A 55,663-nucleotide genomic window follows, 5' to 3' on the forward strand; every position below is an offset into this window, starting at 1 on the left:
CCACCATCGACGTGCTGACCGGTGAGGCCGCCAAGGCCCACCACGAGCGTTCCGACGTGTGCGCCGTGCCCGCCGCCGCGATCGTCGCCGAGGCGATGGTCGCGCTGGTCCTCGCCGACGCCGCGGTGGAGAAGTTCGGCGGTGACTCCGTCGAGGAGGTCGCCAGGAACCTGTCCGGCTACCTCTCCTCGATGGTGATCAAGTGAGCGTGCGAACCGAGGAGGAACGGTGAGTCCCCGCGTAGTCCTGGTCGGCGCCCCCGGCGCGGGCAAGTCGACCGTAGGCCACCTGCTCGCCGAACGGCTGGGGGTCGCCTTCCGCGACACCGACGCCGACGTCGAGGCCACGGCGGGCAAACCGGTCAGTGACATCTTCGTCGAGGACGGCGAGGAGCACTTCAGAGAGCTTGAGGCGCGGGCCGTACGGCTGGCGCTCGACGAACACGACGGCGTGCTGTCCCTGGGCGGCGGCGCGGTGCTGGCCGAGGCGACGCGGGAACTGCTCGCCGGTCACCCCGTGGTCTACCTGGAGGTCGGCCTGGCGCAGGCGGTGCAGCGGGTCGGTCTGGCCTCGGCCCGGCCACTGCTGGTGCTCAACCCGCGCAGCCGGCTCAAGAAGCTCATGGAGGACCGCCGCCCGATCTACGAGGGGCTGGCCGTCCTCACCGTGGCCACCGACGAGCGCGACCCGGAACAGGTCGTCGACGAGATCGTGAAGGGACTCGGATCATGACGACCTCCAGGATCAAGGTGTCCGGAGAGCCCCCCTACGACGTGGTGATCGGCACCGGGGTGCTCGGCGAGCTTCCCGCCCTGCTCGGTCCCGCGGTCCGCACCGTCGCGGTGGTCCACCCGGCGAGCCTGCCGGAGATCGCCAGGCCCGTGTGCGGGGCGATCGAGGCGGCCGGTTACCAGGTCGTCGCGCTGCCGGTGCCCGACGCCGAGCAGGCCAAGACGGTCGAGGTGGCCGCCGGGCTCTGGTCGGCCTTCGGCGCGCACGGTGTCACACGCTCCGACGCGGTCGTCGGCGTCGGCGGAGGGGCGACCACCGACCTGGCGGGCTTCGCCGCCGCCACCTGGCTGCGCGGCGTCAAGGTCGTGCAGGTGCCGACCACGCTGCTGGGCATGGTCGACGCGGCGGTCGGCGGCAAGACCGGGATCAACACCCCCGAGGGCAAGAACCTGGTCGGCTCCTTCCACCCTCCGGCGGGCGTGCTGTGCGACCTGGCCACGCTGGTCTCGGTGCCCCGCGACGACTACGTCGGCGGCCTGGCCGAGGTCATCAAGGGCGGCTTCATCGCCGACCCGGTGATCCTCGACCTCATCGAGGAGGCCCCGCAGGAGGCCAGGCACCCCGAGGGGCGGCACACCCGCGAGCTCATCGAGCGCAAGGTGCAGATCAAGGCCGACGTGGTCGGCGCCGACCTGCGTGAGGGCGGCCTGCGGGAGATCCTCAACTACGGCCACACCCTGGCCCACGCCATCGAACGGGCCGAGGGGTACCGGATCCGCCACGGAGAGGCCGTCGCCATCGGCATGGTCTACGCCGCCGAGCTGTCCCGCCTGGACGGCCGGATCGGCGCCGCCGTCGTCGAGCGCACCCGGTCCATCCTGACCTCCGTCGGGCTGCCCACGGCCTACCGCCGCGACGCCTGGCCCGGTCTGCGCGAACACATGCGCCTTGACAAGAAGAGCCGCGGCGCCAGGCTGCGCTTCGTCGTCCTCGACGACCTGGCGAAGGTGTCCCCGCTTGAGGACCCGCCGGAGGAGCTGCTCGAAGCCGCCTACGAGGAGATCGCCAGGTGATCGGATGAGACCCGTCTACGTGCTCAGCGGCCCCAACCTGTCGCGACTGGGCACCAGGGAGCCCGACGTCTACGGCGCGGAGACCCTGGCCGACCTGGCGGCGCTGTGCCGGGAGACGGGCCGGGGGCTGGGCCTGTCCGTGGACGTCAGGCAGACCGACGACGAGGCCGAGATGATCTCCTGGCTGCACGAGGCGGCCGACGGCCGGATCCCGGTGGTGCTGAACCCCGCGGCGTTCACCCACTACTCCTACGCGCTGCGCGACGCCATCGCCCAGCGGACCGCGCCCCTGGTCGAGGTGCACATCTCCAACCCGGCCGCCCGTGAGGAGTTCCGGCACAACTCGGTGGTCGCGGGCGTGGCGACCGGCACGATCGCGGGCTTCGGGCTGAGGTCCTACGTGCTGGCGCTGCAGGCCGTGGCGGAGCTCGTGTAGTGGGCCACCGTACCTTCGCCTCCTTCGCCGCGCTGGGCGACAGCTTCACCGAGGGACTGAACGACCCCGGCCCCGGCGGCGAGGGCGGACCTTTCAGGGGCTGGGCCGACCGGGTCGCGGAACGGCTGGCCGCGCTCGAACCGGAGTTCCGCTACGCCAACCTCGCCGTGCGGGGCAGGCTGCTCGGCCAGGTCGTCGAGCAGCAGGTCCCCAGGGCGGTCGAGATGCGGCCCGACCTGGTCAGCCTCTGCGCGGGGGGAAACGACCTGCTGCGCCCCGGCTGTGACCCGGACGCGATGGCCCGGCTGCTGGCGGGAGCCGTACGGGATCTGCGGGCGACCGGCGCGGAGGTGCTGCTGTTCACCGGTGTCGACCCGCGTGACACCCCGATCATGCGCCGTGCCCGCGGCACCTTCGCGATCTTCTACATGCACGTCAGATCCATCGCCGACCTGTACGGCTGCCGCCTGGTCGACCAGTGGTCGATGCAGGGCCTGCGCGACTGGCGCGCCTGGAGCGAGGACCGGCTGCACATGAACGCCGAGGGTCACCGGCTGGTGGCCGCCAAGGTGTGCGACGTCCTGGGGGTCGAGTGCGCGGACGAGTGGCGCAAGCAGTGGCCGCCGCGTGAGCGGGTCACCCCCGGTGAGCGGCGGCGCGAGGACGTCCGGTGGGTCAGAGAGCACCTGGGCCCCTGGGTCGTCCGCAGGCTACGCGGACGCTCCTCAGGCGACGGCCTCGACCCCAAGCGCCCCGACCTGGGCCTTCTCGATCTCTAGGGCCTGTTTCGCGGACCCTCGCCACGGCGAGGATCCGCGAAACGGGTTTCAGCCCTTCCCGAGGCGCCTGAGCGCGTCGCGGACCTTCCCCGGGTCGTTGGTCGGCCAGAAGGGCGGCAGCGAGTCGCGCAGGAAACCGGCGTAGCGGGCGGTGGCGAGGCGGGGGTCGAGGACCGCGACCACCCCCTTGTCGTGCTGGCTGCGCAGCAGGCGGCCCGCCCCCTGGGCGAGCAGCAGGGCCGCGTGGGTCGCGGCGACCGACATGAAGCCGTTGCCGCCCCTGGCGGTCACGTGGCGCTGCCTGGCGGAGCTCAGCGGGTCGTCGGGACGCGGGAACGGGATGCGGTCGATGATGACCAGCCGCAGGGAGGGGCCGGGCACGTCCACGCCCTGCCACAGGGTCAGGGTGCCGAACAGGCAGGTCGGCTCGTCCTCGGCGAACTGCTTGACCAGCAGCATCGTTGAGTCGTCGCCCTGGCAGAGCAACGGCACGCTCAGCCGCTCCCGCAGCGCCTCCGTGGCGGCCTTGGCGGCCCGCATCGAGGAGAACAGGCCCAGGGTGCGGCCCCCCGCGGCCTCGATCAGCTCGGTGATCTCCTCGAGGTAGGCCTCGGGAAGGCCGTCACGGCCCGGCTGGGGCAGGTGCTTGGCGACGTAGAGGATGCCGCTGCGCGCGTGGTCGAAGGGGGAGCCGACGTCCAGACCCCGCCAGCCGTCCTTGGCGCCCTTGCCGTCCCCCGAGCCGAGGCCCCACTGGCGGGCCAGGCCGTCGAAGGCGCCGCCGAGCGCCAGCGTCGCCGAGGTGAGGACCACCGTACGGTCGCCGAAGAGCTTGTCGCGGAGCATCCCGGCCACGGTGAGCGGGGCGATCCGCAGCAGGGGCGGGCGCCGGTCGGTCGCCGCCTCCAGCCAGACCACCTCGGCCCGGTCGACCTCCTCCGCGTGACCGAAGGCGTCCAGCATCCGCTGCGCGGTGTCGTGGATCTCGTCGAGGGCGGTGAAGGCCGCCTTGCGCAGGCCCGCGCCCTCCGGGTCGTCCTTGTCGCCGCCGGACCTGGGGCCGAGCGCGGTGATGCAGGCCCAGGCCGCGTCGCGCACCAGGGCCAGGGTCATCCCGAGCACCGGGGGCAGCTCGTCGAGGCGCCCGGCGGGGGCGACGGCGAGCAGGTCCTTGAGCTGCTCGCCCGCCTCCATGAGCCGGTCGGAGATCGCCTGCTCGATCAGCCGCCCGACCCGGCGGACCGTCACCGAGACCATGGCCTCCGACAGCTCGCCGCTGACCACCGAGGTGACCCGGTCGACCAGCTCGTGCGCCTCGTCGACCACGACCACCTCGTGCTCGGGCAGCAGGGAGAAGTCCTCCATGGCGTCGATGGCCAGCAGCGCGTGGTTGGTGACGACGACGTCGGACTCGCCCGCGCGGGCCCTGGCCAGCTCGGCGAAGCACTCGGCGCCGCTGGGGCAGCGGGTGGCGCCCAGGCACTCGCGTGAGCTCACGGAGAACTGCCGCCAGGCCTGCTCGTTGACGCCCGGCACCAGCTCGTCGCGGTCGCCGGTCTCGGTCTCCTGGGCCCACTCCTGGATGCGCTGGACCATCCGGCCGGTCGCGTTGACCTCGCGCGGGTCGAAGAGCTGGTCCTGCTCCTCCTCGGGCCAGCCGGCCGCGGCCTTGTAGCGGCACAGGTAGTTGCGGCGGCCCTTGAGGATGGCGAAGGTCGGCTGGTGCGGCAGCCGGGGGGCGAGGGCCTCGGAGAGCCTGGGCAGGTCGCGGTCGACGAGCTGACGCTGCAGCGCGATGGTCGCCGTGGAGACGATCACCGCGCCTTTCGATGACATCGCGTGCCGGATGGAGGGGATCAGATAGGCCAGGGACTTGCCGGTGCCGGTGCCCGCCTGGACGGCGAGGTGGTCGCCGGAGGAGATCGCCCGCTGGACCGCCCGCACCATCTCGATCTGGCCGGGGCGTTCGACCCCGCCGACCGCCTCGACGGCGGCGCTCAGCAACTCCTCGACCTGGGGCAGGTCAGGCGCGGTCGCGGGGACCGCCGTGGGGGCGTCTTCGGCGGAGGTGATCGAGTCGGTCGGCACGACAGCCAACCGTACCGGCTTCCCCCGACAGACGCGGCTGGCTCCGGTGAGTCACCCCCTGTGCGCATCCCGGCATTCCGGGACGCGAGGCTCGCGGCGCGTGGCAGACTTGGCTGGATCAATCCGGATCACCGCCCTCGTACGGTCAAAGAAGATCGCCCGTTTCGGCTCACCGGGATGGAGGATGGGGGTGGAAAGACCGGTTCGGTAGGGTTTTCCGGGGTTGAGTGGACGAATAAAGGCTGGTTAAAGCACTATGTCCTCTATGTCGGAAGTTGTCCCCTTGCCGTCGTTCGGTGAGGTGTTCTTCGACGAGCGTGGCCAGGAGCGGGTGCTCCGGGTCACCTGGCACGAAGGCACCCTGGTGCTGAGCCTGTGGCGCGGCGAGATGTGCACCGCCAGTTTTCGCATGCCCATGAACGATGTCGGGCGCCTGGTCGACACCCTCGACGAGGGGTTCGTCGAGGCCGGGGGACAGTACCCCGACGAGGTCGGCGAGGCGACGGGGCAGGGCGGCTACCAGGACCCCAACGGGTTCCCCGGGACCGGGCAGTACGCCAGGCCGGCGCCTGAGGACTACGCGAGCCCGCCGCAGCAGTACACCGACCCCGCGGCCACCCAGGTGGTCCCCGCCGCCGAGGAACCGCGTCCCGCCGCGCTCAGCCCGACCGACGTGCTCGTCGCCAGAGGCGCCGTCCCGCCCGTCGAGCGCCCGCCCGCGGGATACGGTCCCGACGGTGTGGTGCCCCGGGAGAACATGATCGTCAACGACAGCCTGCCCTACGGTCAGCCCGCCGAGCAGGCCGGGCACGGCCAGGCGGAGCCGGTCTACCAGATGCCGGGCGACCTCTATCCGCCCCAGCAGCCCGCCGCCCCCTACGGCGGAGCGGCCCCGCAGGGGTACGGCGCGCAGCCCCAGGACCCGTACGGCGCGGCCAGGCAGCCCGATCCCTACGCCACGGCCCCCGCCCACCAGCCCGACCCCTACGGTGGCCCGGCCCAGCAGGCCGATCCCTACGCCGCCGCTCCCGTTCAGCAGCCCGACCCGTTCGCCCAGCAGCCCGACCCGTTCGCGCCGCAGAACCGCCCCGACCCGTACGGTGTCACGGCCCCCGCCCCGCTGCCCGCCGACCCCTACGCGTCCCAGGGCCCCGGACAGCGCTCCGGACAGCGTCCCGCCGACCCCTACGTCCAGGCGGGCACGACCGACCCCTCGGGCTTCCCGGCCCACTCCTACCCTCAGGCGCAGCCCGACCCCTACGGTTATCCGGCCCCGGCGCAGCCCGATCCCTACGCCTTCGGCGCCAGGCAGGCGGGCCATCCGGCGGACCTGAGAGACCTGTACGGCCCGCAGGGCTACCAGGAACAGCCGGTTTACCAGGAGCAGCAGACCTCCTACCAGGAGCCGCCCGCCTACCAGCAGGACGTCGACCCGTCCGACCCGCTGGGCATCTTCGGAGGCCAGCAGCAGGACAGGCGCTCGCGCTCACGCTCCCAGGAGTCGCCGCACTCGACCGGTGAGCGGCTGCGTCCGGAGCACGAGGAACGCCGCGACTGGTGACCTGACGGATCACCGAAGGGCCATCCCGTAGTCTGATCACCCGAACGGGTGAGGAGTGGGATGAACCAGGCGTCCGCCGTACAGCTTCTGGTCGTTCCGATCATCGCGATCGCGGTGGCGGCCGTGGCCAGGCGCAGGGGGTGGCCGTCGCCGCTGCTGCTGGTGTTCGCCGGGCTGGTGCTGTCGCCGTTCGTGCCCGGCTACCAGCTGGACCCCGAGCTGGTCCTGCTGGTCTTCCTGCCGCCCCTGCTCTACTCCGCGGCCATCGACAGCTCCTACATGCGTCTCAAGGCGGTACGGCGCCCGGTCGCGCTGCTCTCGATCGGGCTGGTGCTGTTCACCACGCTCGTCATCGGCTGGGTCGTCCACCTGCTCATGCCGTCGCTGCCGCTGGCCGCCGCCTTCGCGCTCGGCGCGATCGTGGCGCCGCCGGACGCGGTGGCCGCCGTCGCGGTCGCCCGCAGGCTCGGGCTGCCCCGCAAGGTGGTCACCATCCTGGTGGGGGAGAGCCTCTTCAACGACGCGACCGCGCTGACCGCCTACCGGGTGGCCGTCGCCGCCGCGCTCGGGGAGGGGATCAGCTGGCTGGACGCCGTGGGACGGTTCCTCTACGCGGCCGTCGGAGGCGTGGTCGTCGGGCTGGTGCTCGCCTGGTGCCTGGCCAGGGTCCTGCTGATGCTGCGGGACGCCCTGGTCGAGAACACCGTCATGCTGCTCATCCCGTTCGGCGTCTACCTCGCCGCGGAGGCCGTACACGTCTCCGGTGTGATCGCGGTGGTGATCGTCGGCCTCTACGTCGGTCATCGCATGCCCCGCGCGGGCTTCGGCACCCGCCTGCTGTCCGGCGCCGTCTGGCGGGTCGTCGACTTCTTCCTGGAGACGATCGTCTTCGCCCTGATCGGCCTGCAGCTGTGGCCGATCATGACGGAGCTGAGGGACGCCGACCCCTGGCTGCTCACCGGCATGGCGGTCGCGGTCTTCGCCGCCGCGGTGCTCTCCAGGGCCGTCTGGGTCGTGCCCAGCATCTACCTCCCCCGGGTGTTGTCGGCGGGGGTGCGCAGGAACGAGCCGAACGCGCCGTCGTGGCGCAACACGGTCGTCGTCAGCTGGGCGGGAATGCGCGGCGTCGTCTCACTCGCCGCCGCCTTCGCCATCCCGCCGGACTTCCCCGGGCGGCCGACGCTGCTCTTCCTCACCTTCGTCGTGGTGATCGGCACCCTGCTGATCCAGGGGTTGACGTTCCCCGCGCTGATCAGGCGGCTGCGGATCTCCAACGAGGAGGAGGTCTTCAACGACAACCTCACCGAGGCCGCGGCCCAGCAGGCGGCCGCCGCGGCCGAGCTGGCCCGCCTCGACGAGTTGGTCGCCGAGGGGATCGACGAGGTGCACCGGGAGGTCGTCGACCAGCTCAGGTCGCGGGCCGAGCGCCGCGCCCTCACCGCCTGGGAGCGCCTCGGCGGCGGCACGGGGCCGAGGGGTGAGGAGACGCCGAGCACCGTCTACCGGCGGCTGCGCAGGGAGATGCTCGCCGCGGGCCGCGAGGTGTTCGTGCGTCTGCGCGACGAGGGGCGTCTCGACGACGAGGTGCTCAACAGGGTCATGCACGAACTCGACTTCGAGGAGGCGACCCTGGAGCGGGACTGAGGGTTCCCCTCAGCCGAGGATGTCGTCGACGTAGCACCACCGCCAGCTCTCGCCGGGCTCGAAGGAGGCGACGACCGGGTGCCCCTCCTGGGCGAAGTGGGCGCTGGCGTGCTTGTTCGGCGAGGAGTCGCAGCAGCCGATGTGCCCACATGACAGGCATCTGCGCAGGTGGACCCAGCGGCTTCCGGTCGCGAGGCACTCCTCGCACCCCTCGGGAGTGCGGGGCGCCGGGTTCTGGGCCTGGGTGAGGTGGTCGCAGGTGGACATGGTTCCTCTCGGTGGATCGTCGTGCCGGCCGTACGGCCGGAGCCGTCGCGCGGCCCGGCCCGCGAACCCGCCCCTGCGAGATCCACGGACGGCACCGTGGCGGGCCAGTCCACTCTACTTACCCCCAGGACACCCCCAGGGGCGCGGGGACCGGGCATGGGGAGTCTCCATGGGGTGACAAGGCCGATACGGCGGCGCCTGCCTGGCCGGGCACTTGGGTAGGGTCGGGGCATGCGACCCCTTCCGCGACGAATTCCCGCCATCGCCGCCTCCGGGCTGGCCGCCGTCCTCCTTCTCTCCGGCTGCGCGGAGATCCAGCAGGTCTCGGACGGCGTCGACAAGGCCCAGCAGTGCGTGCAGGCCGCGGGCATCGTCACCGACACGGTGAAGAAGCTCGCCACCCTGGCCGACGACCCCGGCGCGGCGGAGAAGGCGCTGAACGACGGGGCCGCGAAGCTGGGAGAGCTGGCGGACAAGGCGTCCAACACCACGCTCAAGCAGGCCGCGGACGACGTCTCCGAGAGCCTGAAGAACCTGGACGTCACCGACGCGCAGAGCGCCGTCGACGCCGTGCAGAAGGCGGGCAACGACTCGGTGGCCTGGATCAGGAAGTTGACCGAAGCCTGCAGCTGAGAGGCGCTTTTCCTGCCGGAGAAAAGGGGAAGGCCTCCCGCATTCCCGGGTTCTCTATGGGAAATATGGTTGAACTAGCGTCGTCAATATGGACCTATCCAGGGACGAACCGGACCCCCGATTCACCCTCGCGAACGAACGCACGTTCCTCACCTGGCTCAGCACGTCGCTCGCCCTGAGCGCGGGCGGCGTCGCCATGGCCGCCGTCTCCGCCGACGTCTTCGTCCCGTGGATGAGGACCGTACTGGCGGTCACCCTGGTCTCGCTCTCGGCCCTGTGCGCCGCGATGGCCTACCCGCGCTGGCGCAGGGTGCAGCGCGCCCTGCGCCAGGCGGCGCCGCTGCCCGAACCCGCCATCGCCCCTCTCCTGGGATACGGCGTCGCGGCCGTGGCCGTGCTCGCCATGGTTCTCATCCTCCTGGGCCGATGATCCCCATCTGGGACGAGGGGCTGCAGAACGAGCGGACCCGGCTGGCCTGGGTTCGCACCGCCGCGGTGCAGGCGGTCGGCGGCCTGGGGGCGGGCGGTGTCGCGCTGCGCGCCGGGGTGCCCCCGGCGGCCGTGACCCCCTTCTTCCTCTCCGCGGCCGCGGGCGCCCTCCTGCTGGCCCGCACCGGCGTCCGCTACCGGCGCGTGCAGCGCGCCCTGCACGAGGGCAGTCCCCTCGACGTCCGGGTGGACGCCCTCGTCGCCTGGCTCGGCACGATGGCCGCCGCGCTCGGGGCCGCCGTCTTCGTCGTCGTCAGATAGCCACGGCGTTCGGCGCGAATATCCGGCCGGTCGGCTGTTTCCGCCGCCTAAGTACTCCTGCTTCAAGGAAAATACGGCAGGATAGCGCAGCATGTCACGGTTCGATGATCTGCCTGGCTACGCCGCGTCGATCGCCCCGCTGATCGACGCCGTCCACCTCGGCGTCCTCATCGCGGGCAGGCCGCTCGGCCGGGAACTCGTCGAACGGTCAGGACTGCAGGCGGACCTGCTGGTCGATCTCCGGTACGTGCTCCCCGCCCGCCCGCTCACCCGGCGAGGGCTGGCCGCGCTCTACCGGTACAACCCGTTCGACGACAACGAGATCGGGGTCCAGCTCGCCCAGGGGACCCTCGTCACCGACCACGACGGCGCCCTGCGCGCCACCCCCAGGGCGCTGGCCTTCATCACGGAGCTGTACGGCCTGCACACGACGGTGACCGGGGAGATGTGGGCCGGGCACGCCGAACGGCTGCCCGAGCTGGCCGGTCTCGCCGGGCGGCTCGTCGAGGCCTCGGCGGACAGCGGTGGCGAGGCCTTCGCCCAGGCGGCGCCGCCGTACGAACCGGAGGGGACCTCAGAGGGGGTGCTGCTGTTCAACCGGCTGGCCGCGCTGCGTTACCACCGGGCCGACGCCCACGCCGCCGCGTGGGAGGAGGCCGGTCTCACCGCCACCCAGATCGTCGGCCTGTCCTCCGGCCCCTCCCGTGAGCGCATCGAGGAGGACACGAACCGCAGGGCCGCCGTGCCGTACGAGGTCCTGACCACCGCAGAACGGCAGTCACTCCTGCTGGGCCTGAGCGCCCTCGGTCACTAGGAGCTGCCCGGGTGCCTGCTGGCCACCGGACACGGCCCGGGCCGTACGGGGAGGTGAACGGGGTGGCGTCCGGGACCTGTCGGCCCCGGACGCCGGGGGAGTGTTCCCTTCCCCTGGACACTCCCCAGGTCAGTACCAGTTTCTTGACCGGAAATGACCCCACGCGCCGCACGGTGACCCGTAGCGGCTCTTGATGTAGCGCAGACCCCAGTGGATCTGCGTGACCGGATTCGACCGCCAGTCCCCGCCGACGCCCCTCATCTTCGAACCAGGCAGGGCCTGGGGGATGCCGTAGGCACCCGAAGAGGGGTTGTGCGCCTGGTGGTTCCAGTTGCTCTCCCTGGTCCAGAGACTGTCCAGGCACTGGAACTGGTCGCGAGACCACGAACGGCGCGCGACGAGGCGGAACGCGATCGCCTTGTTCCTGCTTTTCGATGTTCTGGCGGCCGTTCTGACCTTGGGCACGGTCCTGGTGACCCAGACGGCCCGGTGGACCCTCCTGACCTGAGGACTCACGGCCACGGCCGCGGCCCTCCCGGTCCGGGCGGCCTCCTCGGACGCCGCGGGGCCGCCGGCGGTGCCGGTCGCCTCGGTGGTACCGGCGTTCGCGGTCGTCGTGATGTCGTCGGCCCGTCCGATGGACGCCGAACCGACCACGGTCGAGGCGGCGATCATGCTCAGAACGGTGTTGCGCAGAACACGGTTTCTGTCCACTTTCATCCTTGTCCGCTGGCCGCGTGCGGGAAGGCGCGTGGAACCGGAGTCCCCCGCGCGCTCGACGATCCGGCACCCGTGGCTCGGGCGGGGACGCCCGCGTGGTCTCGCCGGCCCGTTTCCGGCATGAGACACCGCGACGTGTTTCCTAGGCGGCTTTCTAGTACGCCGGAGGAGCGGCGACGGGCGCCTGGGACACGTGCGGGGAAGGTGTTTGCCCGATCTTCGCGGCATGCGGGTGGTTCGGCGGTGATCACCTGACCGGCGGTGATCTGCCTGGAGACCGGCGGGAGACGAAAATCACCCCGCCTTGGGGTTTGGATCTAGTACCAGCCGTGGGAGCGGAAGTGCGCCCATGCCCCGCACGGCGAGCCGTAGCGTTGCCGGATGTAACCGAGGCCCCATCTGATCTGTGTTCTGGGGTTGGTCCGCCAGTCCCGGCCCGCGTCGGCCATCTTCTTCCCGGGCAGTGCCTGGGGGATTCCGTACGCGCCGGAGGAGCGGTTGTGCGCCCTGTGGTTCCAGTTGCTCTCCCTTGTCCAGAGTCGCCGGAGACAGTCGAAGTTGGCGCGGCTCCAGCCCCTGGCGGCCACCATGGGTGCCGCGAGGGCCTGGTTGCCCCGCAACGCGGACGACGAGGCGGCCGCAGGGGAGACGTCGACGACCGTGGCGGTGGTGCTGACGGCGAGCGCCATGAGGCCCAGCGACAGGCTGGTACGGCGTGGCGTCGGCATAGGAAAGTGACCTTTCGCCGGTTTCGGGGGACGCCGTCACGATGCCCCAGTGATTTCCAGCGGGCCAGCCGACAGGCTTTGTCAAGCCTTCTGTCAAAGATCGGTTAGAAAAGGATCAAGTGCCTGCTCAGGGGGCCGTCGAATCACCTGTGGCGTCCGTCACATTTCCTTTCCCGGGTGTCATAACTCTTGGATGTGACAGCGGGTTTAGGGTGCAGATCATGAGCATTCGTGATATTCCTCTGCGCACTCTTGCCGACGCGCCGACGACCCTCGCCGAGCTGGCCGGGGACGGCGCCGCCCTCGTCGTGAACGTCGCCTCCCGCTGCGGCCTCACCCCGCAGTACTCCGGGCTCGTCGAACTCCAGCGGACCTACGGCGGGGCGGGTCTCACCGTCGTCGGGGTCCCCTGCAACCAGTTCATGGGGCAGGAGCCCGGCAGCCCCGAGGAGATCCAGGAGTTCTGCTCGACCACCTACGGCGTGGACTTCCCGCTGCTGGCCAAGACCGATGTCAACGGTGAGGGGCGGCACCCGCTGTACGCCTCGCTCACCGAGACCCCGGACGCCGAGGGGACGGCCGGGGACGTCCAGTGGAACTTCGAGAAGTTCCTGGTCTCGCGTGAGGGCGAGGTGCTGGCCAGGTTCCGGCCGGGCGTCGAGCCCGGCGACCCGGCCGTCATCGCGGCGATCGAGAAGACCCTCTAGGTCCGCAGCTTCCCCTCACGATCAGCTCGGTCGGCAGAAGCACACCGCGCGGGCGCCTGCCGCCCGCGCGGAGCACCAGCTCGGCCGCCCGGTAGCCGATGTCCCGCGCGGGCTGGGCGATCACCGTCAGCGGGGGAGAGCACAGCTCGGCCCAGGGAACGTCGTCGAACATGATCAGTGACAGGTCCCTGGGCACCCGTACGTCCAGCTCCCTCGCGGCGAGCACGGCGGCCTCGCCCAGCAGGTTGCCCCCGGCGAGCACGGCGGTCAGGTCGGGCCGGTGCTGGAACAGCCCGGCCGCCGCGGCGTAGGCGGAGTCCCTGGTGCCGCGCGCCAGCACGATCAGCTCCTCGTCGACCAGGGGGCCCAGCGCCTGGCGGAAGGCGGTCAGGCGCTGGGACTGCCCGGGGCCGCCGAGGTAGGCGATGCGTCGATGGCCCAGGCCCGTCAGATAGTCGATCGCGGTCCGCACGCCCGCGCGGTCGTCGGCCAGCACCGAGGGCACCTCGTCGCGCCCGCCCGCGCTCCGGTGCGCGAACACCGTGGTGAGCCCGGCCCGCAGCGTCGGAGCCCAGATCTCGCCCTCACCCGAGGGCACCGCGATCACCCGGTCGACGCCCTGCTCGACCAGCATGCCGATCAGCTCGCCCTCGCGCTCCTCGTCGTCGCCCGTGGCGCCCAGGATCACCGGCTCGCCCGCCGAACGGGCGCAGGCGAGCACGCCGTCGGCCAGCCGGCCGTAGAAGGTGTCGGTGATGTCGGGCAACAGCAGCCCGATCCCGCCCGAGCGCTGCTGGCGCAGGTTACGGCCGAGCGCGCTCGGCCGGTAGTCGAGCTGGGCCGCGACGGTCAGCACCCGCTCCCTGGTCTCGGGGCTGGCCGACCCCCCGGACAGAACCCGCGAGACCGTTGCCACCCCGACCCCCGCCGCCTCCGCGACGTCCTTGATGGTCGTACGACGCATGCTCATGGAAACGATTCCATCATGTTTTCAGTATTCGATCCAGCGCGGAGAGATAACGGAAGCGCCGCTGACAAGGTAGTACCGGCTGAGGGGTTGACAGGGATCTTCGTTTCCGGTGAGATGCATGAAAACGTATCCACATCGGGTGAACGCGGGTTTGGCCCGAGGCGCTAAGGACTTCCATGGCATCCATCGTTCTCAGCAAAGTCGACAAGATCTACGCAGGCGGTGTCAAAGCCGTGAACGGCCTTGACCTTGAGATCAAGGACGGCGAGTTCATGGTGCTGGTCGGCCCGTCCGGCTGCGGCAAGTCCACCGCTCTGCGCATGATCGCCGGCCTTGAGGACATCAGCGGCGGCGAGATCTCCATCGGGGGCCGGGTGGTCAACCACCTGCCGCCGAAGGACCGCGACATCGCCATGGTCTTCCAGAACTACGCGCTCTACCCGCACATGACGGTCGAGGAGAACCTCGCCTTCGGCCTCAAGCTCCGCAAGATGCCCAAGGCGGAGATCTCCAAGAGGGTCAACGAGGCCGCCAAGATGCTCGGCCTTGAGCAGTACCTCAAGCGCAAGCCCGCCGCCCTGTCCGGTGGTCAGCGTCAGCGTGTCGCGATGGGCCGCGCCATCGTGCGTGAGCCGCAGGCCTTCCTCATGGACGAGCCGCTGTCCAACCTGGACGCCAAGCTCCGTGTCTCCATGCGCGCCTCCCTCAACACGCTGCACGACCGCCTCGGCGTCACCACCGTCTACGTCACCCACGACCAGGTCGAGGCCATGACCCTCGGCGACCGGGTCTGCGTGCTGCGCGACGGTCTGCTCCAGCAGGTCGACACCCCGCAGAACCTCTTCGACAGCCCGGTCAACCTCTTCGTCGCGGGCTTCATGGGCTCACCGTCGATGAACCTCGTCAACGCCGAGCTCGTCCGCGGTGACGGCGGCGCCTTCGTCTCGTTCGCCGGCATCAAGCTCCCGGTGCCCAACCAGAGCTTCACCGACAAGCCCGGTCTCGACCAGTGGCTCGGCAAGAAGGTCATCCTGGGCGTCCGGCCCTCCGACTTCGACGACGCGGCCGCCGCCAGCGGCGCTCCGGGCCACTGGAGCCGCCTGCAGGTGCGCGCCGAGGTCACCGAGGAGCTCGGCTCCGAGATCAACGTCCTGTTCCTGATCGACGCCCCGCCGGTCCAGCACCAGGACACCGTCGCCGCCGCGGACGCCGGTGAGGACGAGGAGACGACGCTGCCGCTGGTCGGCGACAAGTCGCTGTGGACCGCCCGCGTCAACTCCCGCAGCCACGTCCGTCCCGGCCAGAACGTCGAGCTGGTCGTCGACACCCACAACCTGCACTTCTTCGACCCGGTCTCCGGTCTGTCGATCGGCCACCCGGCCAACCTGCACGTCTGACCGATCCGAGTACCGGAAGGGCCCGCGCCGCAACCCCCTCCTGCCGCGCGGGCCCTTCCTTCTCCGTTTCCGTTCCTCCCGGCTGTCTCCGGTCATCTCCGGCCGAGACGCCGGGAGACACCGGCCGCGAGACCGCGGGGCACCAGCCTGCTCACCCCGACGATGACCTTGTAGCGCAGGTCGGGCACGCTCACCCGCTTGCCGAGCGCCAGGTCGCGCATGGACTCGTTCACCACGTCGTCGGCCGACAGCCACAGGAAACCGGGGATGCCCGAGGTGTCCATCGAGGCACGCTCGTGGAACTCGGTCCTGACGAACCCCGGGCACAGCGCCATCACCCGCACGCGCGTCCCCACCAGCTCGGCGGCCATCGACTCGCTGTAGTTGACGACCCAGGCCTTGGAGGCGCTGTAGGTGCCGCGGTTGAGGAAGGCCGCGACCGACGCCACGTTGATCACCGCGCCCCGGTTCCGCTTGCGCATGCCGGGCAGCGCGGCCATCGTCAGCCGCAGCACCGCCTCGCAGTGCACCTTCAGCATCCGCAGCTCGTCGGGGACCGGGACGTCGAGGAACGAGCCGGGATGGCCGAAGCCCGCGTTGTTGACCAGCAGGTCGACCCCCTGGCGCAGCCGCGCCTCGACCCGCTCCAACCCCTCGTCGGTCGCCAGGTCGGCGGCGAGCACCTCGGCCTCGACCCCGTACCGCAGGCGCAGGGACTCGGCGGCGGCGCTCAGCCGTTCCTCGTCGCGGGCGACCAGGACGAGGGAGAACCCGTCGGCGGCGAGCCGTCGCGCGAAGGCGGCACCGATGCCGGCCGTCGCGCCCGTGATCAGTGCTGAAGGCATGTCCGCAGTCTAGTTCCTGTGATCGGAAACGCTCGCGGGCCCACGACGCATGATTGGGACATGAGGAATGTGTCGATCTCCCGTGGGACCGGGCCGGGAGCGGCCGCGTTATGCGCGGCCCTGTTGGTCTCCGTCTCGGCCTGCTCCACCCCCACCCCCGCCGCGGCCCCGGCCGCCGCCTCGCCCGTACGGTTCACCGAGCTGGCGCGGCTCGACATGCCGGTGGCGATGGCCGTACGCAAGGGCGACCAGACGCTCTACGTCGCCGAGCAGACCGGGCGGCTGCGCGCGGTGAAGGACGGCAAGGTCGCGCCGGAACCCGTCGTGGACCTCTCCGCCGAGGTGAGCGGAGGAAACGAGCAGGGCCTGCTGGGCGTCGCCTTCCATCCGGACGGCGGTCACCTCTACCTCGACTGGACCGACGCCGAGGGGCACACCCACGTCACCGAGTGGGCCTTCGACGGCGTCAGGGCCACGAACCGCAGGGACGTGCTCTTCCAGCGGCAGCCGTACGCCAACCACAACGGGGGGCAGCTCGCCTTCGGGCCGGACGGCTACCTCTACATCGCCCTCGGCGACGGGGGCAGCGGGGGAGACCCGCAGGGAAACGGCCAGAACACCGGGACCTGGCTGGGCAAGATCCTCAGGATCGACCCGCGTGGCACGCCGTACCGGGTGCCGGAGGACAACCCCTTCACGGCCACCCAGGGAGCGAAACCCGAAATATGGGCGTACGGCCTGCGGAACCCCTGGCGGTTCTCCTTCGACAGGAAGACGGGCGACATGTGGATCGGGGACGTCGGCCAGGACTCCTGGGAGGAGGTCGACTTCGCCCCGAAGGGCAAGGGCGGCGTGAACTACGGCTGGAACCGCAGGGAGGGCAAACACGACTTCCGAGGCGGCCAGGCCACGGGAACGGCCGAACCGGTCATCGAGTACCCCCTGCACGAGGGCGGGAACTGCTCGGTCATCGCCGGGCACGTCTACCGGGGAACGCGCGTCCCCGCCCTGTCCGGGCGCTTCCTCTACGGCGACTTCTGTGCGGGCTGGGTCAGGACGACCCCCGCCGACCGGCCCGGGGCCGGTGAGGAGGTGGGCAGGATCGAACAGTTGTCCTCCTTCGGTGAGGACCACGACGGCGAGCTGTACGCCCTGAGCCTGTCCGGCCCCCTCTACCGGATCGAGGCGGCGACCGGCTGACCGGCGTCAACGCCCGGAGAACAGTCCGCGATCCTTCGGCAAGCATCTCGCGGGTCGCGCGGGCCGCCCCCGGCCGCGGCCGGTACCACGGACTGCGGGGAGGCCCCACCCGTGTCTCCCCTGAAGTTCACCACCGGCGGGGGAGTTCGAGATGACCGCAAGACGTGTGACGCCCATCCTTCTCGGCATGGCCCTGGTCGCGGCCGGGCCGATGTTCACGGCGACCGGGGCGGGCGCGGAACCCGTCCCCGAACCGACCGCGCACGCCCAGCCGTCGCCCCGGCTGGGCGACGACGGCCAGAACCTCGCGGAACGCGAGTTCACCGGCCGCCACTTCGCCGACCGTAAGCTCTCCAGGAAGTTCGCCGCCTACCTGAGGAAGCGCTCCGGCAGGCAGCAGCCCGGCGGGTTCACCCTCTCCCCTCCGCGGAAGCCGTGACCCTTCCCAGGCGGCGGGCCCGGAGCGGGGCGACGGGGTAGCGTCCCGGCATCCGCACCAGGAACGCCAGAAGCCCGGCACCGGCGCAGACGACGCCGGGGAGCGCGACGGCCCCCGGCACCCGGCCGAGCATCACGTACATGCCGAGCAGGCCCGCCGCGGTGGCCGCGGCGCTCATGACCAGGGCGACCTGCCGTGCGGTGAGACCCGCGGCGACGCAGCGGTGCGCCAAGTGGTCCGGGCCCGCCAGCAGCCAGGGGCGGCCGGCCCGCTGACGGGCGGCGACCGCCAGGCAGGTGTCGAGCACCGGGACGAAGGCGAAGAGCAGCAGCGCCGGGACGACCGTGACCGGCTCCGCCTGGCCGGAGACCGCGACCGCGCTCGCCGCCAGGGTGAAGCCGACGAACAGCGGGCCCGCCTTGCCCATGCGAATGCGGGCGGGGCTCCAGCCGTGGGCGGCGAAGCCCACGCAGCCACAGGCCAGCGAGAACAGGAGCAGGGCGAAGGCGGGCTGGCCCGAGGCGAGCGCGGTGACGGCCAGGATGCCCGCGCCCACGGCGCCGACGCCTCCGAGCACGCCGTCGGTGTTGTCGATCATGGCGAACGCGTTGGCGACGAACACGATCCACAGCAGCGTGCCCGCCATGTCGATCCAGGCGCCGAAGATCTCGACGCGCACCCCGGATGCCACGACCAGGGTCGCGGCGACGCTCTCGACGGCCAGCCGCCACGCGGGCCGCAGCCGCCTGCAGTCGTGGATCACCCCGAGTAGAGCGACGAGGACACCGCTCATCATGATCATGATGAGCTGGAGGTTCCACTCGCCGGCCAGTGCGGTCGTGGGCAGCAACGTTCCCGCCGCGACGGCCGGTCCGCCGAGCCGGGGCGTCGGGCGCCGGTGCGGCCGGTACGCCCCGGGACGATCGACGATCTTCAGCCGCAGGGCGAACCGCCGGGTGAACTCGGTGAACACGGCCACCAGGACGAACGCCGCCGCGCCCGCCGACGCGATGACGGTGAGGGACTCCCCGGAGACCACCGCGGAGATCACCGGGCGCTCCCGGCGCCCGGCACCCGGCGGATCGTCCCGCGGGGCACGTTCCCCACGGAGGCACCACAACGCCGCGGTCTCACATACGGCTTCGCACGGGCGGCCCCGGTTGCGCCGGTCGCAACGATCTTCACGGTCAGTCACCTCTCGCTAGCTCGGCGGCCGTGCGCACGACGGACACGTTCCCCGGCCCCCTCGCAGGTGCCGTTCTCGTGCCGGTCCGGGACGGTGACGTGTCCGGCCGTAAACCCACCCGGCGTCCCGCACCGGGTGCCTTTCACCGACGGGCCCGTCCGGTGTCCCTCCCCGACGGATCACGGACGTGCTGGAGAAGTTAGCCGGGAGTCCGCCCGCTCCTTCGCGGCTATGGCGATGGCGGGGAGATGTTTTCCCATCCCCTGCCGACGCATGGCCGGGGCATGGCGGGAGATGCGGAGGAGGGCACAGTGGGAGGCGCAGTGGGAGGCACAGTGGGAAACGCAGGGGGGCCGTGTGATCGGGGCGCCGCCGGGGTGCTTTCCGGGGGAACCGGATGCCCGGTCCCCCCGAGGGTGACTCAGCCGAACTCGCCGTCCTTCACGCCGCCGACGAAGGCGTCCCACTCACCCTGAGTGAAGGCCAGCGCCGGGCCGCCGGGGTCCTTGGAGTCACGGACGAGGTAGAGCGCGTCGGCGTCGGCCTTGTGCGCCGCCAGGGCCGGGTCACCGGGGACGACCGCGACCTCCACGCAGTCTCCTCCGTTGGTGCTGCGGCTGCTCTTGCGCCATACGACGCTGGACAGATCCATCGATGGTCCTCGCACTCTCTTTCTATGGACTGGAACATCGCCTCGCCATCTGGGCGATGAAGGTGGCCGACGCCTCCGCGCCGAGAGCCAGTGCCGACAGGCTGCCGAACATGAGGGTGTAACGGCGCACCTCCTCCGGGTCCTCGGGCATGAGCCCGCTCGTGGCCTGCTCTAGGTAGACCAGATCGGGGTCTTCGGGCTCGGGGAAGCTGAGCAGGCAGAACTTGCCGTCCATCGCGGCGTGCGCCCCCGAGGAGAAGGGGATGACCCTGATCTCCACGTTCGGCAGCCTGCCGAGCTCGACGAGGTGTTCAAGCTGCTCGCGCATCACCGCGCGCCCGCCGATCTGACGCCGGAGTACTGCCTCGTCGAGTAAAGCGACGAGCTGGATCGGGTCACCGGGGCCGTGCAGCAACTGCTGCCGCGAGATGCGCACGGAGACCTTCTCATCGACCTCGGAGGGAGCCTGGGTCATGGCGGTCGCCTCGATGACGGCTCGTGCGTACGGCTCGGTCTGCATCAGGCCGGGCACGACGAGCGGTTCGTAGGTGCGCACCACCGACGCCTCCGCCTCAAGCCCGATGTAGGAGTCGAAGCCGGGTTTCAGCGCCTGCCGGTGCCGGTGCCACCAACCCCGCTGGCGGGCCTCCCTGGCCATCTGGATCAGGGAGGCGCGGGCCTCCCCGGTCACGCCGTACACATCGGTGAGGACCGACACGTCTGAGGGTTTCGGACGGGTCAAACCCGTCTCGTATCTCCAGAGAGTGGTGTCGGTGGAGCCGATCCGTTCAGCCACCTCCACCCGCGTCAGTCCACTGTTCTCTCGCAGACGGCTCAGTTCAGCCATCAGACGGCGGTGCCGCGCCGTTGGACTACGCCGGGGAGCCATGGTGCATACCTCCGTTCCAATGACAACGAAACTGAGGAATCTCAATATGAGCTATTGAAGTCCCTGATAGAACAGTTCACCGTGAGTGAGTGTGCCATCTCAGAGCGCGACGCGCATGGGAATGTGTGTGTCGGGGAGCGAGGCCAATCATGGCGGTCGTGCAACGGATCCAGCCGCTGCGGTCAACGATGTTCCTGCGGGGCGTGCCGGAGGCCGTCTCCGAGGCGAGGGACCGGGTCAGGGGCTTTCTCGGTGAGGGACACCCCGTGTCGGAGGACGTCGTCCTCCTGGTCAGCGAGGTGGTGACGAACTCGGTGGTCCACTCCGCCTCCGGTACGGGCGGACAGGTCGCGATGACCGTCGAACTCGGCGCGCAGAGCGTGCTGGTCGAGGTGTCCGACGCCGGATCGGGCGCGTCCGCGCCGCACGTGCGCAACGACCCGCAGGCCGAGAACGGCCGGGGGATGTTCCTCGTCGACCTGCTCGCGAACCGGTGGGGCGTCAAGGACGACCGCCGGGGCGGGCGGCGGACGGTCTGGTTCGAGATCGGCTTCTGACCGGGGTGCTTTACTCTGCGGAGTCGATGCCTGACTCTCGGTTGAGGTGCGTGGACTCCGAGACGCGCCGGGAGAGGAGATCAGGTGAGACACCGTTCGATCATGGTGCTCGTGGTCCTGGCGCTGTCGTGTCTGGGCGTCACCACCGCAGGCGCGTCCGGAGACCCGCCGCCGAGCGGCCGGTACCGCGTCCAGGGACCCGATGATCCGCACCGGCGCAGCGCCGTCGCGGCCACCGGAGCGGTGATCGACCACGTCGAGGAGTCCTCGGTCGTGATCACCGCGGGGGACGCCGAGGTCGAGGCGATCAGAAGGCTGGGCTACACGGTCACGAGGATTCAGGGACCCCCCTCCCGAGAGGCGAGGCCGTTCGACTTTCCCGCCGCGGACTCCGGCTACCACAACTACGCCGAGATGACCGCCGAGATCGACCGGATCGTCGCCGCCCACCCCTCGATCGCGCGCAGAAGCAGCTACGGCACCTCCGTCCAGGGACGCGACCTGATCGCGGTGAAGATCAGTGACAACGCGGGAACGGACGAGAACGAACCCGAGGTGCTGTTCACCCACCACCAGCACGCCAGGGAGCACCTGACCGTGGAGATGGCGCTGTACATCCTCCACCTGCTCACCGACGGCTACGGCGCCGACTCCAGGATCACCTCCCTGGTGAACTCACGGGAGATCTGGGTCATGCCGGACCTCAACCCGGACGGCGGCGAGTACGACATCTCCAGCGGCTCCTACCGGCTCTGGCGTAAGAACCGCCAGCCCAACGCGGGCTCGTCGTACGTGGGGACCGACCTGAACCGCAACTGGGCCTATCGGTGGGGCTGCTGCGGCGGCTCGTCGCGTTCACCGTCGAGCGAGTCCTACCGGGGCCCGGCACCCGAGTCCGCGCCCGAGGTCAGGGCGGTCGCCGACTGGGTGCGCGGCAGGGTCGTCGGCGGCGTGCAGCAGATCAAGGCGAACATCGACTGGCACAGCTACAGCGAACTGGTCCTGTGGCCGTACGGCTTCACCTACGACGAGATCGCCCCCGGCATGACGCGGGACGAACACGACGCCCTCGCCACCCTCGGCGCGAACATGGCCTCGACCAACGGCTACGAGGCCATGCAGTCCAGCGACCTCTACATCGTCGACGGAGCGATCGACGACTGGCTGTGGGGCACCTACAAGATCTTCAGCTACACCTTCGAGATGTATCCGGCCGACTCCCCGCCGGGCTTCTACCCGCCCGACGAGCAGATCCGCCCGCAGACGACCCGCAACAGGGAGGCCGTACTCCGCCTGCTGGAGTACGCCGACTGCGTCTACCGGATCATCGGCAAACAGTCCCGGTACTGCGGCACCCGGCAGACCTGACGCGGGCCGTACGGCGGGGCGGGATCAGGGGCGGCAGATCAGCTCGCCGTGGAGGATGGACAGCCAGCCGTCCCGCTCGGCGGCCCAGGCCAGCCAGCCACGGGAGATGCGGCGCAGGTCGTCCTCGGTCGCGACGCCCGAGGCGAGGGCCTGGCCGGCCATGTCGGACTTCAGGATGCGTTCGGCCCACATGCCGCCCCACCAGTCGCGGTCCTCGGGTGTCGCGAAGCACCAGGCGGAGGCGGAGGCGGTGACGTCGGAGAACCCTGCCTGGTGCGCCCAGGAGAGCAGCCGCCGTCCCGCGTCCGGCTCGCCGCCGTTGGCCCTGGCCACCCGCTGGTAGAGGCTCAGCCACTCGTCGAGCTCCGGGGGCCTGGGGAACCAGGTGAATGCGGCGTAGTCGCTGTCGCGGACGGCGACGACCCCACCGGGCGCGCAGACCCGGCGCATCTCCCGCAGCGCCTGGACGGGGTCGCCCACGTGCTGCAGCACCTGGTGGGCGTGGACGACGTCGAAGGCGTCGTCGGGCAGGTCGAGGGCGTGCACGTCGGCGACGGCGAACTCGACGTTGGACAGCCCTCGGCGCTCGGCCTCGGCCCTGGCCAGGGACAGCGCGTCCTCGGTGACCTCGACCGCGGTGACCGTCCCCGGCGCGACCAGGGCGGCCAGCTCCGCGGTGATGGTCCCCGGCCCGCATCCCACGTCCAGCAGGGACATCCCGGGGCGCAGGTGCGGCAGGAGGTAGGCAGCGGAGTTCTCCACCGTGCGCCAGCGATGCGAGCGCAGCACCGACTCGTGGTGCCCGTGGGTGTAGACGGCGTTCTTGAACGTCATGGCGGATCACTCCTTCGGTCGATCTACCCGAACCGTAGCACCTATCTCATATTCCAAGAGAGATTGTCTCAATATATGGTCGTTACGGATTTCGCATCATTCGGACACTTGCTGTCACAGTGGGGCGCGCTCACACTCGGGTCCGGTACCGGCGTTCCGGTACCGGTGTCGCCGTGGGGGTGGTCCTCGTGACCGAGGAGTTCAGCACAAGTGAGACCTGGCCGATGGAGTGCCTGCGTTGCTGGCACGTCTGGCAGGAGAAGTACGTCGTCCGTCATCTGACCGACGCGCACGGCCACGACGTCGTCGTGTGGCTGCGCGGGGGAACGCCGGTCCAGCCGCCCTGGTCGGGAACGAGCTGTCCCGGCTGCGGGCACAGCCGCGTGGCGGCCTTCCCGCCGGGAAGCCGTCCGATCCCGGTGGCGGAACCCGCCGCCGTGGCCGTCCAGCCCGTCGCCGTGGAACCCGCCCCGGCGCCCGGCCGCACGGGCGGCCGACGGCGGGGAGGCATCCGAGTCCCCGGCCTGACCCGGCAGCCCGCACTGCTGTACGCCTTGCTGGGGATCGTGTTCCTCCTGGTCACAGGCTTCGAACTGGTGGAACGAGTGGCGATCCACCACTGATCCCCGCAACCGGTGACCCAACCGGCCGCGACTTCGCAGGCCCGACACGGGGACCCCGATCTCACCATCCGGGGAAGGTGTGGCCTTGTGCTTCCCCAGCCCCAAGCGTGAGGAGTGTCGGTTTGTGCTTTCCCGGCCCCAAGCGTGAGGGGTTTCGGCTTGGGCGCGTCGGTGTCTGGACTGAGGAGTGAGGGAGCGCAGCGGACGAACGACGAGGGAAGACACCGACGCGAAAGCGCCCAAGCCCGCGACGCCGAAGGCGTCGCAAAGAAACAGGGCTTGGGCGCGTCGGTGCTTGGACTGAGGAACGCAGGAGCGCAGCGACGGAGTGACGAGGGAAAGCACCGACCTGGAGCGTCCAAGCCCCCGCGGTGCCGAAGGCACCGCAAAGAGACACAGGGGCCGCGCCGCAGCACGCGGCCCCTCGTGTGCCCCCGGCAGGGCTGCGGCCCTTCCAGGCGGGTGACGTCGTGCCCCGCCGTACCGGAGAGTTCCGGTACGGCGGGCACGCCGCCGCATGGGGGACGGGCCGGCGCCGTCACCCGCGTGGCGGGGCCACGCGGGGAGGCCGCTCGCCTGCCGGGACCCGCAGGCCGCCGGGGGCGTCCGCCCGTCTCACCGGAAGACATCCCGCGATCATGATGGGGAGAACCTCCCGGATGGGCAAAGTCAGAGCCTGAAGTCCAGATCGGGGATGATTTCGGCGACATCCATCTGGGCCTTCTGCAGCCTGCCGGAGTAGTCCCAGTTCAGGGCCTGCCAGCGGGTGAACTGGTCGAGCACCCACACTCCCGACTGGCGGCTGCCGTTGCCGGACTTGCCGTTTCCGCCGAAGGGCAGGTGCGCCTCGGCGCCCGAGGTGGAGTTGTTGACGCTGACCATGCCCGCGCCGATGCCCGAGCGGAACCGGAAGGCGGCCTTCGGGTCGGTGGTGTAGATGGAGGAGGAGAGCCCGTAGCCGGGCCGGTTGGCGAGTCCGATCGCCTCCTCCAGGGTGGTGAAGCCGGTCACGCCCACGATCGGGCCGAACGTCTCCTCAAGGAACAGCCGGTCGTCGGGCCGCACGCCGTCCACGACGACGGGATGGTAGTACAGGCCGCCCTCGCCGGTGAAGTTCCTCCGGGGGTTGTCCGGGGTGATCCTGCCGACCGGCCCGGAGACGACGCTGTGGTGCGGTCCGATCCAGCCGAGATACTCCTCGAAACGGGCGGCGAACCTCTCGTCGAGCAGCGGTCCGCACAGCACGTCCCCCGAGGGGTCGCCGATCACGGCGTCGGCGACGGCGCGCGTGTAACGGGTGAGGAACTCCTCGCGGACGCTCTCGTGGACGATCACGGTGCCGAGCGAGGTGCACCGCTGCCCGGCCGTGCCGAATCCGGCGAACAGGGCTCCCTCGACCGCCAGGTCCAGGTCGGCGTCGGGCATGACCACCATCGGGTTCTTGCCGCCGAGTTCGAGGCAGGGCGACTGCAGGTGCCGTCCGCACAGTTCGCCGATCCTGCGGCCGACCTCGGTCGAGCCGGTGAAGCCGACCTTGTGCACGGTGCCCTCGCCCAGCGCGGTCTCCAGCCCCCGGTAGGCGGTGGCCCCGTCGGTGAGGACCAGGTTCAGCACACCGTCGGGCAGCCCGGCCGCCGTGAACAGCCGGTGGAGCGCGTGCGCCGAGGCGGCGGCGTACTCGGCGGGCTTCCACACGACGGCGTTGCCCGCCAGCAGCGCCGGGACCAGGTACCACGAGGGCACCGCGACCGGGAAGTTGCCCGCCGTGATCACCGCGGCGACCCCGACCGGGACCCGGAAGGTGAACAGGCTCTTGTCGGGCATCTCCGAGGGGACGGTCTGCCCGTAGAGCCGCCTTCCCTCGCCGAGGAAGAAGTCGCACGTGTCGACGATCTCGCGGACCTCGCCCAGTGCCTCCGCGTACGGCTTGCCGATCTCCCGGGTGACGAGCCGGGCGAGCGTCTCGGCGTTCGCCTCGACCAGCCGTCCGATCGAGGCGATCACCCTGCCCCTGACGGGCGCGGGGACCGCGGCCCACTCGGTCTGCGCGGCGGCGGCCGTACGGCAGGCGGCGGCGAACGTCTCCGCGTCCGCGAGTCCGACCCGTGCGACCACCTCGTCCAGATGGGCGGGATTGACCGATTCGTAGACGTCGCCGGGCGTTCCTGACGTCTGCTTCCCCCCGATGACGGAGATGATCTCATCGGTCACCGTTGACCTCCTCGTATCGTTGTGATCGCAATTCTTCCCCCGGGGAACGGGGCCGTCACGCCCACGCGACCCGCGTCAGACCATACGGAAGTCGGCGAAGTCGAAGCCGGGGGAGACCACGCAGCTCACCAGCACGCCCTCCTCCCCCGTGGGCCGGGCGGCCTGCCAGGTTCCCGCGGGAACCAGCGCCTGCGGAACCTGGCCCTGCTCGACCAGCGGGCCGAGCACGATCGTCTCGGCGGGCTGACCCTCGTGGCCGCCGAGGGTCAGGGCCAGCGGGCCGCCCCTGTGCCAGAGCCACACCTCGTCCGAGCGGACCACGTGCGGACGGGACTCCTGCCCCGGTTCGAGCAGGAAGTAGATGCCGGTCGCCGTGGCGCGAGGGCCGTCGTAGCCGGCCGGGGTGAGAGCGACGGAGGTTCTCCAGGTCTCCCGGTACCAGCCTCCCTCGGGGTGGGGCAGCAGATCCAGGGCTTCGGCGAGCGCGGGACGCGTTGTCGTCATTGCACCGATCCTAGGCCGCTCTTTTTGTCGGCGACGTTGGCTAGCGTTCGGCGTGTGATCGAACGGTGGAACCGGGATCAGGTGCTCGCGCTCGCGCCTGACGCCCCGTCGAGAAAGGCGGCCCAGGGGGTCTCCTCACCCGGCAAGTGGTCGGGTGCGGGCGCCACGGCCGAGGCGGTGTGGGGCGAGTGCGCGGGCAGCGGCTCCAAGCCGTACCGCGCGTGCGTCGACCTGTCGGAGCCCGCCTACCGGTGCAGTTGCCCCAGCAGGAAGTTCCCCTGCAAGCACGCCCTGGGCCTGTTGCTGCTGTGGTCGGCCGACGCCGTCCCCGCCGCCGAGGAGCCCGCCGACTGGGTGGGCGAGTGGCTCGACCAGCGCCGGACGCGGGCGGAGAAGGCCGCGACCGCCGCCACCTCGGCCGCCGAGGGCGGTAAGGGGAAGGCCACCCCCGACCCCCGCAGGGCCGAGCAGCGTGAGCAGCGCGTGAGCGCGGGCCTGGCCGAGCTCGAACTCTGGCTCGCCGACCAGGTCAGGCAGGGCATCGCCGGGTCACGGCGGCACGACCACTGGGACGACCTCGTCAAACGTCTCGTCGACGCCCAGGCCCCCGGTGTCGCGGGTACCGTCTCCCGCCTCGGTGACGTGCTGGCGGGGGAGGACTGGCCCGCCCGTCTCCTCGGCGAATACTCCCTGCTGCACCTGCTCTCGGTGGCGCACCGCCGCATGGCCGCCACGCAGCCGTACGGCGCCGGCCACGGTGGTGGGGAGGGCGACGGCGGAGGGCTGGTCCGCACGGTCCGTGACCGGATCGGCTTCCCCGTCGCGAAGGAGGAGGTGCTCGCCGAGCCCACGGTCCGCGACGTGTGGGACGTGCTGGGGCGCCGCGACTCCGAGCAGGACAGGTTGATCACCCGCCGGGTCTGGCTGCGCGGCAGGAACACGGGCCGGGCCGCCCTCGTGCTCTCCCACGCCCCCGTGGGACAGGCGCTCGACGCCTCCCTGGTCACCGGTGTCTCCCTCGACGCCGAGCTGGCCTTCTACCCCGGCTCCGCGCCGCTGCGCGCCCTGGTCGCGGCCCGTCACGACGGCGCCGTCCCCGTGCTCCCTCCTGCGGGACGCACCCCGGGGGAGGCGCTGGAGGAGGTGGCCCGCGCGCTGGCGGGAGATCCCTGGCTCGACTCATGGCCCGTCGTGCTGAGGGAGGTGACCCCCATGACGGCTCAGGGGAAGACCGGGTCCTGGCTGCTCGGCGGCCCGGACAGTGGCCCGGACGGTGGCCCGGACAGTGATCCGAAAGGCGGTCCGGGCGCTGGTCTGAACCGTGGCCTGCCGCTGCACCCGTCGGCGGGCACACCGTGGCGGCTCGTCGCGGTCTCCGGCGGGCGCCCGCTGACCGTCGCCGCGGAGTGGACCCCGCGGGGGCTGCTTCCCCTGACGACCTGGGACGACCAGGGAAGGGTGATCGTGCTGTGAACTCCTCGTGGAACCCCACGCACGGCTGGGAGGACCTCGTCTCGGCCGCGCTCGTCGGCACCGACCGCCGTCCCCTCCCCTCGGGGGCGGCCACCCCGGAGGCCGAGCTGCTCGACCACGCCGCGCTGCTGACCGTCAGGGCGCGCGCCGGTCAGACGCCGCGCGAGGGCCGCCCGCTTGAGGCCGCCCCGCAGGAACGGCAGCCGGAGGTCTCACGGGCGGCCGGTGACAGGCTCGCCCGCATCCTGGGCGGTGAACGGCCGAGACTGCTCACCGAGTGGCTGCAGGCCGCCGCCGTGCGCGGTCACCGGCTCAGCCCGCACCTGCTGCCCGAGCTGCTCGACCAGGCGGCCAGGGACCGGTCGATCCGTCCCCACCTGGGCGTCCTCGCGGGAGCCAGGGGCCGCTGGCTGGCCGGGCTCAACCCCGCCTGGGGCTTCCTGCTCGAAGAGGTCACCGCGCCGGGAGCCGCGCACGAGACGTGGGAGCTGGGCACCTCGGGTGACCGTAAGGCCCACCTCGGCGCGGTGCGGGCGGCCGACCCCGCACGGGCCAGGCACCTGCTTGAGGAGACCTGGGAGAAGGAGACCCCGCAGGACCGCGCCGCCTTCCTTGAGATCCTGGCCGACGGGCTGTCCCTCGACGACGAGCCGTTCCTGGAGAACGCGCTCGACGACCGTCGCCGGGAGGTCCGTCACGAGGCGGCCGACCTGCTCACCCGGTTGCCCGGTTCCCGCCTCGCGCTGCGCATGGCCGAGCGGGCCGCCGCCTGCCTGCACACGGAGAACGGTGAGCTCCACATCGCCCCGCCCCTGGCCTGCGACGCCGCGATGGAGCGTGACGGCGTCAGGGCCAAACCCCCCAGGGGAACCGGCGAGCGAAGCTGGTGGCTCCAGCAGATCGTGGCCAGGGCACCCCTTGAGATCTGGCCCAGGCTGTTCGGCCGCCCGCCCGGAGAGCTGGTCCGGATGAAGATCCCCGACTGGGGGCGCGAGGTCATGGCGGGCTGGGTCAGGGCGACCGTGCTCCAGGGCGACCCCGAGTGGGCCCGCGTCCTGTTCGCCTGGGACCCACTCGCCGACCTGCTGGCCGTGCTGCCCAGGAAGGACCGGGAGGACGTGGCGGCCGGGTTCGTCCGCAGACACGGCCTCGACGGACAATTGATCATGGTTCTCGGTGGCGCCGCGGCGCCCTGGGGCCCCGACCTCGCGCTGGCGGTGCTGGAGAAGATCCTCCAGGTCTCCGGCACCCAGCCGTGGAACCTCAGCGAGCTGAGCAGGCTCGCGGGCGAGCGCATCGACCCCGCCCTGTACGGCATGGCCGAACGCCTCTCACCCGAACCCCCCATCCAGGAGGTCGCCGCCCTCCTGCGTTTCCGTGACGACATGTTGAAGGAGCTTCAGTGACGACGGTCCTGCGGGCCCACGCCGAAGACCAGTACGCCGACGAACTGGCGATCCTGGCCAAGGACGACGACCGGCCCCGCCCTCCGGGCTGGAAGCTGTCCCCCTGGGCGGTGACCACCTACATCCTGGGCGACGGCGACCGGATCACCCCCAAGTACATCGGTCCGAGGCGCATCGTCGAGGTGGCGGTCGCGACCCTGGCCACCGACCGGGCGCTGCTGCTGCTCGGCGTCCCCGGCACCGCGAAGACCTGGCTGTCGGAGCACCTGGCGGCGGCGGTCAGCGGTGACTCGACCCTGCTCGTCCAGGGCACCGCAGGTACGGCTGAGGAGGCCGTCCGCTACGGCTGGAACTACGCCAGGCTGCTCGCCGAGGGGCCGTCACGGCAGGCGCTCACCCCGAGCCCGGTGATGCGCGCCATGTCCGAGGGGCGCGTCGCCAGGGTCGAGGAGCTGACCCGCATGCCCTCCGACGTCCAGGACGCGCTGATCACCGTGCTGTCGGAGAAGACCCTGCCCATCCCCGAGCTGAACGAGGAGGTGCAGGCCACCCGGGGGTTCAACGTCATCGCCACCGCCAACGACCGCGACCGGGGCGTCAACGAGCTGTCCAGCGCGCTGCGCCGCAGGTTCAACACGGTCGTGCTGCCGGTCCCGGCGACCGCGGAGGAGGAGGTGGACATCGTCTCCCGCCGCGTCGAGCAGCTCGGCCGTTCACTGGAGCTGCCGCCCGCGCTGACCGGCCTTGAGGAGATCCGCCGCGTCGTCACGGTCTTCCGTGAGCTGCGCTCGGGGGTCACCGAGGACGGCCGCGCCAAGGTCAAGTCCCCCAGCGGCACGCTCAGCACCGCCGAGGCCATCTCGGTCCTTACCAACGGCATCGCGCTGGCCGCCCACTTCGGCGACGGTGTGCTGCGCCCCGCCGACGTGGCCGCCGGGATCGTCGGCGCCGTGGTGCAGGACCCGGTCTCCGACCGGGTGGTCTGGCGCGAATACCTGGAGACCGTCGTCCGTGAACGCCAGGACTGGCGCGACTTCTACCGGGCCTGCCGTGACGCGGGCTGAGAGGACCACCGTGACGCGGACCGCCGGGGTGCGGGGCGCTGTGGCACGGGCCGCCGGGGCGCGGACCGCTGGAGCGCGGGCTGAGACGGCTCGGGCCGGGGCGGTGCCCGCCGGCACGCGGGAGCCGACCGTCGGGAGGCGCCGGTGAGCGTCTCCGTGCTGGGGGTCCGGCACCACGGTCCCGGCTCGGCGCGCTCCCTGCGGGAGGAGCTGACGCGCCTCAAGCCCGACATCGTGCTCATCGAGGGGCCGCCGGAGGCCGACGACCTGGTCGGGCTGGCCAAGGATCCCGAGCTTCAACCCCCGGTCGCGCTGCTGGCCCACGTCCCCGGTGAGTCGTCCAAGGCCGCGTTCTGGCCGTTCGCGGTGTTCTCCCCCGAGTGGCAGGCGATCCGGCACGCGGTCGAGGCGGACGTCCCGGTCCGTTTCTGCGACATGCCCGCCGCGCACAGCCTCGCCCCGGCCTCCGAGGAGCGGGACGAGGAAGGGAACGAGGAGGACGACCGGGCGCCCGCCGTACGGGCCGATCCGATCGGCGCGCTCGCCCACGCCGCCGGATACGACGACCCGGAACGCTGGTGGGAGGACGCGGTCGAGCACCGGGGGGACACACCGTTCCAGGTGATCGCCGAGGCGATGGCCGCGGTCCGGGAGGGGCACGTTCCCGGCGAGGAGGAGGCCCGGCGGGAGGCCTTCATGCGGCGTGCGATCCGTACGGCGATCAGGGACGGCCACGAGCGGATCGTCGTCGTCTGCGGCGCCTGGCACGTGCCCGCGCTGGCCGGGCCGCCGGACGCCGGGTCGCCCGGCGGTGCCTGGGGGGCCGGGCTGCCGACGGCCAAGGCCGACGACGCGCTGCTGCGCGGCCTGCCGAAGGTCAAGGTCGAGACGACGTGGGTGCCGTGGACGTACGGGCGGCTGGCCGCCTGGAGCGGATACGGCGCCGGGGTGACCTCGCCCGGCTGGTACCACCACCTGTTCACCGCGCCCGACCGTCCGGTCGAGCGCTGGCTGACCGAGGCGGCGGGCACACTGCGCGCCGAGGACCTGCCCGTCTCATCCGCCCACGTCATCGAGGCGGTACGGCTCGCCAGGAGCCTGGCCACGCTCAGGGGAAGACCGCTGGCCGGGCTCGCCGAGGCGACCGAGGCGGTCAGGGCGGTGCTCTGCGAGGGTGACGACCTGCCGGTCGAACTGGTCCAGCGGCGCATGGTCGTGGGAGAGCGGCTGGGCACGGTCCCCGACTCGACCCCGATGGTCCCGCTGCAGCGCCACCTGCGTCAGGAGCAGCGCCGGGTACGGCTCAAGCCGGAGGCCCTGGACCGCGAGCACGACCTCGACCTGCGCAAACCCCTCGACCTGGAGCGCAGCAGACTGCTGCACCGGCTGCGCCTGCTCGGCGTCGGCTGGGGGACGCCGAAGGAGAGCCGGGGCAAGGGCACCTTCCGTGAGTCGTGGACACTCGCCTGGCGGCCCGAGTTCGACATCGACCTGATCGAGGCGGGCGTGTGGGGCACGACCGTCCCCGCGGCCGCCGTCGCCCGGGTCCATGACCTGGCACGCGGCGGGCAGGAGAAGCGGGAGGTCCCGCTGGCCGTCCTCACCGGCCTGGTCGAGCAGTGCCTGCTGGCCGACCTGCCGGACGCGCTGCCGTACGTGATCGAGGTCCTGTCCGAACAGGCCGCCCTGGACGGCGACGTCACGCACCTGATGGCCGCCTTCCCCGCGATGGTGCGCGCCCAGCGCTACGGCGACGTGCGCGCGACCCCCGCGGAGGGGCTGGCGGCCGTCGCCGACGCCATGCTCACCAGGATCTGCCTCGGGTTCGGCGGCGCCGCCGCCGGGCTCGACGAGGACGCCGCCCGCGACCTGCTGAAACACGTCGACGCGGTGCACGCGGCCGTGACCCTGCTCCAGGACGCCCCGGTGCCCGAGGGGGAGGAGTCACCGGCGGCGCGCTGGCTGGGCGCGCTGCGCGGGGTCTCGGGACGTTCCGGCCTGCCCGGGGTGATCGAAGGACGCCTCACCAGGCTCCTGCTGGACGCCGGGGATCTCGAAGCGGGCCAGGTGGGCGCCGTCATGGCCAGGGCCATGTCCGCCGGGCACCCCCCGGCCCGCGCCGCCGCCTGGGTCGAGGGCTTCCTGTCCGGGGGCGGCCTGCTGCTGGTCCACGACTCCCGGCTGCTGGCGCTGATCGACGAGTGGCTGACCGGGCTGGCGCCGGAGACGTTCGTCGACGTGCTGCCGCTGCTGCGCCGTACGTTCGGCGCCTTCGCCGCACCCGAGCGGCGCTCGATCGGCTCCCGGGTCAGGTCACTGGGCACCGGGGAGGGCCCCGCCACGACCGGGGACGCCGAGGAGATCGACGAGGAACGCGCGGCGGCGGCCACACGCACCGTGCTGGCACTTCTGGGAAGGACGGAGATCGCGTGACGGACGAGAGGCTGCGCCGCTGGCGGCTCGTGCTCGGCGGCGACGCGGACGGCACCGGATGCGCGCTCGGCGGGGTGGACGCGCAGATGGACGGCGCCCTGGCGGCGCTCTACGGCGGTGGGGAAGGCGGCAGGGAGGGCGGCGAGCGGAGCGCGGGCCTCGGCGGCTCCGCGCCCAGGGTGGCGCGCTGGCTGGGGGACATCCGCTCCTACTTCCCCTCGACCGTCGTGCAGGTCATGCAGAAGGACGCGGTCGAACGGCTGAACCTCACCCGGCTGCTGCTCGAACCGGAGATGCTCGAGGCGGTGGAACCCGACGTCCATCTGGTCGGCACCCTGCTGTCCCTCAACCGGGTGATGCCGGAGAAGGCACGCGAGTCGGCCAGGGCGCTGGTCGCGAAGGTGGTGGCCGACCTGGAGCGCCGGCTCACCCAGAAGACGAAGGCGGCGGTGACGGGGGCGCTCGACCGCGCCGCCAAGACCAACCGGCCCCGCCGGGTCGCCGACATCGACTGGGACCGCACGATCAGGGCCAACCTGCACAACTACCTGCCCGAACGCGGCACCGTCGTGCCCTCAAGGCTCGTCGGGTACGGCAGGCGCCAGCGCGCGGTCCAGCGGGAGGTCGTGCTCTGCATCGACCAGAGCGGGTCCATGGCGGCCTCGGTCGTCTATTCGAGCGTGTTCGGCGCGGTCCTCGCCTCGATGCGCTCGCTGAAGACCTCGCTGGTGGTCTTCGACACCTCGATCGTCGACCTGACCGAGCAGCTCCACGACCCGGTCGAGCTGCTGTTCGGCACACAGCTCGGCGGCGGCACCGACATCAACCGGGCCATCGCCTACTGCCAGGGGCTCATCACCCGGCCCACCGACTCGATCTTCGTCCTGATCAGCGACCTCTACGAGGGAGGCGTCAGGCAGGAGATGCTCCGCAGGGTGGCCCAGATGACCGCGGCGGGCGTTCAGGTGATCGTGCTGCTGGCGTTGTCCGACGAGGGCGCGCCCTTCTACGACCACGAGAACGCCGCGGCCCTCGCCGCTCTCGGCGTGCCCGCCTTCGCCTGCACCCCCGACGCCTTCCCCGGCCTCATGGCCGCGGCCATCGAGCGCCGTGACGTCGGGGTGTGGGCCGAGCGGGAGCTGGGGGTCGCGGCCACCTGACCCGGTCCCGGCGGGGGCGGTACGGAGGCCCGGCCCCGCCGAAGGGCGACGGGAACGATCAGGGCGCGGGGCAGAGCAGGGGGCCGACGGCCTCACGCAGATCGGGGGAGATGGGGGAGGGGCGGAGGGTGGCCGGGTCGAGCTTCACCTGGACCCGGCGACCCTCGGCGTGCACGACCGACATGTCGGCCGACAGCACGCGGAAGCCGTACACGAGGCTGGTCGTGCCGAGGTGCTCGACCCAGAAGTGCACGGACGCCTCGCCCACCTTGGAGATGGGGGCGTGGTAGGTGACGGAGAACTCGCGCACCACGAAGAACAGGTCGGCGAAGTGCGGCTCCGAGGGGTCGAAGGCCCAGCCCCGTGCGGCCCAGTAGCCCGAGAGGGCCCGTTCGAGCAGCAGGACATACCGGGCGTTGTGCACGACGCCCATGGCGTCGAGGTCCTCGAAGTGGATCTGGACGGGGTGGACGTGCCCGGGTAGCAGGGCGGTCGTCATGTCAGGCCTCCGGGAGGATGCTGGGGTCGGTCGCCAGGGTGCGGAGCCGGTCGAGCACGGCCCGGCGGGCGTGCTCACGGCTCCGTTCGTGCTGGAGCAGGCGGGTGTGGACGACCACCACCGCGCCGAGTGCCTCGATCTCGAAGGCCAGCTGCCGGGGGTCGGTCTCGGGCCGGAGCTGACCCAGGGCGACGGCCCGCCCGGCGAGCCCGGCCAGCAGATCCATCCAGTCGTCGATCGCGGCGGCGACGGCGTCACGCACCGGCCCGGGCCGGTCGTCGAACTCACTGCCGACGGCCTGGAAGAAGCAGCCGCCGGGCAGCCGCTCCGAGGCGTAGAAGTCCAGGCGGAGCTCGTGCAGGGCCAGCAACCTGGGCAGCCCCCGTGGCGCGCCCAGGGCGGGCTCGACGATCTGCTCGATCCACTGCCGCCGGGCGTGCTCCACGATCGCGAGCTGCAGGGACCGCTTGTCGGGCCAGTGCGCGAAGAGCCCGGACTTGCTGACGCCGAGCGTCTGGGCGAGCCGGGCGAGCGAGAGGCCTTCGAGACCCTCGACCGAGGCCAGGCGGACGGCGGCGTCGAGCACCGTCCCGCGAGTTCGCTCGCCACGCAGAAGCCGTCCGTCGATCACGCGCCCACCCTAGCAAACAATATGACCGATCGGTCGCACATATTTTCACGCACGGCCCGCGGCGCACGGTTCGCGGGGTGTGGTTCTACGGCGCGTGGTCCTACGACCAAGGGCCGACTCACGGGACCGATGCCGGGGCGGGGCGGCGACCGTACCGTCCAGTGCATGACTTCCACCGTGGTCGAAGCCCCCCAGGAGGGGATGTTCGCCGAACGTTATCGCGCACTGACGGTCGGTATGGTCGCATTGATCGTTCTGGTCGCCTTCGAGGCGCTCGCGGTCGCCACCGCGATGCCGGTCGTGGGCCGCGAACTCGACGGGATCGCGCTCTACGCCCTGGCCTTCAGCGGGGCGCTGGCCGCCGGGATGGTCGCGACCGTGCTCGGCGGGCGCTGGGGAGACCTGCGCGGGCCGGTGGCCCCGCTCTGGACCGGAATCGGGGCCTTCGCCGCCGGACTGGTCGTGGCCGGGATCGCGCCGACCATGGACGTGTTCGTCCTCGGCCGGTTCATCCAGGGATTCGGCGGCGGGATCTTCCAGGTGGCGCTGTACGTGCTGGTCTCCCGGGTCTATCCGGCACAGATGCACCCCAGGGTGTTCTCGGCCCTGGCCGCGGGCTGGGTCGTGCCGTCCATGGCCGGGCCGCTGGTCGCGGGCGTCGTGGTCGAACATCTCGGCTGGCGCTGGGTCTTCCTCGGCGTGCCGATGTTCGTCCTGCCCGCCGCGCTGCTGCTCTGGCGGGGCCTGGCCGTCGTCCCCGAAGGGGAACGTGAAGAGGAGACGGGCAGGCGCACCCCCATCGCCAGGCGTCTCGGCTGGGCCGCGCTGACGGCCGTCGGCGCGGCCCTCATGCAGTACGGCGGAGCGGCCCGCGGCGTCGGGCTCGTCCTGCTGGCCGCCGGGCTGGCCGTACTGGCCCTGTCACTGCCCAGGCTGCTGCCGCCGGGCACCCTCAGGGCCGCGCGGGGCCTGCCGTCGGTGATCGCGCTGCGCGGCGTCGTCGCCGGCACCGCCCTCGGCGCTGAGGTCTTCCTGCCGCTCATGCTCACCGGGGAACGGGGACTGTCACCGGCCGCGGCCGGGATGGTGCTCACCGCGGGCGCGCTGGCCTGGGCGTTCGCCTCGTGGGTCGTCGGACGGGGCTGGATCGGCAGGGTGCTGATCCTGCGGGCGGGACCTGTCATGATCGCCCTGGGCATCGCGCTGATGGCTCTGACGATCTTCCCCGAGGTCCCGGTCGCGCTGGCCGTCGCCGGAGAGACGATCGTGGGACTCGGCATCGGAAGCGTCTACCCCACGTTGTCCGTGCTCGTCCTGGAACTGTCGAAGCCTGGGGAGGAGGGGGAGAACAGCGCCTCGATGGGCATCGGCGAGTCGGTCTTCACGGTCGTCCTGGTCGCGGTCGTCGGGGCGATCGTCGCGGCCTTCGGCGCGTCCGGGCCGGTGTACCTGGCCTGCTTCGCGCTGACGGCGCTCGTGGCCGCCACGGGCACCTTCGCCGGGGGCCGCTTCAGGACCTGAGCGTGGACCATGGCCGGGACGGTTTGAGGGCTGAGCGGGACGCGGTGGGGTGGAGGTCCGGGCCGGTTCGGAGTTTGAGCGCGAGATCCGGCCGGGGGCGGTTTGAGGGCTGGGCGGGACACGGTCGGGACACGGTCGAGGGGCGGTTCGGAAGCCGGGCGCAGGTCGCGCCGGGGGTGCAGGCCCGGCCGGTTCGGGGCGGGAGCGGTTCGGGGTTTGAGCGTGGGGCGTGGTCGGGGCGGGGCCTGGACCGGGGCCGGTTCGGGGCCGAACGTGGGTCGGGGCGGGGGAGGTCGGGGCCCTGAGCGTGAGGCGCGGCCGGACGGGGAGGTCCGTGGCCGTGACACCATGGGGAAGACGCCGAGCGCCTTTCGTGTTGGGAGAAGGAGTCCCGCCCCAGAGCGGGACTCATTGTGTTTCCGAGACGTCTCCCAAGGCGTTTTCCCGATCTGTACGGAATCGAGGGGGTCCATGCCGCGCGTACGTGAGCTTGAGGTGTTCCGGCTGGTTCTGCCCTACGGCAGGCGTCCCGAGGCGGTCCTCGTCCGGCTCACCGACTATGGGGGCATGACCGGGTGGGGGGAGATCGTCGACCCGGGCCCCAAGACCTGGAGGCTCCTGCAGGAAGAGCTGAGCGGCGCGCTGATCGGCCTCGACTGGGAGCATCCCGACGAACTGGGCGACGTTCCCGGCGGACCGGCCGCCGACATGGCATGCTGGGACCTGTGGGCGAGGATGCGCGGCGTGCCGCTCTCCCACGCGCTCGGCGGTAGCCGTACCTCGCTGATGGCCACCGTCAGGATCGGCGCGGAACGCAACCTGGAAAGCCTGGTCGCACGGGTCAACCGGCACGTCTGCGCCGGATACGCCCACGTCACCCTGGACGTCCACCCCGGCTGGGACGTCGAGCCGCTGCGCGCGGTGCGTCAGGCCTACCCCGCCCTCGGCATCGGCGTCGACGCGCGTGGGGGCTACACCGACGCCAAGGCCCTCGAGGCGATGGACGCCTACACGCTCTCGTCCATCGAGCGCCCCTTCACCGGCCTCGCGGGCCACGCCGACCTGCAGGAACGCGTCGCCGCCCCGGTGCTGGCCGAGGTCTCCTCGGCCGCCGAGCTCGACGAGGCGGTGGTCACGCGCGCGGGCCGGGCGCTGCTGCTGCGCCCCTCGGCCATCGGCTCCCTGCGTGAGGTACGGCGGATGCACGACATCGCCGCCGCGGCCGGATGGGAGATCGCCTGCTCGGGAGGCCAGGGCACCGGCCTGGCCAGGGCGGCGACGGTCGCCGCGGCCAGCCTGCCCGGCTGCGGGCTGCCCTGCGACGTGGCCGAACCCCCGCGCAGCGCGCAGATCGTCACACCGCCGGTGGGTGCCTCGGACGGCGTGATCGCCGTACCGCTCACCCAGCCGGGCCTGGGCCACACGGTCGACGTCAATCGTGTCCGCCGCCTGGCCAAGGAGACCTACGCCGTCTGAGCGGTGGCTCAGTTCATGGTCACCGCGCCACGGCGCGCTCGGTCGGTCGGGCACGACTCACGAGCCGGGACGGTCAACGTTCGCGTTCCCGTCGTAGCCTCTGGATCTCGCGGTGCAGCTCACGCTCACGGTTCGCACGCAGCCGCTCGTGCCACTGTGTCCCCCGTTCGGCGGCCTCCTGGTCCATGCGCGCCTGGGCGTCCGCGACCTCGTTCAGGACGAGCCCGGAGCCGATGAGCGTGGCCAGCACGACGAGGGTGAACAGGCCGACCGGGCCGGTGACGAATATCAGGGCGAGAATCGCGAGACTTCCGAAGAATACGATTTTTGCGGCGTTGTCTATCGCGTCGATGTTTCTGTCGAAGAACGACATTCGTTAACGCTCTCCTCGTGGGGGAGTGGCCTGCTTTCGGGTTCGCGGGGTCGCGGCGGGATGGGAACGGTTTTGACGGCGGGTGGAGTTCCCGGGGATGGACTACGGTCTTTCTGTGCCGTTTCCGGGTGATGGGCGACTGCCTTCCGGCCACAGCCCGTGCGCGTACTCCATGAGATCCTCGGTGACGACGCGACGGTGCCTGCCCACCAGCCGGTAAGGGATCAGGCCGGCCTCCAGCAGGCTGATCAGGTAGGGGCGCGACACGCGCAGCACGTCCGCCGCCTGCTGGGTGGTCAGTTCGGCCCCCGAGGGGATGACCGAAACGCCCCGGCCTCGTGCGACCTGCGTCAGAACGTGGGCGAGCAGGAGGAGGGCCTCGCGTGGGAGAACCAGCGGTTCTTCGTCACCTGGGTCGGCGGTGAACCGGACGCCGCTCTCGCCGGGATGTCGCCTGAGAATCTCTTCGAGCCGCCCGGCGGCGTCGGCCGCTTTTCGGGTGTCCATCGATCCTGGATTGACCGAGAACTTGACGTGAATGCCGGGCACGTCTATCTTCCCCTCGTAATCGCACTATCGGAAACAGGCGAAGCAATCGAAACGGCGGCGGCGCGGCACTGACGGGGGTCGACCCTGCCGCCGTAAATATCCGGCGTTTAGTGTGATATCCAGCTTTTCCATCCACGGTGAGCTGGGGGAGACGGGGTGGCGTGACCGAGCGGATGGTGCCCAACCCTCGGCACGAACGGCTGAAACAACTCCTGAGAGAGGCCGAGTACGGTTCCCAGGAGGTTCGGCAGGCCTATCAGCGCGCCGTTGGAGCGATGCAGTCGGGAAAGGTCTGGACGGGGCCGACGGCCGTCAAGTGGGGCGCCGAGCTTGAGGCGCGGCACCAGCGACTGGGACAGCTCGCCCGGCGGGTCGTGGAGGCGATCGAGGAGGAACTGCGCAGGCAGCCTCCACTGGTGACCGAGTCCGAGGCGGACGCCATGCGCCGGGAGATGGCCGGACGGGTGTGACCGCCTCAGTCGTTGAGGGGAAGGCGTGTTGGCGGACAGCGACGAGTTCTGTGGGATCGATCCCGACGAGATGGGGCAGCTGGCCGTCTCCCTGCGGGGCGCGGCCGACCGGCTGACCGCGTTCAGCAGGGAGTACGAGGGCAAACTCGGCCGGTACGGGATCGGCACCCCCGCGCTGCGGGAGATCGCCGACATCGCCGAGTGGGGCGGCACCCAGGTCTCCATGCTGCACGGCCGGATCGATTTGGTCGGAAACCTGGGTGCCGGGGCCCCCGAACTGGGAGGTGCCGTCGCGATGACGGGCGGCCAGGGGCTTGTTCGCCTGCCCGATGACCTGGAGTCCATGGAAGTCGCTCAAGGGCTGGCCAGGATGTACGGAAACGACATCCTGACCAGGAGCGACAGTGACGCTCTGGCCAACCTCATCCATGATCACGCCGACGAGGTCGCCGCGCTGGCCGACAACCCTCAGGCCGCCGCCGCCTTCTTCGCCCTGCTGCCCGTCAAGTCTCGTGACAAGCTGCCGAGTCTTCTCATGGCTACCGGTAGCAAGACCGCCAAGCAGGACTTGGCGGCCTTCAGTAAGGCCCTGGGGGCGGCTTTGAACGCGCCCCCGCTGGTCCCGGCGTTCGCCAAGGTCAGGGAGGATCTGGCCAAACCGGTCGGAAGCAAGATCGTCGCCTGGAACCGTCTCGCGCTGCTCAAGGGGGCGAACGCCCCCGCCAAGGTGCGCAGCGCGGCGGCCCGCGCGCTGGTGCTGGACGACTTCATGAAGAACTCCGAACAGGACTGGCGGACGAACTCCAGCGAGGCCGGTAAGTACGGTCTTCCCTCTGATCTGGTCGCGTTGGGGTTGGAGGTTCTCGCGGGAGACGGTGCGGCGGTGCGGGAGGCGTTCGCAGGGATGGGCGGGACGGACGTCAAGCTCAGCCAGGTCGAGAAGATGAAGCGCCTGCTTGGCTACATCGACCACGCGAGCACCGGGTACGAGGTGGCTGACGCCTTCGGCCGGGCGCTGGAGTCCGGCGCCGAAACCACGACCGAGAAGCCGGGACAACACAGCCCTGCCGCCGCGGCCTTCGCCATGGACGTGATGCTGGCCACCGGGCCGATGGGAGATTCCATCCCCGAGCCCGCCCGGGAGTCCATGGTCACCCTCGCCACGTCCTACATTCACGAACTCGCCTCGGGCGCCCGCTTCGACAAGGCCGTGGATCGAGCTTCCGGGTTCAAGATGCCGGAGAATTGGGTTTCCCTTCCCGGTGTGACCCCGGCGTTTTATCTCAGCGTCGGGGACACCTATCGCTTCATGAAGACCTTCACGGGAGTTGAGAGACTCACCGTTCGATTCGACGAGACCGCTGCGCAGTTCCGCTACGGCACGCTGACAGCGGCGGCCAAGTTGGACGTGCTTAACAAAACCCGAAATTTCGAGGACACCGCGAGGATGTTCGGAGGTCTGGCCGGGATGGAGTTCAAGGCGACCCTGGACACACGAGGGGAAAGAGACGCGACCGACGACTTGATTCGGGAGATCACCAAGAACACCTTCTCTCTTGGGATCGACAAGATCCCCGGTGTGGGAACTCTTGCCGAGAAGGCCTCCGAAAAGCTCTCAGAGAAGCTCGCCGAGAAACTGTCCGAGAAGGCAGTGGGTTTCATGAACGAAAGCTGGGGGTTGACCAAGACCTACTATGTGAGCGGGCTTCTCGATGGCTGGGCCGGGAGCTTCGAGACGAGAGTCGAGGCCGCAACCGGGGCGCGGTCGAATTTCGTCATTCGACAGAAATATGACATGGCGTATCTTCTCCATGAAGCCGGCTACCCGACGAGTGACCCGCCTGCCGAGCTCATCAGTAAAGAGACGGGGAATCTCAAGACCTACGATGAGCTTCTGGCCGAGGCGAAGAAAGAAGCCGGTGAAGGTAAGAAATGGGAGGAGGCGCTTCGGAAGAAGCTGGCTTCTTACGAACGTTGGATGGATAGCAATGATGCGTTAGATAAGAAGGTCGAATACTCTTCCGATTCACTAACCAGTGAAAAAGGGAAAGAGCAAACCGGGCTTTGGAGCTGAACGCGCCACCTTATCGTGGCAAGCAGGCGGTCATTGCGTGCAAGCGCCAGGTAGGGGCTTCGGGGGAAACGTATACCGTCACCTTGATGCCTAGATCATTTTTTGTACCGTAGATGAACCTACCGTCTTCAGCATCTGATTGACTGAAGTCGAAATCCAGCTTGTATCCGAACTTCTGAGCGAGTGTGTTCTCCATCACTGTTTCGGCTCGCTCCAGGTGGGCGGAAACCGGCTCTTCGCTACGTTCGTCATCGGCCGTGGCCCGTAATACTCGCCTGAATCTATCCTTGGCGCAGGGGATGTCTTTGTCTGGGCGCTGTATAAAACGGAGCTTCATGAGCGGGTTTTTGAATAGGCCGTCGGTTTCCAGGCGTTGGGTATCTTTCTGGAGTTCTGCGGTGGCTTCCTTCAGGGAGGGTTCGGAGGTGGTGCATCCCGAGGCCGCGATTGCCAGCGTCAAGCCGATGGCCAGTGACCGGGCGACGCGCATGCCTTACCTCCGAAAGTGCGGTTGATGATGAGACATACTGATCTTCGCCTAGTCGGATCGCCTCCGCCACGTTCTTGACCGTATTCGGTGTCAGAAGCCGGAGATTCGGAACCAGACCGATCGGGTGGTCTCGCCGCGATGCGCTCCCCAGGTGGTCGCGAGCAGGTTCACCAGCCACAGGCCACGTCCGCCGTCTTCGTCAAGGCTGAGTGTCCGGACGGTCGGCGCGCTGGTGAACGAGCCGTCGTCGGTCACCTGCACGTGGACGTCGCCGGGAGCGTACGTCATTCGTACGGTCACCTGCCCGTCCGGTGCGTGTCCCGAGTTCGAGTGGGTGACCGCGTTGGTGACCACCTCGCTCAGCAGGAGCAGTATGTCGTCGAGAACCGGGGCGATGATGCGCCCGGTCAGCAGGCCACGTGCCCATTCCCGGGCGGTGGGGACGGATATCTCCTTTCCCGGGAAGCCCCGCTGCCAGGTGTGGTGCGGTGCCTTCGGCCGGGTGTCGCCGTAATGGTCGATCGGACCGTTGACCCTCATGTGCCCACCTCCGCCATGACGACGTCGGCGGCGTTGTCGGCGTGGGCCGCAACCCATTTGTCTCCCGGCCACATTCGTGCCCACCAGGGCCGCCAGGTGAAGACCCAGCCGGACCGCCATATGACGATGACACGCACCAGGGTTCCGGATGCCGAACGGATCTCAAGGACCGGTTCCCCGGCCGTGGGGAGAATCAGGACGACGCCCACGCCGAGGGCGTTCAGCGCCCGGCCGAGCCGGGCCAGATGGTCGAATCTCTCGTGCTGCTCGCCCGGCGTCACGGGCGGCCTCCGAAATGCCTTCCGGCGTGCCCGGAGGAGGGGTCGAATGGCATCGATGTATTCACGGGCGGTCTGATTCCTTTCGGATTTGAAGGTGATAACTTGCTTTCTTCTTTGCTCCTCCCGGTGAGAGGGGAGTGCGTTTATGATGCTTCCCGGAGGTCCGGTCGGGCGCCTGTTCCGCAGCCCAGAGCAGGGTGGATGATGACGGCCGTTGGTCTGCCCCGGACTGAATTCGGTATCACCGGCTGAACAATAAGTCCGTTTTCTATAATTCGGGAGGAAATGTAATGGAAGTGGTGCCGGCTCTCGACCCCGCGTCCCCGCGTGTGCGGTTCGGCGTCGAACTGCGCCGCCTGCGGGAGGGCGCCCAGCTCTCACAGGCCGCCGTCGCCTCCCGGCTCGGCTGCACCCAGACCCAGATGAGCCGTCTGGAGAAGGCCGTCCGCAGTCCGTCGAAGTCCGACGCCGAGCGGCTGGACCGGCTTTTCGGAGCCGAGGGCGGTGTCTCCTTCGTCCGGCTCTACGAGCGCATCACCGCCCAACCCGGTGGCCCGGTCTGGTTCCGGAGCTGGGCCGAGGAGATCGAGCCGAACGCCCGCGTCATCCGCTCCTGGGACCCCCTCCTGGTCCCCGGCCTCCTTCAAACCGAGAACTATGCCCGGACCATCTTTCTCCAGGCCCCCCAGATCACCCCCGACGAAGCGGAGGAGCGGGTCCAGACTCGTATGCGACGGCAGCGCATCCTTGACCAGGAGAAACCGCCCCTCCTGTTGGTACTCATGGACGCGGGCGTGCTACGACGTGAGGTTGGTGAAGCCAAGGTGATGCGCGAACAGCTCTGCCATCTGCTGGCTGCTGTTCAAAGGCCGATGATTTCCATCCAGATCGTTGCTCCGAAGTGCCTGGTAGGCCTGATGGGTGCTTTCACGATCGCCGAACTTCCAGATAGTCGGCCAGATGCAATTCATGCGGAGTCCTCGGCTGAAGGGCAGGTCACTGCAGACGCTGATTCTGTAACCGCAATCTGGAAGCGCTATGAGGCGATCCGGACATGGGCCTATCCTGAGCACATATCCATCAAGATGATCGAGAAAGCGAGGCGGGCGTGGACTTGAGCGCTGCGAAGTGGCGAAAGTCGTCGTGCTCTGGAGACAGTGGCGGCCAGTGCGTGGAGGTCGCCGCGAATCTTCCCGGGGTGGTCGCCGTGCGTGACAGCAAGGACCCGGACGGCCCCAAACTGCTCTTTGCCCCTCATGCGTGGCGGTCCTTCGTCGGTGGCGTCAAGACCGGCGAGTTCGACCGCTGACCTGGTTCGGGCGATCGGAGAAAGCGAGGGGCATGGACTTGAGCGCTGCGGAGTGACGGAAGTCGTCGTGTTCCGGAGACAGTGGCGGCCAGTGCGTGGAGGTCGCCGCGAATCTTCCCGGGGTGGTCGCCGTGCGTGACAGCAAGGACCCGGACGGCCCCAAACTTCTTTTCGCTCCCGCCGAATGGAACGCCTTCGTCGACGGGGTGAAGAACGGTGTGTTCGACCAGTGACATGGTCCGGGCGGTCGGGAGAAGCCGACCGCCGGGATTGGATCGGCGACGGGTGACGCCATCCTCCATCGCTGGTCGCCTCCCTTGAGGTCGCCGACCGCTTCCCTGAGAAAGAGCCTTCCGGACGGGACAGGCCGTTGTTGAAGAAGGCCTCGACCAAGGGGGTGAAGTTGTGCGCCGTTCTTCCTCACCGAGGTCGCCCGCGAACCCCACAGAGGTCACCTGGGAGCCTCCCCACTGAGGGTCGTCTGCCGCCCCCCTGAAATCCTCGCCGAGGCCCCCACAACCCCAGCCGGGAGCCTCCTCACCGAGATCGCCCGCGAGCACCCCACGGCCCTGCCAGGAACCCCTCGCCGAGCGCGACGGTGTCGACCGGCGTGGACGGGAGGGGCGAGGCGTGCGCCGTACACAGCCGTGTTCAGAGGTTGGGCGCCGATGCTCCAGCGTGTGGGAGGGCGCGCTGGGCGTGCGCCGTACTCAGCCGTGCTCCGAGGTCAGGCGCAGCCTTCGTTGATCTCCTTGACCGGGGCCGGTTCCGTCGGCTTGCCCGACTTGGAGGTGGTTCTTGTGTCCCGCGCGCCGCTCGGGCCGGCGGTGGCACCCGAAGAAGCAGTAGCGCTCGGAGAAGCAGTGGCGCCCGAAGAGGCGGTGGTGCTCGGAGAAGAGGTGACCCCTGGCGTGGCGGTGGTGCCTGAGGTGGGAGTCGCGGGGGCGGCGAGTCGTTCCCGGGACGCCGAAGCGGTGGACGAGGTGTGGACGGCCTTGGCGGTGAGGGAGCGGATCCTGGCCCAGTCGGGGTAGCCGGTGCTGATCAGCGGCGGGACGAACTGGACGCTGGTCACCTCGGCGCTCTTCACCTTCAGGGCCAGCGGCACCAGGTGCTCCAGCATCGGCCGTGGGATGTCGGTCTGGAGGAGTTCCCTGGTGGCCAGCGCGATCCGGTTGAACCGGGAGAGCACGGTCGCCGGGTCGGCCTGCTGGAGCAGGGCGCTCAGCACGCAGCGCTGGCGGCCCATCCGGGTGTAGTCGTCGCTGAAGGTGCGCGAGCGGGCGAACCACATGGTGTCCGCCCCGCCGAGTCTGCGGGTTCCCGCCTTGACCAGGCCCTCGTTGTACTTGCCGAAGACGATGTCCTGCGGCACGGTCAGCCGCAGGCCGCCGATGGCGTCGATCAACCGGGCCAGGCCCCACATGTTCACCAGGGCGTACCAGTCGACCCGCAGGCCGAATGTGTATCCGACCGTCTCCATGAGGGTCCTGGCGCCCTGGTTCTTGCGTCCGCCGAAGAGCTCCGGGTGGGAGTCGGCGTACTCCCAGACCGAGAACAGCAGGTCCTCGCGGGAGCCGTCCGGGTTGGCGGGCAGCCGGAAGCCGTTGGGAAAGCGCTTGGCCATCGGGGAGCCGGGGACGAACCGGATGTTCTCCAGGTTGCGCGGCAGGCCGAGCAGTACGGTGTTGCCGGTTCTGACGTCGATGCTGGCCAGGTTGATGCTGTCGGTCCGTACGCCGACCCGGTGGGTGTCGGCGTCACCGCCGAGCAGCAGGATGTTCACCCGGGTCCGGCCCTCCCACGGATCGCTCTCCTGGGAGGAACTGGCCCGGGGGGCGGGGGTGGCCGGCGGGGCGCTGAAGATCCGGTCGAGCGCCGACTGCGAGACCGTGGCGTACTGCCCGGCCAGGCCGAACGGCAGCACGACCGTGATGGCGAGCAGACCCGCGATCACCCCCGCGACCGCCTGTGCGGGGCCGCGGAGCATGCCGGGCCGAAGCACCGTGAAGGAGTGCACGACCAGGACGAACCAGGCCAGGCCGAGGACCGGGGCGCCGATCGTGATGGCGGACAGCCAGGTCGAGGTGACCAGCAGCCCGGCCAGGTCTCCGAGGTCGGTGGTGAGCAGCACCCACAGCACGCCGAGCAGCAGCAGGGCGTAGACCGACAGCAGGGCGATCCCGGTCCTGCGCCATCCCGCCCGTAGGTGCCCCGCGCCGGGCAGTATCGCCGACAGGGCCGTCCAGCCGACGACCGCGCCGAGCCTTCGCGGCCCCCGTGGTCCCGGTCGCCTTGATCCGTCCTGCACCCGCTTCCCCGATCTCCCCACGCGCTTGAGCGCCGCAGGGGAGATGGTAGGGCGGGCGCCGAGGCCGAGGGGCGACGTACGGATGAACACCTTGGAAAAGAAATCCGCCTTTATCCTGACATATTTCCTAAGGCTGTGACTTTCTTGGCCGAAACCCGGTCCGGAGGTGACCATGCGCTCCGGCGAACCAGACCTTTCCGGAGGGCCTCTACCAGGGGAACCTCTACCAGGGGAAGGAGAACAGGTCGTAGTAGGCCGCGGCGACCAGCAGCAGGCCGGTCCCGCCGAGCACCCCGATGATCGCGGCCCACTGCGGGCGGCTCGGCCGCCAGCCCTCCCGCAGCCCGGAGACGACCGCCGCGCCGGCCGTGACCTCCTGCAACAGCATGAGTACGGCCAGCATCCTGATGACCAGCCACCCGGCGAGCACCGCGGGCCAGGCCCCCGCCTGGTTGACCGAGAACAGCACCAGCAGGGTGATGAGCGCGACCACCGAGACCAGCAGCCCGGCGCCGGTCCACGCCATCCGCCGGAACCTGCGCCTGACCGGTGGCCAGACTCTGGCACCGGTCTCGCCGGACGGCCGCCCGCGCAGCCGTAGCACCATCTCGGTCACCGGTCCGACCACGTAGCCGACCGCGGTCAGGCACAGCGTCATCCCCAGGACCGCCCCGCCCGCGTACCACGGCGCCGCGGGGACCTCGCTGGCCTCGTAGCGCTGTACGGGTGTCGCGCCCGCGATGTGCGCGGCGGGTCTGGCGGTTCCCGGCAGTCCCGTGACCCAGTTGGCCAGCGTCTCCAGATATCCGGGCGCGAAGGGGCCGCCGTGCAGGCGCATGCCGTGGTCGGCGCCCTTCAGGTAGCGGATCGTGTAGTCGGGGTTGCCTCCCTCGGCGAGCGCGCCGGTCAGGGCCTTGCTGCTCTCGACGAACGGGATCGACGGGTCGCTCGTGCCGTACAGGGCCAGGACGGGGGCGCGCACCCTGCGCAGCGCGGGCATGCCGTCGTGGCGCAGGAAGTTCATGTGCACCGCGCTCATCGCCCTGACCAGCAGCTCCCTGGTCCCCGCGGGGGCGTGCAGCCGGTCGAGCTGCTCGCCGAGCGCCCAGGTGACCTGGCGTAACGGTGAGACGTTCGGCGCGGAGACCAGCACGGTGAACCCGACGTCCCGGCTCCTGGCCGCGGCGATCGGCGCCACCCAGCTGCCCTCGCTCACCCCCCACAGGCCGGTCCTGGCGGGGTCGACGTCGGCGCGCAGCCGCAGCCTGGCCAGCAGGCGCAGGGCGTCCTCGGCCAGCAGCTCGAAGTCGCGGTTGCGGAAGTCGTAGCGGACGGTCCGCTTGTCGTAGACGAGCGTGACGATCCCCGCCCCGGCCAGCCACTCGGCCTGGTCGGTGAACTCGTCACGCACCCCGGGACCCGCCCCCTGGACGAAGACCAGGGCGGGATGCCTGCCGGGGGACAGCGGCGCGCGGATCGTCGCGTCGAGCGTCGTGTCCCCGGCGTCGACGGTGATGTCCTCAACGGAGAAACGCCCGTTCGCCGAGACCGGCCTGGCCTCCGCGGCGGGCTGGGCGGGGAGGTTCTGGAAGATCGGGTCCACGTTCAGCGGCGGCGGATCGAAGGGAGGCGGCAGGGTGTAGCCGACCGTCGCCAGGGCCAGCAGGACCACACCCGCGGCCACGCTCACCACGCCTCGGCCAGCTCGCATGCCGATCGCTCCCTGGTCGTTGTTCGCCTCCGGGAGAAACGTACGATCTTCAGCGTACCCACGGCCGGTCACACCCGACAGGACGAATGGGAGCAGAGTGGTCACAGTGGTCTCGTGTGCGTTCGAGGCCTGTTAGCTTCACGTGACATGCGCGTGCTCCACACCTCCGACTGGCACCTGGGCCGCTCCTTCCACCGCGAGAGCCTCCTGAACGCCCAGGGCGCCTTCGTCGACCACCTGATCGAGACGATCAGGAGCGAACGGATCGACGTGGTCGTCGTCTCCGGCGACGTCTACGACAGGGCGCTGCCCTCGGTCGACGCGGTCGACCTGTGCAACCAGGCCCTGCGGCGGTTGGTCGGCGAACGGGTGCGCACCGTGCTGATCAGCGGCAACCACGACTCCGCGCGCAGGCTCGGCTTCGGCGCGGACCTGATCGACGCGGCGGGCGTCCACCTGCGCACCGACCCCGCGCGGGCGGGCGAGCCGGTCCTCGTCGAGGACCCCTCGGGCGACGGGCAGGTGGCCTTCTACGGCATCCCCTACCTGGAACCCGAGCTGGTGCGCGAACCGTGGGAGCTGCCCGAACGCACCCACACCGCGGCGCTCGGGCACGCCATGTCCCTGGTCCGCGCGGACCTGGCCCGCAGGGGGACCCGCTCGGTCGTGCTCGCCCACGCCTTCGTCACCGGCGGGCGGGCCAGTGACAGCGAGCGCGACATCAGCGTCGGCGGGGTCGAGCACGTCCCGCTCTCCGTCTTCGACGGCGTCGACTACGTGGCGCTCGGCCACCTGCACGGCCGCCAGCGGATGAGCGAGACCGTACGGTACTCGGGCTCCCCGATCGCCTACTCCTTCTCCGAGGAGCGCCAGGTGAAGGGCTCGTGGCTGGTGGAGGTCGACGCGCGGGGGCGGGTGAGCGCGGAGTTCGCCGAGGCCCCCGTCCCCCGGCCGATCGCCACGCGCAGGGGACGTCTCGACGACCTGCTGACCTCGGCGGACCACGCGGGTTACGAGGACCACTGGCTCCAGGTCACGCTGACCGACCCGGTCAGGCCGAAGGAGGCCATGGAACGCCTCAGGACCCGCTTCCCGCACACCCTCAGCCTCTCCTTCGAGCCCGAGGGCGGCACCCAGCAGGGCGCGGTACGGCCGAGGCTCGCCGGAAAACCGGAGATCGAGGTGGCGCTCGACTTCGTCCGTGAGGTCCGGGGCGAGGAGGCCGACCCCGAGGAGACCACGCTGCTCCGCGAGGCCATTGAGAACTGCCGAATCAGGGAGGCGATGGCGTAGATGCGCCCGCACCGTCTGTGGATCACCGCGTTCGGCTCCTTCCCGGGTGAGGAGGAGATCGACTTCGACGCCCTCGCCGAGGCGGGGCTGTTCCTGATCCACGGCCCGACCGGCGCGGGCAAGACCACCGTGCTGGACGCGCTCTGCTACGCCCTGTACGGCAGGGTGCCCGGCAGGCGCGACAACGCCAAGAGCCTGCGCTGCGACCACGCCCCACCCGGCAGGGGGCCCTCGGTCGCCCTGGAGGTCACCCTCAGGGGGCGGCGGCTGAAGATCACCCGTTCCCCGGCCTGGCAGCGCCCCAAGCTCAGGGGAGAGGGCATGACCGGGGAGAAGGAGAAGGCACTCGTCCAGGAGTTCACCCCCTCGGGCGAGTGGACCGGGCTGACCACGCGGGTCGACGAGGCGGGCGAGCTGATCGGCACCCTGCTGGGCATGAACGCCGACCAGTTCTTCCAGGTGGCGATGCTCCCGCAGGGGGACTTCGCCAGGTTCCTGCGCGCCGACGGCGAGGACCGTCGCAGGGTGCTCGAACGGCTGTTCTCCGTGAGGGTCTACGCCGGCGCCGAGGCGTGGCTCGCCGACCGGCGCACCGAGGCCTTCCGCGAGCAGCAGAGCCTGCGCACCGAGGTCGACTTCGCCGTCAAACGCATCGAGGAGGCGGCGGGCCCCGAACTGCTCGCCCTCCTCGCCGAGAACGCCGGGGACTCCTCCAGCGAGGAGGACCCGCTCGCCTGGGCCGCCGCGATCGAGGCGCTCGCCGCCGACGCCGAGGCCGGCGCGGGCCGCGACAACGACGGTGTCCTGGAGACCGTACGGCTGGCGCGGGCCGCCCTTGAGCAGGGAAACGCGCTCGCCGACCGGCGCCGCCGCCACGCCGAGGCGGTGGCGCGCGAACGCGCCCTCGGGGAGAGCGCGCAGGAACGGGCCGATCTGGAGGACGTGCTCGACGAGGCGGCCAGGGCCGACCGGGTGCTGCCCATGATCCGGGCCGCCGAGCAGCGGGAGGAGACCGCGACCAAGGCGCACCGGATGGCCGCCGACGCCGTCGCCCGAGCCCTGCCCCTGATCGGGCCGGCAGCCGGGGCAGTGGGCGAGAACGCGGCCGGCGTCGAACGGCTGGCCGCGATGGCGCTCGACCGGCGGGAGGAGATCACCAGGCTGGAGGAACTGCGCACGCAGGAACCGCTGCTGTCGAAGGACCTCCTGGAGCGTGCGACGCTCACCCGGGAGATCGCGGAGCTGGAAGCCCGCCAGAAGGAGACCGACAGCCGTCTTGGGGTTCTGCCCGGCCTCAGACGCGAGGCGGAGGCAAGGCTTTCCGCCGCCCGCCTGGACGCCGCGCGGGTCCCGGCCGCGGAGTCGGCGCGCGACGCCGCGCTGGCCCGGTTGAAGGCCGTGGAGCGGCGGGACGGCCTGGCCGTCGCCCTGGAGGAGGCGCGAGGACACCTGGCCACGGCGCTGGGCAGGCTGCCCGATCCGGTGGAGCACCGTCCGGGGGACGAGGCGCGCACCCGCGAGCTGCTGGCCGTACGGGAACGGGAGCACGGGCGGCTGCTCGCCGGGCTTGAGGGGTTGCGCGGCGACGAGGCCAGGCTCGCCGAACTGGCCGGGCCGCTGGCCGTGCTCGATGCCGAACTCGCCGAGGCGCAGGAGCGGGAGACGGCCCTTGGCGCGCGGTGCGCGGAACTCCCGGCCGCGCTCGCCGAGGTCACCGCGGAGCTCACCGAGGTCAGGGCCAGGGCGGCGGAGATCCCCGAGACGCGGGCACGCGCCGCCGCCGCCGCGGCCGGACTCGACGCGGCCGGACGCCGCGACGGCCTGCGCGCCGAACTCGACGCCGCCAGGACGCTCCAGGCCGAGGCCGTCGACCTCGCCCAGCGGCTTCGCGACCGCCTCCAGGACCTCCGGCAGGCCAGGATCGACGGCATGGCCGCGGAACTGGCGGCCGAACTCGTTCCCGGCGAACCCTGCGCCGTCTGCGGTTCTTCCGAACACCCTCACCCGGCGGCCAGGTCGGGGCGGGCCCCGACCTCCGAGGACGAGCGCGCCGCCCAGGCCGACCACGACGCCGCCGTGGAACGGCGCAGGAACGCCGAGACCGCGGTCGCCGCCCTCACCTCACGCCTCGAAGAGGCCCTCGCCGTGGCCGGGGACACGCCCGTGGAGCAGGCGCGGGAGGCCCTCGACGAGGTACGGCGCGCGCTGGCCGCCCTGACGGCGGTCGCGGAGACGGAGAGCGCCCTCGCCGAGAAGGCGGAGCGTCTGACGGCCGAACTCGACGAGGCGCGGACCGGGGCGGCCGACGCCGCGCGGCTGCTCGCCGGAGGCCGTACCCGCCAGGAGGAGTGGCGGGCGGAACAGGACAGGCTGACCGCCCGGCTCGACGAGGCACGCGGCGCCGACCCGACCGTCCAGGCCCGCAGGGAGCGCCTGACGCGGGAGGCGGCCCTGTTCGCCGCGGCGGCGGAGGCGGCCGGTCGCGCCGCGGAACTGGCGGCGGAGCACCGGGAGGCGTCCGAGGAGACGGACGTCCCGGCCGAGCAGGCCGCGCGGGAACTCGCGCGGGTGCAGGAGGCGCTGGCCGGGCTCACCGAGTCGGCGCGGGCCGAACCCGCGCTGGCCGAGGAGGCCGCGCGGACCGCGGACGAACAGGTCAGGCTTGAGGAGCTCTCGCGCGAACTCGCGGTCACGCTGGCCGCCCGCCGTACGCGGCGGGAGAGGCTGGACGCGGACATCGAGCGGCTGACCGCGCGCCTGGACGAGGCACGGGGCGACGACCCGACACTGGCCGCCAGGCTGGACCGGCTGGCGGAGGAGGCGGAGCTGCTCACGGAGGCCGTCGAGGCGACCCGGCTGGAGCGGACGGCCACGGCGGAGCTGGCGGCGGCCCGTGTCACGGCCACGGCCGCGGCCGTCGAGGCGGGCTTCTCCGGTGTCGAGGACGCGCTCGCGGCCTTCCGCCCGCCGGCCGAGCGGGAGGAGAAGGCCGAACGGCTGCGCGAGCTCGAAAGGGAACGCGTCGCGGTCACCGCCCTGCTGGCCGACCCCGAACTGGTCGCCGCCGCCGCGGAGCCCGAACCCGACCTCGACGGGCTGCGCGCCGCGCGTGACGCCGCGGAGGCCGCCCAGGCGAGGCTGCTGTCCGCGGCGAACCAGGCGCGGGCCCGGCTCGCCAGGCTCGTCACGCTCGGCGCCGAGCTGGCGGGATGCCTGGACCGCTGGGGTCCCGCGCGGCGGCGCCACCACGTCGCCGAGGGGCTGGCGGCCCTGACCGGCGGGACCTCGGGCGACAACCGCTGGAAGATGCGCCTTTCCGCCTTCGTGCTCGGCGAGCGCCTGCGGCAGGTGGTCGACTCGGCCAACGAGCGCCTCGACCGCATGTCGGGCGGCCGTTATCTCCTTGAACACGGCCTCGGCCGTACGGCGGGCGACCGCAGCAGGTCGGGAGGCGGGCTCGGCCTGCGGATCGTGGACGGCTGGACCGGCAGGGACCGCGACCCGGCGACCCTGTCCGGCGGTGAGAGCTTCATCACCTCGCTGGCGCTCGCCCTCGGCCTGGCCGACGTGGTCAGCGCCGAGGCCGGGGGAGTCGAGATCGGGGCGCTGTTCATCGACGAGGGGTTCGGCACCCTCGACGAGGAGACCCTCGACGGGGTGCTGGACATCCTCGACGGCCTGCGCGACGGCGGCAGGGCCGTCGGCATCGTCAGCCACGTCACCGAACTGCGCTCCCGCGTCCCGGCGCAGCTACGCGTCAGCAAGGGCCGCAAGGGCTCGACCGTCGAGGTCACCGTGCCCTGACGAGCCCTGACGAGCCCTGACCGGCGGCACGGGCCGGGCGGTAGGGTATGCGGAGGCGGTCTCCGAGTAGATGTGCGGAGAACGCCGGGAAAGTGAGGAGTCAAGGTGGCGACCACCCAGCGCCCCATGCGGGCCGACGCGCGGCGCAACTACGAACGACTGCTGGCCGCCGCGCGGGTGGCCTTCGCCGAGCAGGGCACTGAGGCGTCCCTGGAGGAGATCGCGAGGGCCGCCGGGGTCGGCATCGGCACCCTCTACCGGCACTTCCCCACCCGCAGGGCGCTGCTGGAGGCCGTGCTCCACGACGGTCTGGTCACCCTCGACACACAGGCCCGCGAACTGCTCGGTTCGGACTCCCCGCAGGAGGCGCTCCTTGAGTGGACGCGCCACCTGATGGCCCACGCCACCGTCTACCGGGGACTGGCCGCGACACTGATGAGCAGCCTCAACGACCCGGCCTCCGAGCTGTACGGCGCCTGCCAGCAGACCCGCGCGGGCGGGTCGGCGCTGCTGGCCGCCGCCCAGCGGACCGGCGCCGTACGCGACGACGTCACCGGGACCGACCTGATGCGCCTCGTCAACGCGGTCGCCTGGATCGGCGAGCACTGCGGCGACGACACCTCGGAACGCCTCCTCGGCCTGGTGATGGACGGCCTTCGGGCTCAGTAGCCCCGCGTACGGCGGGCGGCGGGACGGCTGATGAACGCGCGGGTACGGCCACCCCGTCGCCTGACCTTCCTGGTCAGGTCGGAACCGGTGACCGCGCGCACGACCTCCCCGCCGAGGATGACGCCCGCGCCCAGGGCGAGCGCGGTCGACAGGGCCTGGAGCAGGCTCTCCTGCCCCGCGCCCCCGTGGCCCAGGTTGACCTCGAGCATGCCCCGGTAGAGCGCGGTCCCCGGCAGCAGCGAGCCGATCGCCGGGATCGTGATCACCATCGAGGGGACCCGGGCACGCAGGGCGTAGGCGCCGCCGAACAGCCCGACGACCGCCGCGGCGACGGCGGTGGCCAGGACGACCGGCACCTGCCAGACGTGCAGCTGCACGAAGACCACCCAGACCATCGCGCCGCCGAGCGCCGCCGCGAACAGATGGCGGGGCGGCACGAGCAGCGCAACCGCGAACGACAGCGTCACCCCCACGGCCCCGAGCAGCTGCTCAGGCCTGATCAGCAGCGGCGCGGACGGCACGTTCTCCACTGTCAGCGGCACCCCGAGACGGACGGCGGCGTACAGCGTGATGCCGATGCCCGACACGATCGCGGTCAGGATGAAGAAGATCTCGAACAGCCGCCCGGTCGCCGTGACGTACTCGCCCGCGATGCCGTCCTGCACGCAGGCGACCATCGGCCGTCCGGGCAGCAGCGCGACGACCGCGCCGACCACGACGGCCTCCGCCCGCACCGGCGCGCCGATCGCGAGCATCAGCACCGCGACCAGCGAGCCGAGCATCGCCGCGACCGTGAGCTGGAAGAACTCCGCGACCCCGCGTCTGGCCAGCCAGGCGCTCGCCCGGTCGCCGAGCACGGTCGCCGCGAACGCCGCCGTCGCGACCAGCGCGCCGCCGCCGACCAGGATGCTCGCCGAGGCCGCGATCAGCGCGAGCGCCGTGACCAGGAACCAGTCGGGGTAGACCCGGACCCGGCGGGTGACCTTCCGCAGCCGGGACTCGGCCTCCTCAAGCGGCATGGACCCGCCCGCGGTCTCCCTGATCATCTCGTGGACCGCGATCAACCGGTCGTAGTCGGGCAGGCGGCGCCGTACCCGGCGTTCCGCGGTGACCGGGACGCTCCCGTCGGAGGGGACGTGCGAGAGCGTGATGGCCGACAGGTTGACGTCCGCCTCGCAGTGCGGCACGCCGTAGGCGTTGGTGATCCTGCGCATGGCGCCGGAGACCGTCTCGGTGCTCTCGCCGCTGCCGAGCAGCAGCTCACCGACCCGCAGCGCCAGCGCCATCGCCCGGTAGAGGTCGTGTTTCTGGGGTGTCCGATCCAGCGGCGACGCCGACACCGATCCTCCCTGACCCTCCCGGCCGTCACCGGCCGCACCTCATGCGAGATTATCTGGTTCGCCGCCCGTCTCTCACCGTTCGTCCCTCATCACCTGTTCCGCACCGTCCGTCTCCGGTGTCCGCCTGCCCACTGCGGCGGCCAGCGCCCGCACCCGCTCCGCGTGGGCGTCATGACCGA

Annotated in this window: 55 protein-coding genes and 1 pseudogene (2 of these 56 cut by a window edge); 33 read left to right on the forward strand and 23 right to left on the reverse strand. The window is 71.0% G+C overall.

The window, feature by feature from the left end; all coding sequences use genetic code 11:
* The 5 genes in view from aroC to ABZ463_RS12015 are tightly spaced (at most 22 nt apart) and all read left to right on the forward strand, a layout consistent with a single transcriptional unit that may run on beyond the window.
* Positions 1–206 carry the 3' end of a chorismate synthase gene (aroC, locus tag ABZ463_RS11995; protein WP_352011390.1) on the forward strand. 973 nt of this gene lie to the left of the window's left edge, so 206 of the gene's 1,179 nt are visible here — the last part of the coding sequence; its start codon lies off the left edge, out of view; the stop codon is at positions 204–206.
* 22 nt (positions 207–228) lie between these two features.
* Complete coding sequence (locus ABZ463_RS12000; RefSeq protein WP_352011391.1) at positions 229–732, forward strand: shikimate kinase; 504 nt, start codon at positions 229–231, stop codon at positions 730–732.
* Positions 729–1,805 carry a 3-dehydroquinate synthase gene (gene aroB, locus ABZ463_RS12005; protein ID WP_352011392.1) on the forward strand — a complete coding sequence of 359 codons (1,077 nt, stop codon included), beginning with the start codon at positions 729–731 and terminating at the stop codon, positions 1,803–1,805. Before ABZ463_RS12000 ends, aroB begins: the two co-directional genes overlap by 4 nt.
* Positions 1,806–1,809: 4 nt before the next feature.
* The gene (aroQ, locus tag ABZ463_RS12010; protein ID WP_352011393.1) at positions 1,810–2,241 is read left to right on the forward strand and encodes a type II 3-dehydroquinate dehydratase; all 432 of its coding nucleotides are present in this window, start codon (positions 1,810–1,812) and stop codon (positions 2,239–2,241) included.
* Positions 2,241–3,020, forward strand: coding sequence for an SGNH/GDSL hydrolase family protein (locus ABZ463_RS12015; RefSeq protein WP_352011394.1), 780 nt, complete (start codon positions 2,241–2,243; stop codon positions 3,018–3,020). The genes aroQ and ABZ463_RS12015 overlap by 1 nt, the downstream gene beginning before the upstream one ends.
* A gap of 48 nt (positions 3,021–3,068) precedes the next feature.
* On the opposite strand, the gene ABZ463_RS12020 is transcribed toward ABZ463_RS12015, so the two are convergent.
* The gene (locus tag ABZ463_RS12020; RefSeq protein ID WP_352011395.1) at positions 3,069–5,108 is read right to left on the reverse strand and encodes an ATP-dependent DNA helicase; all 2,040 of its coding nucleotides are present in this window, start codon (positions 5,106–5,108) and stop codon (positions 3,069–3,071) included.
* A 265-nt stretch (positions 5,109–5,373) separates the two neighbouring features.
* Between ABZ463_RS12020 and ABZ463_RS12025 the strand changes: the two genes are divergently transcribed.
* Positions 5,374–6,669 (forward strand): hypothetical protein, encoded by a 1,296-nt coding sequence (locus ABZ463_RS12025; RefSeq protein WP_362775617.1) that lies wholly within the window; start codon positions 5,374–5,376, stop codon positions 6,667–6,669.
* 60 nt (positions 6,670–6,729) lie between these two features.
* Positions 6,730–8,313, forward strand: coding sequence for a Na+/H+ antiporter (locus tag ABZ463_RS12030; RefSeq protein WP_352011473.1), 1,584 nt, complete (start codon positions 6,730–6,732; stop codon positions 8,311–8,313).
* Between the two features lie 9 nt (positions 8,314–8,322).
* On the opposite strand, the gene ABZ463_RS12035 is transcribed toward ABZ463_RS12030, so the two are convergent.
* The gene (locus ABZ463_RS12035) at positions 8,323–8,580 is read right to left on the reverse strand and encodes a UBP-type zinc finger domain-containing protein (RefSeq protein ID WP_352011474.1); all 258 of its coding nucleotides are present in this window, start codon (positions 8,578–8,580) and stop codon (positions 8,323–8,325) included.
* A gap of 231 nt (positions 8,581–8,811) precedes the next feature.
* Between ABZ463_RS12035 and ABZ463_RS12040 the strand changes: the two genes are divergently transcribed.
* From ABZ463_RS12040 to ABZ463_RS12055, 4 genes are all read left to right on the forward strand, one after another.
* Positions 8,812–9,213, forward strand: a complete 402-nt coding sequence (locus ABZ463_RS12040) for a hypothetical protein (protein ID WP_362775620.1) — start codon at positions 8,812–8,814, stop codon at positions 9,211–9,213.
* Between the two features lie 88 nt (positions 9,214–9,301).
* Positions 9,302–9,643, forward strand: a complete 342-nt coding sequence (locus tag ABZ463_RS12045; RefSeq protein WP_352011476.1) for a DUF202 domain-containing protein — start codon at positions 9,302–9,304, stop codon at positions 9,641–9,643.
* A complete protein-coding gene (locus tag ABZ463_RS12050; RefSeq protein WP_352011477.1) occupies positions 9,640–9,963 on the forward strand; it encodes a DUF202 domain-containing protein in 324 nt (107 codons plus the stop codon). Before ABZ463_RS12045 ends, ABZ463_RS12050 begins: the two co-directional genes overlap by 4 nt.
* 91 nt (positions 9,964–10,054) lie before the next feature.
* Entirely contained in the window at positions 10,055–10,777 is a 723-nt protein-coding gene (locus ABZ463_RS12055) for a hypothetical protein (protein WP_352011478.1), read from the forward strand.
* Positions 10,778–10,906: 129 nt separating this feature from the next.
* Here the strand turns inward: ABZ463_RS12055 and ABZ463_RS12060 are convergent, their stop codons facing one another.
* Together ABZ463_RS12060 and ABZ463_RS12065 are read right to left on the reverse strand one after the other, a co-directional pair.
* Positions 10,907–11,491: a lytic transglycosylase domain-containing protein gene (locus tag ABZ463_RS12060; protein ID WP_362775623.1), complete on the reverse strand. Its 585-nt coding sequence runs from the start codon at positions 11,489–11,491 to the stop codon at positions 10,907–10,909.
* Positions 11,492–11,814: 323 nt separating this feature from the next.
* Positions 11,815–12,225, reverse strand: coding sequence for a transglycosylase SLT domain-containing protein (locus tag ABZ463_RS12065; RefSeq protein WP_352011480.1), 411 nt, complete (start codon positions 12,223–12,225; stop codon positions 11,815–11,817).
* A 221-nt stretch (positions 12,226–12,446) separates the two neighbouring features.
* On the opposite strand from ABZ463_RS12065, the gene ABZ463_RS12070 reads away from it, so the two are divergent.
* Positions 12,447–12,932, forward strand: a complete 486-nt coding sequence (locus tag ABZ463_RS12070; protein WP_352011481.1) for a glutathione peroxidase — start codon at positions 12,447–12,449, stop codon at positions 12,930–12,932.
* On the opposite strand, the gene ABZ463_RS12075 is transcribed toward ABZ463_RS12070, so the two are convergent.
* Positions 12,904–13,902, reverse strand: a complete 999-nt coding sequence (locus ABZ463_RS12075) for a LacI family DNA-binding transcriptional regulator (RefSeq protein WP_352011482.1) — start codon at positions 13,900–13,902, stop codon at positions 12,904–12,906. The two genes, ABZ463_RS12070 and ABZ463_RS12075, sit on opposite strands and share 29 nt — an antisense overlap.
* 176 nt (positions 13,903–14,078) lie before the next feature.
* Between ABZ463_RS12075 and ugpC the strand changes: the two genes are divergently transcribed.
* A complete protein-coding gene (gene ugpC, locus ABZ463_RS12080; protein WP_352011483.1) occupies positions 14,079–15,299 on the forward strand; it encodes a sn-glycerol-3-phosphate ABC transporter ATP-binding protein UgpC in 1,221 nt (406 codons plus the stop codon).
* A gap of 92 nt (positions 15,300–15,391) precedes the next feature.
* Here the strand turns inward: ugpC and ABZ463_RS12085 are convergent, their stop codons facing one another.
* Positions 15,392–16,144 (reverse strand): SDR family oxidoreductase, encoded by a 753-nt coding sequence (locus ABZ463_RS12085; RefSeq protein ID WP_352011484.1) that lies wholly within the window; start codon positions 16,142–16,144, stop codon positions 15,392–15,394.
* Positions 16,145–16,267: 123 nt separating this feature from the next.
* Here ABZ463_RS12085 and ABZ463_RS12090 point away from each other — a divergent pair, with 123 nt between their 5' ends.
* Both ABZ463_RS12090 and ABZ463_RS12095 read left to right on the forward strand, forming a co-directional pair.
* Positions 16,268–17,344, forward strand: a complete 1,077-nt coding sequence (locus ABZ463_RS12090) for a PQQ-dependent sugar dehydrogenase (protein ID WP_362775627.1) — start codon at positions 16,268–16,270, stop codon at positions 17,342–17,344.
* Between the two features lie 151 nt (positions 17,345–17,495).
* Positions 17,496–17,783 (forward strand): hypothetical protein, encoded by a 288-nt coding sequence (locus tag ABZ463_RS12095; RefSeq protein WP_352011486.1) that lies wholly within the window; start codon positions 17,496–17,498, stop codon positions 17,781–17,783.
* On the opposite strand, the gene ABZ463_RS12100 is transcribed toward ABZ463_RS12095, so the two are convergent.
* From ABZ463_RS12100 to ABZ463_RS12110, 3 genes are all read right to left on the reverse strand, one after another.
* Complete coding sequence (locus tag ABZ463_RS12100) at positions 17,755–18,834, reverse strand: MraY family glycosyltransferase (protein WP_352011487.1); 1,080 nt, start codon at positions 18,832–18,834, stop codon at positions 17,755–17,757. The genes ABZ463_RS12095 and ABZ463_RS12100 overlap by 29 nt on opposite strands.
* A gap of 556 nt (positions 18,835–19,390) precedes the next feature.
* Positions 19,391–19,621 (reverse strand): DUF397 domain-containing protein, encoded by a 231-nt coding sequence (locus ABZ463_RS12105; RefSeq protein WP_352011488.1) that lies wholly within the window; start codon positions 19,619–19,621, stop codon positions 19,391–19,393.
* Between the two features lie 22 nt (positions 19,622–19,643).
* Positions 19,644–20,510, reverse strand: a complete 867-nt coding sequence (locus ABZ463_RS12110; protein WP_352011489.1) for a helix-turn-helix transcriptional regulator — start codon at positions 20,508–20,510, stop codon at positions 19,644–19,646.
* 149 nt (positions 20,511–20,659) lie between these two features.
* Here ABZ463_RS12110 and ABZ463_RS12115 point away from each other — a divergent pair, with 149 nt between their 5' ends.
* Together ABZ463_RS12115 and ABZ463_RS12120 are read left to right on the forward strand one after the other, a co-directional pair.
* On the forward strand, positions 20,660–21,067 hold the full coding sequence (locus ABZ463_RS12115; RefSeq protein ID WP_362775630.1) for an ATP-binding protein: 408 nt from the start codon (positions 20,660–20,662) through the stop codon (positions 21,065–21,067).
* Positions 21,068–21,151: 84 nt separating this feature from the next.
* Positions 21,152–22,435: a M14 family metallopeptidase gene (locus ABZ463_RS12120; protein WP_362775632.1), complete on the forward strand. Its 1,284-nt coding sequence runs from the start codon at positions 21,152–21,154 to the stop codon at positions 22,433–22,435.
* 24 nt (positions 22,436–22,459) lie between these two features.
* Here ABZ463_RS12120 and ABZ463_RS12125 read toward each other — a convergent pair whose 3' ends face one another.
* Complete coding sequence (locus tag ABZ463_RS12125; RefSeq protein WP_362775634.1) at positions 22,460–23,269, reverse strand: class I SAM-dependent methyltransferase; 810 nt, start codon at positions 23,267–23,269, stop codon at positions 22,460–22,462.
* 188 nt (positions 23,270–23,457) lie between these two features.
* On the opposite strand from ABZ463_RS12125, the gene ABZ463_RS12130 reads away from it, so the two are divergent.
* Positions 23,458–23,892 carry a hypothetical protein gene (locus tag ABZ463_RS12130; RefSeq protein WP_362775636.1) on the forward strand — a complete coding sequence of 145 codons (435 nt, stop codon included), beginning with the start codon at positions 23,458–23,460 and terminating at the stop codon, positions 23,890–23,892.
* A gap of 669 nt (positions 23,893–24,561) precedes the next feature.
* Here ABZ463_RS12130 and ABZ463_RS12135 read toward each other — a convergent pair.
* Together ABZ463_RS12135 and ABZ463_RS12140 are read right to left on the reverse strand one after the other, a co-directional pair.
* Positions 24,562–26,103 (reverse strand): aldehyde dehydrogenase family protein, encoded by a 1,542-nt coding sequence (locus tag ABZ463_RS12135; protein ID WP_362775638.1) that lies wholly within the window; start codon positions 26,101–26,103, stop codon positions 24,562–24,564.
* Between the two features lie 75 nt (positions 26,104–26,178).
* Entirely contained in the window at positions 26,179–26,607 is a 429-nt protein-coding gene (locus ABZ463_RS12140) for a cupin domain-containing protein (protein WP_352011495.1), read from the reverse strand.
* Between the two features lie 54 nt (positions 26,608–26,661).
* Here ABZ463_RS12140 and ABZ463_RS12145 point away from each other — a divergent pair, with 54 nt between their 5' ends.
* From ABZ463_RS12145 to ABZ463_RS12165, 5 genes are all read left to right on the forward strand, one after another.
* Positions 26,662–28,080: an SWIM zinc finger family protein gene (locus ABZ463_RS12145; RefSeq protein ID WP_352011496.1), complete on the forward strand. Its 1,419-nt coding sequence runs from the start codon at positions 26,662–26,664 to the stop codon at positions 28,078–28,080.
* Entirely contained in the window at positions 28,077–29,486 is a 1,410-nt protein-coding gene (locus ABZ463_RS12150; RefSeq protein WP_352011497.1) for a DUF5691 domain-containing protein, read from the forward strand. Before ABZ463_RS12145 ends, ABZ463_RS12150 begins: the two co-directional genes overlap by 4 nt.
* Positions 29,483–30,550 carry an AAA family ATPase gene (locus ABZ463_RS12155; protein ID WP_352011498.1) on the forward strand — a complete coding sequence of 356 codons (1,068 nt, stop codon included), beginning with the start codon at positions 29,483–29,485 and terminating at the stop codon, positions 30,548–30,550. The genes ABZ463_RS12150 and ABZ463_RS12155 overlap by 4 nt, the downstream gene beginning before the upstream one ends.
* A gap of 144 nt (positions 30,551–30,694) precedes the next feature.
* The gene (locus ABZ463_RS12160; protein ID WP_362775641.1) at positions 30,695–32,983 is read left to right on the forward strand and encodes a DUF5682 family protein; all 2,289 of its coding nucleotides are present in this window, start codon (positions 30,695–30,697) and stop codon (positions 32,981–32,983) included.
* The gene (locus tag ABZ463_RS12165) at positions 32,980–34,143 is read left to right on the forward strand and encodes a VWA domain-containing protein (RefSeq protein ID WP_352011500.1); all 1,164 of its coding nucleotides are present in this window, start codon (positions 32,980–32,982) and stop codon (positions 34,141–34,143) included. The genes ABZ463_RS12160 and ABZ463_RS12165 overlap by 4 nt, the downstream gene beginning before the upstream one ends.
* Positions 34,144–34,201: 58 nt before the next feature.
* Here the strand turns inward: ABZ463_RS12165 and ABZ463_RS12170 are convergent, their stop codons facing one another.
* Both ABZ463_RS12170 and ABZ463_RS12175 read right to left on the reverse strand, forming a co-directional pair.
* Entirely contained in the window at positions 34,202–34,642 is a 441-nt protein-coding gene (locus ABZ463_RS12170; protein WP_362775643.1) for a thioesterase family protein, read from the reverse strand.
* 1 nt (position 34,643) lies between these two features.
* Positions 34,644–35,273: a helix-turn-helix domain-containing protein gene (locus ABZ463_RS12175; protein ID WP_352011502.1), complete on the reverse strand. Its 630-nt coding sequence runs from the start codon at positions 35,271–35,273 to the stop codon at positions 34,644–34,646.
* Positions 35,274–35,438: 165 nt separating this feature from the next.
* Here ABZ463_RS12175 and ABZ463_RS12180 point away from each other — a divergent pair, with 165 nt between their 5' ends.
* Together ABZ463_RS12180 and ABZ463_RS12185 are read left to right on the forward strand one after the other, a co-directional pair.
* A complete protein-coding gene (locus tag ABZ463_RS12180; RefSeq protein ID WP_352011503.1) occupies positions 35,439–36,794 on the forward strand; it encodes an MFS transporter in 1,356 nt (451 codons plus the stop codon).
* A gap of 471 nt (positions 36,795–37,265) precedes the next feature.
* Positions 37,266–38,270, forward strand: a complete 1,005-nt coding sequence (locus ABZ463_RS12185; RefSeq protein ID WP_352011504.1) for an enolase C-terminal domain-like protein — start codon at positions 37,266–37,268, stop codon at positions 38,268–38,270.
* Positions 38,271–38,343: 73 nt separating this feature from the next.
* Here the strand turns inward: ABZ463_RS12185 and ABZ463_RS12190 are convergent, their stop codons facing one another.
* Positions 38,344–38,643 (reverse strand): hypothetical protein, encoded by a 300-nt coding sequence (locus ABZ463_RS12190; RefSeq protein ID WP_352011505.1) that lies wholly within the window; start codon positions 38,641–38,643, stop codon positions 38,344–38,346.
* Between the two features lie 102 nt (positions 38,644–38,745).
* Positions 38,746–39,150, reverse strand: a complete 405-nt coding sequence (locus ABZ463_RS12195; protein ID WP_362775647.1) for a helix-turn-helix domain-containing protein — start codon at positions 39,148–39,150, stop codon at positions 38,746–38,748.
* Between the two features lie 203 nt (positions 39,151–39,353).
* Here ABZ463_RS12195 and ABZ463_RS12200 point away from each other — a divergent pair, with 203 nt between their 5' ends.
* Positions 39,354–39,662 (forward strand): hypothetical protein, encoded by a 309-nt coding sequence (locus tag ABZ463_RS12200; protein ID WP_362775649.1) that lies wholly within the window; start codon positions 39,354–39,356, stop codon positions 39,660–39,662.
* Positions 39,663–39,687: 25 nt separating this feature from the next.
* Positions 39,688–41,736, forward strand: a complete 2,049-nt coding sequence (locus tag ABZ463_RS12205; RefSeq protein WP_362775651.1) for a hypothetical protein — start codon at positions 39,688–39,690, stop codon at positions 41,734–41,736.
* Between the two features lie 10 nt (positions 41,737–41,746).
* Here the strand turns inward: ABZ463_RS12205 and ABZ463_RS12210 are convergent, their stop codons facing one another.
* From ABZ463_RS12210 to ABZ463_RS12220, 3 genes are all read right to left on the reverse strand, one after another.
* Positions 41,747–42,226 (reverse strand): hypothetical protein, encoded by a 480-nt coding sequence (locus tag ABZ463_RS12210; RefSeq protein ID WP_362775653.1) that lies wholly within the window; start codon positions 42,224–42,226, stop codon positions 41,747–41,749.
* 90 nt (positions 42,227–42,316) lie between these two features.
* On the reverse strand, positions 42,317–42,766 hold the full coding sequence (locus ABZ463_RS12215; protein WP_362775655.1) for an ATP-binding protein: 450 nt from the start codon (positions 42,764–42,766) through the stop codon (positions 42,317–42,319).
* Entirely contained in the window at positions 42,763–43,047 is a 285-nt protein-coding gene (locus ABZ463_RS12220) for a hypothetical protein (RefSeq protein ID WP_362775657.1), read from the reverse strand. The genes ABZ463_RS12215 and ABZ463_RS12220 overlap by 4 nt, the downstream gene beginning before the upstream one ends.
* Positions 43,048–43,337: 290 nt before the next feature.
* Here ABZ463_RS12220 and ABZ463_RS12225 point away from each other — a divergent pair, with 290 nt between their 5' ends.
* The 3 genes and pseudogenes from ABZ463_RS12225 to ABZ463_RS12235 all read left to right on the forward strand — a co-directional run bounded on the left by ABZ463_RS12225 (position 43,338) and on the right by ABZ463_RS12235 (position 44,589).
* Positions 43,338–44,165: a helix-turn-helix transcriptional regulator gene (locus tag ABZ463_RS12225; RefSeq protein WP_362775659.1), complete on the forward strand. Its 828-nt coding sequence runs from the start codon at positions 43,338–43,340 to the stop codon at positions 44,163–44,165.
* Positions 44,156–44,356, forward strand: a complete 201-nt coding sequence (locus ABZ463_RS12230) for a DUF397 domain-containing protein (RefSeq protein WP_362775661.1) — start codon at positions 44,156–44,158, stop codon at positions 44,354–44,356. The genes ABZ463_RS12225 and ABZ463_RS12230 overlap by 10 nt, the downstream gene beginning before the upstream one ends.
* Before the next feature lie 32 nt (positions 44,357–44,388).
* A pseudogene (locus ABZ463_RS12235) lies at positions 44,389–44,589 on the forward strand (DUF397 domain-containing protein).
* A gap of 494 nt (positions 44,590–45,083) precedes the next feature.
* On the opposite strand, the gene ABZ463_RS12240 reads toward ABZ463_RS12235, so the two are convergent.
* Together ABZ463_RS12240 and ABZ463_RS12245 are read right to left on the reverse strand one after the other, a co-directional pair.
* Positions 45,084–46,667, reverse strand: a complete 1,584-nt coding sequence (locus ABZ463_RS12240) for an LCP family protein (protein ID WP_362775663.1) — start codon at positions 46,665–46,667, stop codon at positions 45,084–45,086.
* A gap of 223 nt (positions 46,668–46,890) precedes the next feature.
* Positions 46,891–48,378 carry a prolyl oligopeptidase family serine peptidase gene (locus tag ABZ463_RS12245; protein ID WP_362775665.1) on the reverse strand — a complete coding sequence of 496 codons (1,488 nt, stop codon included), beginning with the start codon at positions 48,376–48,378 and terminating at the stop codon, positions 46,891–46,893.
* A gap of 147 nt (positions 48,379–48,525) precedes the next feature.
* Between ABZ463_RS12245 and ABZ463_RS12250 the strand changes: the two genes are divergently transcribed.
* The 3 genes from ABZ463_RS12250 to ABZ463_RS12260 all read left to right on the forward strand — a co-directional run bounded on the left by ABZ463_RS12250 (position 48,526) and on the right by ABZ463_RS12260 (position 54,144).
* Positions 48,526–49,671, forward strand: a complete 1,146-nt coding sequence (locus tag ABZ463_RS12250; protein WP_352011516.1) for an exonuclease SbcCD subunit D — start codon at positions 48,526–48,528, stop codon at positions 49,669–49,671.
* Positions 49,672–53,475: an AAA family ATPase gene (locus tag ABZ463_RS12255; protein WP_362775667.1), complete on the forward strand. Its 3,804-nt coding sequence runs from the start codon at positions 49,672–49,674 to the stop codon at positions 53,473–53,475. It abuts the gene before it with no gap.
* 105 nt (positions 53,476–53,580) lie between these two features.
* Positions 53,581–54,144 carry a helix-turn-helix domain-containing protein gene (locus ABZ463_RS12260; RefSeq protein ID WP_362775669.1) on the forward strand — a complete coding sequence of 188 codons (564 nt, stop codon included), beginning with the start codon at positions 53,581–53,583 and terminating at the stop codon, positions 54,142–54,144.
* Here the strand turns inward: ABZ463_RS12260 and ABZ463_RS12265 are convergent.
* Together ABZ463_RS12265 and ABZ463_RS12270 are read right to left on the reverse strand one after the other, a co-directional pair.
* Positions 54,138–55,484, reverse strand: coding sequence for a threonine/serine exporter family protein (locus ABZ463_RS12265; RefSeq protein ID WP_362775671.1), 1,347 nt, complete (start codon positions 55,482–55,484; stop codon positions 54,138–54,140). The two genes, ABZ463_RS12260 and ABZ463_RS12265, sit on opposite strands and share 7 nt — an antisense overlap.
* 72 nt (positions 55,485–55,556) lie before the next feature.
* Positions 55,557–55,663 carry the end of a chromosome partitioning protein ParA gene (locus tag ABZ463_RS12270; RefSeq protein ID WP_362775673.1) on the reverse strand. 3,007 nt of this gene lie beyond the right edge of the window, so the window shows 107 of its 3,114 coding nt (coding positions 3,008–3,114); its start codon lies beyond the right edge, outside the window; it ends in the stop codon at positions 55,557–55,559.

The sequence above is a fragment of the Streptosporangium sp. NPDC020145 genome (genome assembly GCF_040631275.1).
Taxonomy (GTDB): Bacteria; Actinomycetota; Actinomycetes; order Streptosporangiales; family Streptosporangiaceae; genus Streptosporangium.

What these genes read in the sequence shown, in the direction of transcription:
- aroB (WP_352011392.1), top strand. Translation starts at nt 729, where the DNA reads ATGACGACCTCCAGGATCAAGGTGTCCGGAGAGCCCCCCTACGACGTG.
- aroQ (WP_352011393.1), top strand. Translation starts at nt 1,810, where the DNA reads ATGAGACCCGTCTACGTGCTCAGCGGCCCCAACCTGTCGCGACTGGGC.
- ABZ463_RS12025 (WP_362775617.1), top strand. Translation starts at nt 5,374, where the DNA reads ATGTCGGAAGTTGTCCCCTTGCCGTCGTTCGGTGAGGTGTTCTTCGAC.
- ABZ463_RS12030 (WP_352011473.1), top strand. Translation starts at nt 6,730, where the DNA reads ATGAACCAGGCGTCCGCCGTACAGCTTCTGGTCGTTCCGATCATCGCG.
- ABZ463_RS12035 (WP_352011474.1), bottom strand. Translation starts at nt 8,580, where the DNA reads ATGTCCACCTGCGACCACCTCACCCAGGCCCAGAACCCGGCGCCCCGC.
- ABZ463_RS12040 (WP_362775620.1), top strand. Translation starts at nt 8,812, where the DNA reads ATGCGACCCCTTCCGCGACGAATTCCCGCCATCGCCGCCTCCGGGCTG.
- ABZ463_RS12045 (WP_352011476.1), top strand. Translation starts at nt 9,302, where the DNA reads ATGGACCTATCCAGGGACGAACCGGACCCCCGATTCACCCTCGCGAAC.
- ABZ463_RS12050 (WP_352011477.1), top strand. Translation starts at nt 9,640, where the DNA reads ATGATCCCCATCTGGGACGAGGGGCTGCAGAACGAGCGGACCCGGCTG.
- ABZ463_RS12055 (WP_352011478.1), top strand. Translation starts at nt 10,055, where the DNA reads ATGTCACGGTTCGATGATCTGCCTGGCTACGCCGCGTCGATCGCCCCG.
- ABZ463_RS12065 (WP_352011480.1), bottom strand. Translation starts at nt 12,225, where the DNA reads ATGCCGACGCCACGCCGTACCAGCCTGTCGCTGGGCCTCATGGCGCTC.
- ABZ463_RS12070 (WP_352011481.1), top strand. Translation starts at nt 12,447, where the DNA reads ATGAGCATTCGTGATATTCCTCTGCGCACTCTTGCCGACGCGCCGACG.
- ABZ463_RS12075 (WP_352011482.1), bottom strand. Translation starts at nt 13,902, where the DNA reads ATGAGCATGCGTCGTACGACCATCAAGGACGTCGCGGAGGCGGCGGGG.
- ugpC (WP_352011483.1), top strand. Translation starts at nt 14,079, where the DNA reads ATGGCATCCATCGTTCTCAGCAAAGTCGACAAGATCTACGCAGGCGGT.
- ABZ463_RS12085 (WP_352011484.1), bottom strand. Translation starts at nt 16,144, where the DNA reads ATGCCTTCAGCACTGATCACGGGCGCGACGGCCGGCATCGGTGCCGCC.
- ABZ463_RS12095 (WP_352011486.1), top strand. Translation starts at nt 17,496, where the DNA reads ATGACCGCAAGACGTGTGACGCCCATCCTTCTCGGCATGGCCCTGGTC.
- ABZ463_RS12105 (WP_352011488.1), bottom strand. Translation starts at nt 19,621, where the DNA reads ATGGATCTGTCCAGCGTCGTATGGCGCAAGAGCAGCCGCAGCACCAAC.
- ABZ463_RS12110 (WP_352011489.1), bottom strand. Translation starts at nt 20,510, where the DNA reads ATGGCTCCCCGGCGTAGTCCAACGGCGCGGCACCGCCGTCTGATGGCT.
- ABZ463_RS12115 (WP_362775630.1), top strand. Translation starts at nt 20,660, where the DNA reads ATGGCGGTCGTGCAACGGATCCAGCCGCTGCGGTCAACGATGTTCCTG.
- ABZ463_RS12125 (WP_362775634.1), bottom strand. Translation starts at nt 23,269, where the DNA reads ATGACGTTCAAGAACGCCGTCTACACCCACGGGCACCACGAGTCGGTG.
- ABZ463_RS12140 (WP_352011495.1), bottom strand. Translation starts at nt 26,607, where the DNA reads ATGACGACAACGCGTCCCGCGCTCGCCGAAGCCCTGGATCTGCTGCCC.
- ABZ463_RS12170 (WP_362775643.1), bottom strand. Translation starts at nt 34,642, where the DNA reads ATGACGACCGCCCTGCTACCCGGGCACGTCCACCCCGTCCAGATCCAC.
- ABZ463_RS12180 (WP_352011503.1), top strand. Translation starts at nt 35,439, where the DNA reads ATGACTTCCACCGTGGTCGAAGCCCCCCAGGAGGGGATGTTCGCCGAA.
- ABZ463_RS12185 (WP_352011504.1), top strand. Translation starts at nt 37,266, where the DNA reads ATGCCGCGCGTACGTGAGCTTGAGGTGTTCCGGCTGGTTCTGCCCTAC.
- ABZ463_RS12190 (WP_352011505.1), bottom strand. Translation starts at nt 38,643, where the DNA reads ATGTCGTTCTTCGACAGAAACATCGACGCGATAGACAACGCCGCAAAA.
- ABZ463_RS12195 (WP_362775647.1), bottom strand. Translation starts at nt 39,150, where the DNA reads ATGGACACCCGAAAAGCGGCCGACGCCGCCGGGCGGCTCGAAGAGATT.
- ABZ463_RS12210 (WP_362775653.1), bottom strand. Translation starts at nt 42,226, where the DNA reads ATGCGCGTCGCCCGGTCACTGGCCATCGGCTTGACGCTGGCAATCGCG.
- ABZ463_RS12215 (WP_362775655.1), bottom strand. Translation starts at nt 42,766, where the DNA reads ATGAGGGTCAACGGTCCGATCGACCATTACGGCGACACCCGGCCGAAG.
- ABZ463_RS12225 (WP_362775659.1), top strand. Translation starts at nt 43,338, where the DNA reads ATGGAAGTGGTGCCGGCTCTCGACCCCGCGTCCCCGCGTGTGCGGTTC.
- ABZ463_RS12245 (WP_362775665.1), bottom strand. Translation starts at nt 48,378, where the DNA reads ATGCGAGCTGGCCGAGGCGTGGTGAGCGTGGCCGCGGGTGTGGTCCTG.
- ABZ463_RS12250 (WP_352011516.1), top strand. Translation starts at nt 48,526, where the DNA reads ATGCGCGTGCTCCACACCTCCGACTGGCACCTGGGCCGCTCCTTCCAC.
- ABZ463_RS12255 (WP_362775667.1), top strand. Translation starts at nt 49,672, where the DNA reads ATGCGCCCGCACCGTCTGTGGATCACCGCGTTCGGCTCCTTCCCGGGT.